The following is a 53,355-nucleotide window of genomic DNA, read 5'->3' as shown; positions in this document are numbered from 1 at the left end:
CGCGTCGGCGGTCACCTGACGGTGACGGCCGCTGTGCCGCGGGGGACGTGGAACGGTCGGAGGTGAGCGGGTGGGAGGCGTGCCCTGGTCAGCCCTTGACCGCGCCGGCGAGTGCGAACGAGCCGCCGCCGAGGCGAGACACGAGCACGTAGAGCGCGAGCACGGGCACGGAGTAGAGCAGGGAGAACGCGGCGAGCTGTCCGTAGGCGACGGAGCCGTACTGTCCGAAGAACGAGAAGATGCTGACGGCGGCCGGCAGCTTCTCGGGGCTGAGGAGCAGCACGAAGGGGATGAAGAAGTTCCCCCACGTCTGGATGAACACGAAGATGAAGACCACGGCGATACCGGGCCGCATGAGCGGCACGACGATGGCGCGGAGGGTGCGCATCGCCGAGGCGCCGTCGGTCCAGGCCGCCTCCTCGAGGGAGATCGGCACGGAGTCCATGAAGTTCTTCATCATCCAGATCGCCATCGGCAGCGACGTCGCGGCGAGGAAGAGGATCGTCCCTCCCATGTTGTCGATGAGGTTGAAGGCCACGAACAGCGCGTAGACCGGAACCATCATCGCCGTGATGGGGAGGCATGTGCCGAACAGCACGCCGTAGAGGAACGGCTTGTTGATCCGCATCGAGTACCGCGAGAGCGGGTACGCCGCGAGGATCGCCGCGAGCACCGTGACGATCGCACAGCCGGCCGAGAGGATGAAGCTGTTCGCGAGCGGGATGAGCGACGTCTCGGGCGTGAGCACCGTGATGAAGTTGTTGAAGGACGGAGCCTCCGGCCACTTCACGGAGAGGCTCGCGCTCGAGTCGATCGAGGCGAGGACGAGCCACACGAGCGGTAGCAGGAAGATCACGCCGATCACGATGAGCACGATGCTCGCGAGCCACTTCATGGCACGCCCGCGCGGAGCGGCCATGCTGTACTCGGCCTTCCGGTCGGCCGTCGTGATGGAGCGGGTGGTCTGGGGCGGTCCCGCGAGGGAGCGGTCCGCGGCTGTCTGGGCCATGGTCAGTCCACCTCCGGCTTGAGGGCGCGGATGTACAGGACGCCGAAGATCGCACCGACGAGCAGCAGGATCGTCGCGATCGCCGTGCCGAAGCCGAGCTCGCCGAAGCGGAAGGCCTCCTGGTAGGCGAGGAGCGGAAGCGTCGTCGAGTCCGTGCCGGGTCCGCCGCCGGTCATCACGAAGATGAGGGCGAAGACGGACAGGGTCTGGAGCGTCGTCAGCATGAGGTTCGTCGAGATGCTGCGGCGGATCATGGGGACGGTCACGAGGATGAACCGCTGCCATCCGCGCGCGCCGTCGACCTCCGCGGCCTCGGTGATCTCCGGCGGCACATCGTTGAGCGCCGCCGTGTAGACGAGCATCGAGAACGCGGTCCCTCGCCAGATGTTCGCGAGGATCACGCACAGCATCGGGAACACGTAGAGCCAGTTGACCCCGGGGATCCCGAGTCCCGTGAGCATGGTGTTGAGCGTGCCGCCGTCGTTGAAGAAGGCGTACGCGGCGAACGATGCGACGATCTCGGGCAGCACCCACGCGGTCACGACGATCGTCGAGACGATCACGCGCACCGGTTTGTGCGACGACTGCATGAGCACGGCGAGCCCGAGCCCGAGGCAGTTCTGGCCGATGAGGGCCGACGCCACGAGGAAGACGAGGGTGAGCAGGACCGACTTCGGGAAGTCGGGGTCGGCGAACAGGCTCGCGTAGTTCTCGAAGCCGACGAACTCGGCGTTCGCGGCCGACGCCCCGCTGAGGGACGAGTCGGTGAGCGAGCCGTAGAGCGACGAGATGACCGGCCCGAGCAGGAAGACGCCGAGGAGCACGACGGCCGGCAGGAGCGGCGCGCTCCGCAGGAGCGTGCGCCCGGGACGCCGCTTGCGCTGCGCCGGCCGCGCGGCCCCGGGCGCACGGGGTGCGCCCAGGGCCGTGGGAGCGGTGGTCGACATCAGTCGGACGCCGCCATCGTGTTCTCTTCACCGACGATGCCGATGACCGCCTGGTCATAGGTGGCCGCGGCCTCCTCCGGCGTCTGCTGGCCCGTCATGACGGACTCCATCGCGACGGTGATCTCGGCGGAGACCTTCGAGTAGTCGGAGTTCGCCGGGCGGAAGTGCGTGTCGGCGACGAGCTCCGAGAAGAAGCCGAACGTGGGGTTGGCGTCGGTGTACTCCGGGTCCTCAGCCACGTCGGTGCGCACGGCCACCTGGCTCGCGGCCACGTCGTAGCTCAGCGAGTTGTCCTTGCTGAGCGCGGTGCTGATGAAGTCCCACGCCGCGTCGGGGTTCTTCGAGCCCGAGCCCATGGCGAGGGTCCAGCCGCCCGACATGCTCGTGCGTCCGGGGTCCGATCCGTCCTGCGTCGGCATCGGAGCGACCTCCATCACGTCGGACCACTCGGGCCACGGCGACGAGCCGGTCTCGATCCAGGTTCCGCTGGCCCACGAGCCGTCGAGGCTCATTGCGAGCTCACCGCCAGGGATCCACTCGCTGTTGATGGTCGTGCCGATGTTCTTGTCCAGGGCCTGCTGCGGTGTCGGGCCGAGACCGCCCTGGTAGATGTCCTCGATGAAGCCGAGGGAGTCCTCGAAGCCCTGCGAGCCGAGCACCCACTTCTGCTCGTCGGAGTCGAAGAGCACGTCGTCCGTGCCGGACAGGAGCATCTGGAAGCCCTGCATCGAGGCGCCTTCCGACTGTCCCTTGCCGGAGTAGATGTTGAAGGGGATCGTGTCGGGGCTCGACGCCTTGATGGTCTCGGCCGCGTCGAGGATGTCGTCCCACGTCTCGGGCACCCAGGGGGTCTCGATGCCGGCGTCCGCCAGGAGGTTCTTGTTGTACCAGATGGCGCGCGTGTCGGTTCCCATCGGGATGCCGTAGATCTTGCCGTCGTCGCCGGCGCCGGCCTGGCGGGCGTTCTCGGGGAACTGGTCCCAGTCCTCCCAGTCGGCGATGTAGTCGTCGAGCGGCGCGAGGTATCCGGCCTCGACGTCCGTCTTCACCATGAACGTGTCCTCGTACATGACGTCGGGTGCCGTGGCGGCCGACCGGTTCATGAGGGCGAGCTTGGCGAAGTAGTCGGCCTCCTGAGCCTCGATCGGGACGAGCTCGACGGTCATCCCCTCGTGGGAAGCCTCGAATTCGTCCTTCACCTTCTTCATGTGGTCGTCCATCTGGGTGAACTGACCGAACTTCTGGTACGCGACCTTGATGGTGTTCGCGTCGCCGCCGTCGCCTCCGGCCGAGCAGCCGGAGAAGAGGAGGACGGAGGCCGCGGCGATGGCGGCTACTCCGAGATGGCGCTGTTTCATGGTGCTCCTTTGCTCCACGACCGGTTCCGGCGCTGTGGCGACATCGCCACGGCCAACGGCCTCGGTATATGTAAATCGATTGGAGTAACTCATGTCAAGACATTTGCAGAACCGTTATCGGACGGGGGACAGGCGCGCGATCGCCCACCGTGTCGACGCGCATGGCGGCCGTCTCGGGTCGGAGCCCGTCGACGGGCTCGGGAGACGCGGATGGTGCCGTCCCGGATGCTGCGTGCCAGGCGGGCGCCGTACGTCAGCCCGCGATGAGGAGGGCGGACGGGCGCGGTGACAGCGTCTGGTCGAGCACGAGACAACCCGCGCCGACGGCAGCGACGTCCTCGCCGATCGTCGAGTTCTCCACGACGATCGGGTGGCTCGGGATGAGGGCGGGGTCCTCTGCCACGAGCCTCTCGACCCGCTCGCGCATGACGGGCGCGATGCGCCGCCAGAACGGCCCGCCGCAGACCACGTGGTCGACGTCGAGGAGGTTGACGATCGAGACGAGCGCCCGCGCGAGGTGGGTCGCGGCCTCCTCGAGGATCGCGACGGCGGCCGCGTCCCCGTCGGCCGCCGCACGGGCGAAGTCGCTGAATCGCCTGTCCGTCGCGTCGAAGTCGATGTGCTCCACCGGTCCGTCCACCGATCCGTCGAGCGGCGCCGATCGGCCGAGCACGCCAGCGGCGGTCGCCCGCTGCACGAGGCGGTGCGGCACGACGAGGTCGCCGACGCAGCCGCGACGTCCGCACGAGCACAACGGCCCGTCGGCCTGCACCATCAGGTGGCCCATGTCGCCGGCGTTGTCGCTCGCACCGCGCAGCACGTCGTGGTTCACGACGAGCCCGATCCCGAGACCGGTGCCGTAGTAGAGGAACGCGAAATTGTCGCGGTGGGTGCCCGAGTCGACCCACAGTTCCGCGACGGCTGCGGCCGTCACGTCCTTCTCGAGCACCACGGGGAAGCCGGTCGCATCCGCGAGGGCGTCGCGGAGCGGAACCTCCATCCACCCCTCGAGGAGCGGGGGATCGAGCAGGATGCCCCGGGTCGAGTCGAGCGGCCCGGGCGCGGCGATGCCCACCCCGAGGACGCGCTCGGGCGGGACGGATTCGCGCTCGAGGAGCGCGCGGATCTCCTCGGCCATGACGGCGATGACCACGTCGGGGTCGGCCGCGGACGGCGTGGGGATGCGGTGGTCAGACACGATCGCCCCGGCGAGGTCGAGGAGCACGAACGTCACGACGGTGGGGTCGAGGTGCACGCCGACCGCGTAGCGGCTGGTCGCCTCGAGCTGCAGGAGCGTCCGCGGCTTGCCCGGGCCGGCGATGAGCTTCCCCGCCTCGCGGACGAGTCCGGCATCGAGGAGGCGGCGTGCGACGTTCGAGACCGTCTGGGCCGACAGGCCCGTCTCGACGGCGATCTCCACGCGGCTGAGTCCGAGGTGCGCGCGCCGGATGAGGTCGAGGATGACGGCCTGGTTGTAGTCCCCGACGGCGAGCAGGTTGTGGCCCTTGCGCATGAGACCTCCTCCCGTCCGGGCGTCGTCGTGCCGGTCGCGTCCCGGACGCACGATCTCCCGACGTTCTCACATTGTGGGCCATTCGCGCGCGCCCCCGCCGCGCATCGTACGCCGAGCCGGGTCGATCCGCTTAGGGTCGGGAGGTGATCACTACGAGGAACAGAGGTGACGTCGGTGGCGGCGAGACGACGTGACCGGGCGGGAGCGTCCCCCATCGGGCGACGCCGTCTGACGCTCGCGAGCGGGGTCGTCGTCGACGTGGCCGACACCGGTCCGGCGACAGGCACGACGACCGGCACCGGCGAGGGGACCGCGCGGTCGACGGGTGTGCTCCTCCTCCACGGCATCGGCATGACGTCGGCGAGCCTCGAGCCCGTCGCCGTCGCGCTCTCCGCCTCGCACCGGGCCGTGAGCCTGACGCTCCCCGGGCACGGCCGCACGCCCCGTCCCTCTGAGCCGTTGTCCGTCGAGGACTACGCGACCGCGGCCGGCGAGGCGGCCGACCGCCTCGGTCTCGAGCGCGTCGTCGTGGTGGGGCAGTCGATGGGGGCGCAGTTCTCGGTCGAGCTCGCCCGCCGCCGTCCCGACCTCGTCGTCGGGCTCGTGCTCATCGGTCCCGTCGTCGACGACACCCGTCGTTCCGCGGTCGCGCAAGGTCGGGCGCTCGCCCTCGATGCGACCCGCGAGAGCATCGGCGCCAACGCCATCGTGTTCCGGGACTACGTACTCTGCGGGCCGCGGTGGTTCGGCTCGACGCTCCGCGCGATGCTCGCCTACCCGACCCTCGAGAAGGCGAGTGCGGTGACCGTTCCGACCGTCGTCGTGCGCGGGGCGGGCGACCCGATCGCGGGGTCGGACTGGGTGGAGCGACTGGCGGCGTCGATGGGCGACGCGCGGGTCGTGACCATCCGAGGTGCCCACCACGCCCAACTCGTGTCGGTCCGTGACGTCGCCGGACTGGTCCGTCGCGTCGCGTCGATGGCCGCGGACGGCCGTCCGTGAGTGTTCCCCTCGCGCGGGTGAGGGCCCGGGCGGCCCGAGTCAAGGGTCTGCGCGCACGGGGGAGAGCAGGAACGATGGGACGGTAACCATCCACGACAGAAGGAGCACCGCATGAAGGGCAAGCTGATTTTCCTGGCCGGCGCAGCGACGGGTTTCGTGATCGGTTCGAAGGCCGGTCGCGGAGCGTACGAATCGCTCAAGGCGAGGGCCACGCAGACTCTCGAGGATCCGAAGGTCAAGAAGGGGCTCGAGTCGGCCGGCGAATTCGTCGCGTCGCAGGCACCCGTCGTCGGCCACAAGCTGCAGGACGCCGCATCCACGGTGGCGAGCAAGGTCAAGAAGAGCAAGGACTCCGACGACGGTGAGACGTCGAGCACCGCATCGAGCGCCGACGCATCGAGCACCGACGCCTCGGACGGGGGCGACGCCCACGGCCCGATGACGCCGGCCACCCCGGCGCCGTGACGGACTCGTCCGCTCCGGCGTCCGGGCCCGGCCCGGGGACCTCGATCCCGCTCCTGAACCTGGAGATGGAACGCACGCGCCTGGAGTTCCGGGACACCGTGCGCGAGATCGAGGACCGCCTGGACGTGCTCGGGCGCTACCGCCGCTGGCGGGGCCGCGCGAGTGGCGCCGACCGGGCCTTCCCCGTGGCGCTCGTCGCGGGGGTCGTGATCGTCGGGATCGCGGCGGTCGGCGTCATCCGTGAGGTCCGCGCCCGCCGATAGATCGACGCCGGCACTCGGAGATAGGGTGCACGCGGGCGCTCCGGCTGCCCGGCATGACGAGCAGTAGCCACGAACGAACCGCCGAGAGGGGCGAGGTATGGCCGAGGACACCGCCAGCACGAAGGAGCGCACGGCGCCGGGCGCGGACGACCCGCGGAAGGCGGACGAGCTCTCCGACATCACGAGGCGCTCGTGGGGCTACGTCCTCAAGAAGACGCTGCGCGAGTTCAGCGCCGACCAGTGCACCGATCTGGCGGCTGCGCTGACCTACTACGCCGTCCTCGCCCTCTTCCCCGGGCTCATCGCGGTCGTCTCGATCCTCGGTCTCTTCGGCGCAGCCGAGCAGACGACCGAGACGGTCCTCACCCTCGTGTCGAACCTCGCGAGCGAGGACGCCGTCTCGTCGCTCCGCGAGCCGATCGCGGCGCTCACGTCCACACCGGCCGCCGGCCTCGCATTCGTGACCGGTCTCCTCGGAGCGCTGTGGTCGGCGTCAGCGTTCGTCGGGGCCTTCGGGCGCGCGATGAACCGGATCTATCAGGTGGACGAGGGCCGACCGGTCTGGAAGCTCCGTCCCACGATGTTCGGCGTCACGGTCTTCACGGTGATCCTGCTCGTGATCGGCGCCCTCCTCCTCGTGCTGAGCGGACCCGTCGCCGAGGCCGTCGGCGACCTCATCGGTCTCGGTCCCGTGGCCCTCACCGTGTGGAACATCGCGAAGTGGCCCGTTCTCATCGTCATCGCGGTCGTCGTCGTCGCGGTGCTCTACTACTGGGCTCCCAACGTGAAGCAGCCGAAGTTCCGCTGGATGAGCCTCGGCTCGCTCCTGGCGCTCGTCGTCTGGGGCGTCGCGACGGCGGCCTTCGGCTTCTACATCACCAACTTCGGCAGCTACGACGCCACGTACGGCGCCCTCGCCGGTGTCATCGTGTTCCTCCTCTGGATCTGGATCACGAACCTCGCTCTGCTCTTCGGCGCGGAGTTCGACGCCGAGCTCGAGCGCGGCCGCGAACTGCAGGCCGGCATCGCCGCGGAGGAGACCATCCAGCTGCCGCCGCGCGACACGAAGCAGAGCGACAAGAAGGCCGAGCAGCACGCCAAGGATGTGCTCGAGGGCCTCAGGATCCGCACGGCCCACGGCAAGACCCCGCCGGAGGACGACTCGTCCGACCGCCAGGAACGGAAGAAGTGACCATGTCGGATCGTGCCGGACGCGTCGTCGTCATCACCGGGGCGTCGAGCGGCATCGGCCGCGCCGCCGCCCATCGGTTCGCGAAGGAGGGTGCGCGCCTCGTGCTCGCCGCCCGCTCGCAGGACACCCTGCAGGAGGTCGCCGAGGAGTGCCGGAAGCGCGGAGGGCACCCGGTCGTCGTCCCCACCGACGTGTCGGACGAGCGCCAGGTGGACGCGCTCGCGCTCGCCGCGGTCGCGCACTTCGGCCGCATCGACGTGTGGGTCGAGAACGCGTCGGTGTTCAGCTACGGGCCGTTCGAGGAGACGCCTCCCGAGGTGTTCCGGCAGGTCATCGAGACGAACCTCTTCGGCGTCGTGCACGCGGCGCGCGCGGTCCTCCCGCACTTCCGCGCGCAGGGCGGCGGCAGCCTCGTCATCACGAACTCCCTCTTCGGGAAGGTGACGTCCCCGTACCTCTCGCCGTACATCGCGAGCAAGCACGCGACGTTCGCGCTCAGCCAGGTGCTGCAGGAGGAGCTCCGCGGCACGAAGATCCGCGTGAGCGCGATCCTGCCCGCCACGATCGACACCCCGATCTACCAGAACGCGGCCGAGTCTCCGGGCATGGAGATGCACCCGCTGCCGCCGCTCGTGTCGCCGAAGCGCGTCGCGAAGGCGATCGTGAAGGCGTCCCGCTCGCGCCGACCCGTCACGAAGGTCGTGGGCGCGACGCAGGGGCTCCTCATCCCGCTCAACGGGCTCGCACCCGAGACGTACAAGCTCCTCGTGCGCCCGGCCATGCGCATCGCGGGTCTGCGTCACACCGACGAACCGCAGTCGTACGGCAACGTGCTCGAGGCGGGTGGCGACCGCAACGCGGAGACGGGCGGGTGGGCGAAGCGTCGCCGTCGCCGCTTCCTCCTCGTCGCGGGCGGGGTCGTCGCGACGATCGTGGCGGCGAACGCGCTCCGCGACTGACGAGCGTCATCGGCGCCCCTCCCGGAGGGTCCTGTCGGTCGGTCGAGCTCCGGCGTAGGGTGACCGCGTGGAACCGCACCGGCTGACGCTCGACGAGGCTCGGCGCATCGCCGTGCACGCGCAGCTGCTCGGCGACGAGCGCCCCGACGACCTGCTCGACGTGGTCCGGCACCTCTCGTTCCTGCAGATCGAGCCGACGGCCGCCGTCGCACCCACGGCCGACCTCGTGCTGAGGAGTCGATTGGGCGACGCCTACGCGCCAGGGGAGCTCCTCGACACGCTCGAGGGCGGAGACGTGCTCTTCGAGCTGTCTCTCATCGTGCGGCCCATGGAGGACCTGGCCCTCTACCGCGCCGAGATGGCGGGGCCGCCGCGCCACGAGTCCACCCTGCGCTGGCTCGAGGAGAACGCGGAGTTCCGCGACGACGTGCTGGAGCGGCTCGAGATCGACGGCCCCGTCGTCGCCACCGAGATCGCCGACACGAGTATCGTGCCGTGGCCGTCGAGCGGCTGGAACAACAACCGCAACGTCATCATGATGCTCGAATGCCTCGCCGCCCGCGGGGAGGTGGCCGTGGCGGGGCGCCGCGGCCGTGACCGGCTGTGGGACCTCGCCGAGCGCCGCTATCACGCCGACATCCCCACCGTGCCGCTCGAGGATGCGTTGCGGATCCGGAACGAGCGGCGCCTGCGCGCGCTCGGCATCGTGCGCAACAGGACGACCGAACTCCCGGGGGAGTCGGTGCGCGTCGGCGACGCGGGCGAACCCGCCGTGATCGACGGGGCGCCGGGGGAGTGGCGCGTGGACCCCGCCTACCTCGACGGCACGCTGCTCGCCCGCTCCGACGTCCACCGAGAGGCGTCGGAGCGCACCACGCTCCTGTCGCCGTTCGACGCCCTCATCCGCGACCGGAAGCGCATGGTCACGCTCTTCGGCTTCGACTACGCCCTCGAGATGTACACGCCGAAGGCGAAGCGGCGCTGGGGCTACTACGCGCTCCCGATCCTCCACGGCGACCGGCTCGTGGGGAAGGTGGACGCCACGGCGGACCGGGCGGCCGGGGTGCTCCGCGTGGACGCCGTGCACGAGGACGAGCCGTTCACCCGCGCGATCCGTGAGGGCGTGGAGCGGGAGCTCGACGCGCTGGCCGGGTGGCTGGGGATGCGTCGGCACGCTGCCGGCTGAGGGCGGGCCGGCGGACGCCGACCCGGCCGGGAACGGGCGCGCGAGTGTAGACGCTCGGGTGGCCGTTGACCATCTCTCGCGGCATCGGATCGAGGGGCGCAGAGTCAGGCGAGGAGGGTCCGATCGCCGCTCCGAAGGAGTCCACATGTTCTTCCACGTCCAGTCCCTCATCCACGAGATCGTCCCGGACGAGCCCGACCCCGCCGCCGCGAACGCCCTGCAGGAGGGGCTCGGCGGGCAGTTCGGCGAGATGCGAACGATGATGCAATACCTCTTCCAGGCGATGAACTTCCGCGGGCCTGCGGCCAAGCCGTACCGCGACCTCATCCAGGGCGTCGGCACCGAGGAGATCAGCCACGTCGAGCTCATCGGCACGACGATCTCGCGTCTGCTCGACGGTTCCCCCGAGTACCAGGGCAAGCCGACGGACCCTGTCGACAAGCCGGGCGCGACCGGGAAGACACCCCTCACGGTGGCTCTCGATCACGGCAACATCCACCATTACCTCGTGGGTGCCCAGGGCGCTCTGCCCGTCGACGCTGCGGGGAACCCGTGGAGCGGCAGCTACGTCTACAACTCGGGGAACCTCGTGCTCGACCTGCTGTACAACCTCATGCTCGAGTCCACGGGCCGGCTGCAGAAGTGCCGCATCTACGAGATGACGGACAACAAGACCGCGCGCTCGACGATCGCGTACCTCATCGTGCGCGACCAGGCCCACGAGAACGCCTACGCGAAGGCGCTCGAGACGCTCGGCATCGACTGGAAGACGTCGCTCCCGATCCCGAAGACCAACGCGGAGCGCTTCCCCGAGGTGAAGAAGCTCGTCGACCTCGGGCTGCAGAGCAAGCAGTACACGTTCGACCTCGCGGGCCAGTCGGAGGCGGGGCGGATCTTCCAGGGGGCGTCGCCGTCGAACGACGGAACCGACCTCGACGCGAGCGAGCAGGCCCCCGTCGGCGTCCCGTCGACGATCGCGGTGGAGCGTCCGGAGGAGTTCGCGCCCGGGCTCGACGCCGGTCTCCTCGCGCTCATCCAGAAGACGGCCGAGATGGAGATGGCGGACGTCGACGCGATGTTCGTGCCGAAGGACGCAGCGGCGTCCTGACAGTGGCGTGGCGGGGGAGCGGGGTCAGAGCAGTCTGATCTCGCTCCAGTCGTGCAGCTCGTGCCAGAGCGCCGGGTCGGGCGAGCGACCCGGCACGGCGGCGGGCACGGGCTGGAGCACATCCGCCTCCACCAGGGGGCCGAGATCCAGTCCGGCCACGGCCGCTACGTCGGCGACGGGCACCTGGAACGTGCGGAAGGGCCCGAGCGGCGGCGGGGCGTCGGCGACCGCCGACCGAGTGGACTCGTCGAGGTCGATGTCGTCGAGCTGCGGCGACTGGTCGAGGAGGAAGGCGGCCGAGCGCAGGGTCGCCTCGGCGCCGTCTTCGGTGCCCCCGGTGGTCCACGCGGCGACCTTCCAGAACAGGCGGGGGATCTGCGTGCCCCGATACGGCGGGTCGTTCGGATCGAGCACCGGTCCCGTGAAGACGGACAGCCGGACGTCGTTCGCCTCGGCGAAGGCGAGCACGTGGTCCTCGAGCCCCACCCAGAGTTCCTTGCCCTGATTGAATTCCGCGGCCTGCGGAGCGGCGTTCGTGTAGCAGAACGTGTCGACGTTCGCGGCGGCCGCCTCCTGCGGGTCGCCCCACACCGGGTCGCGACGGCGCACGAGGTGCCCGCGATCCAGGTCGTTGCGGGCGTAGACGGCCGGCCCGGTCTGCTGATCCTCCGGCACACGGTCGTCGAGGTGCCAGTCGTCTCCGCGCCCCACGTCGACGATGCGCGCGCCGTCGATGTTCACGGCCGTCGCGAGCGCGAGCCGCCTGGACGGATCGAGCACCACGGTGAAGTGCACATACGGCAGCTCGCGCGTGTCGCGCGCGGCTGCGGGTGCTGCGGGAGCGGACCGGGGGAGCGGGAGCGCCGCCGCGAGGAAGCGCTCGTCGTATCCGGTGCGGGGGAGATCGTGCGGCGCTGCGGTGTGCGGGGTGGAGGCCATACCCCAGTCGTAACATGCACGACCGACACCCGATTGAACAGCCCCTGTCGGGACGGGGAACGAGGCGTAGGCTTATGGCCATTCAGGCTCTTCGGCCCCGGACCCCGGTCGCACCGCATCCACGTCCGACGGGAGCGACCGATGTCCGCCCACACCCCCTCTTCCCCCTCCGGCGTCGTCCGCCCAACCCGTCCGCGCACCGCCCGGACGGCCGGTCCCGGCGACTTCACGGAACTCGCGCGTCAGATCCGCGACTCCGGGCTGCTGCGCCGTCGCTACGGCTACTACTGGGCGAAGCTCGTCGCCGTACCCGTCGTCGTCGCGGTCTCGCTCGTGGCGTTCGTCCTCATCGGCGACACGTGGTGGCAGCTCGTCACGGCCGCGGGCTTCGCCGTGCTCTTCACCCAGATCGCGTTCCTCGGTCACGACGCGGCCCACCGCCAGATCTTCGTCTCGGGGCGGTGGAACGACTGGGCGAGCCTCGTCGTCGGGAACCTCTTCGTGGGGATGAGCTACGGCTGGTGGCAGCACAAGCACACGCGTCACCACGCGAATCCGAACAAGATCGACGCGGACCCCGACATCGACCTGCCCGTCGTCGCGTTCACGCCCGAGCAGGTCGCCGAGCCCCGGAACCCGCTCGCGCGGTGGATGGTATCGCACCAGGGCACGTTCTTCTTCCCGATCCTGCTCCTCGAAGGGCTCTCGCTCCACGCCTCCAGCGTCCGCCGACTCCTCGCCCGCGAGCACGTCGAGCGTCGCTGGGCCGAGCTGACGTTCATCCTCGTGCGTCTCGTGGGGTTCACGACCCTCGTCTTCCTCGTCCTCTCTCCCGGCATCGCGTTCGCGTTCCTCGGCGTGCAGCTCGGCCTCTTCGGGTTCTACATGGGCATCTCGTTCGCGCCCAACCACAAGGGGATGCCGCTCGTGCCGAAGGACCTCGTCGTCGACTTCCTGCGGCGCCAGGTGCTCATGAGCCGGAACGTGCGGGGCGGCCGGTTCGTCGACGTCTTCCTGGGCGGACTCAACTACCAGGTGGAGCACCACCTCTTCCCCTCGATGCCCCGCCCGCACCTCCGAGGTGCCGCACCGCTCATCTCGGCGTATTGCCGGGAGAAGGGCGTGGCCTACACCTCGGTGGGCCTCTTCGAGTCGTACGGCATCGTGCTCCGGTACATCAACAGGGTGGGGCTCGGCGAACGGGACGTCTTCACGTGCCCGCTCGTCGCCGAGCGTCAGGGTGCGTGAGGTCCGGTACAAGCCCTGGGGACGAGATAGGCAGCCTGTCTAGCTTTCCCTCTACACTGTGGGGATGACTGAGCCGAGGGACCCGAGCTCCGGATACTGGTACGGAAGTGACGACCAGAGCATCCGGGCCGTGGACGTGCTCAACGGGCTGCGCCGCTACCGGAAGGCCGAGACGGCGATGAGACGCCGGACGCGCGAGTCCATGAAGATGGGCGAGACCGATCTGCTCGCCCTGCAGTTCCTGCTCCAGTCGAAGCGGGGAGGAGGTCCCGTCGGCCCCCGCGACCTCGCGTCCTACCTCGGGATATCCTCAGCCTCGACCACGGTGCTCATCGACCGTCTCGTCCGCAGCGGACACCTCGAACGGCATCCGCACCCCACCGACCGACGCGCCCTCATCCTCTCCACGACGGCCACGACCGACGCGGAGGTGCGGGCGACCCTCGGAAAGATGCACACCCGCATGCTCGCGGCCACCGAGCGGCTCACCGCCGACGAGATGCGGACCGTGCTGCGATTCCTCGAGAGCATGGAGGAAGCGGTCGACGTGATCGACGAGCACGAGGACGGTCCGTCGGACACCGCTCCCCTCCCTTCTCCGAGGCAGCGGGCGGCCACGCGCCGCTAGTCCGGCCACCCGCCTCTCGGGGCCGTGTCAGGCGGTGGGGCCGGGCAGCAGTCCCGTGCGGCGCGCGCTCTCGGCCCACAGCTCTTCGGCGAGAAGGCCGTCGTACGCCTGCATGCTCGTCTTCGCGATGCGGCGCTTCTCGTAGTACTCCCCGGGCTCCCACTCGGCGCCCGGCGTGGTCGTCGCGAGCCAGACGAGCTGTTCGGCACCCGTCTCGGGGCCGCTGAGCAGGAGGTGGCGCAGCGGCGTCTGGTAGACGAACCGCATGAGGCTCGTGCTCTCGGCGGCGAAGCCCGTCGCGATGGTTCCCGGGTGGAAGGCGACGGCCGAGAGGCCCTGCTCGCCGTAGCGGCGCTGCAGCTCCCGCGTGAAGAGGACGTTCTCGAGCTTGGCGTTTCCGTACGCCCGATTCGCCGAGGGGTCGCGGTCGTCGTCGAGATCGTCGAGGTCGAGTCTGCTGAACATGCGGGCGGCGATGCTCGACGTGGCTATGACGGTCGCGCGGCTCGCGATGAGCGTGTCGAGGAGCAGGTTCGTGAGGAGGAACGGCGCGAGGTGGTTCACCTGCAGCGTCTTCTCGAAGCCGTCGGTCGTGCGTGTGCGGTCACCGAAGATGCCGCCGGCGTTGTTCGCGAGCACGTCGATGCGCGGGTACGTCGTCTCGAGGACGGTCGCGAGCTCGCGGACCTGGCGGAGGTCGGCGAAGTCCGACACGTAGCGGTCGGCGCCGATCTCGTCGGCGACGGCGTTGGTCTTCTCCCGGGACCGGCCGACGACCACGACGGTGTGTCCGTCTCTGGCCAGTCGACGGGCGGCGGCTGCTCCGATCCCGTCACTGGCCCCCGTGATGATGATCGTGCGTGGTGTGTCGGTCAAGCGTCTCCTCCGGTGGTGGTTCGACAACCCTAGGGGGCCGGGCCGTGGCCCTCCTGACAGGTGCAGCCGGACGGCCTCGACGGCCCGCCGTCCGCGCCTGTCGTCTGCGGGTTCAGCGCAACTCGGCCAGTTCGCGGACGTCGTCGCGCGGGAGCTCGTCGACCGTGGCGGTCACGGTCACCTCGTCGAGGCTCGCGAAGCCGTGATATGTGCTGAGGAACGCGGTATCGGCGGCGTCGCGCCCCGTCGCGATCCGCACCAGGCTCTGCCGAGGGGCGAGCGTCGTCGCGTCGACGACGTGCCATGCGCCGTCGACGTACGCCTCGGCGACAGCGTGGAAGTCCATGGGGTCGAGACCGGGTGCGTAGACGGCGGCGAGGCGAGCGGGCACGTCGAGCGCGCGCAGGAGGGCGATGACGAGGTGGGCGTAGTCGCGGCACACGCCCTGGCGGGCGAGCAGTGTCTGCGTCGCCCCGTCGGTCGGGCCGCTCGACCCGGGGACGTAGCGCAGCTCGCTCCCCACCCAGGAGCTCACGCCCGCGAGCAGGTCGAGCCCCGAGAGCCCGGCGAACTCGGCCCGCGCGGTGGGAGCGAGAGTGTCGGACTCGCAGTATCGGCTCGGGCGCACGTAGGTGAGGAGGTCGACGTCATCGACCGGCGCCGGCTCCGCCATCCCCGTCACGTCGACCGCGTAGTCGATCTCGAGCCTCGACGGCTCCGCATCGATCACGTGCAGCCGCGTCCCGTGGGACGTCGCGAGCTCACGCGGCTCGAACGGCGACCCGTCGAGGCGCACGTCGAGGCGCTCGCTGACCTGCTGTCCCGAGGCCGCGGCCACGATGAGCGCGAGACGCACCGGGGTCTGGACGGTGATGCGGAGGTGGGCTGTCGCTCGACGCTGCACGGGATTCTCGATTCTCGGGGGGAGGCGGCCGCACCGGGCGATCTCGGCCGCTGACGGCCGTCGTCGATCCGACGATAGGAGGTCGAGGCGCTCGGAGGGAAGGGGTGGCGGGAGGACTCAGTCCTGCGCTGCCCGCGGCTCAGGAGGCGCCGTCGGTGCCGTCCGTCGGGAGCTCGGGCGTCGCGTCGTCGACGGGAACGGCCGCGGGCGTCTCCGGAGGGCCGGCGTGACGGCCGGCGTTGTCTCCGGAGTCGCCTCCGGAATCCTCTCCCTGGCCTTCCGCCGATGCGCGCCGGCCCGCCTCGATGAGGACGGTGGACGCCACGGCGCCCGCCACGACCGACGCGATCGCCCAGCCCAGTCCCCACTTCCGCTTGCCCACGAGGGCGTCGAGGGAGAGCGTGCCGGGGCCGTCCGCGACCACAGCGGTCGCGGCGGCGATGAGCAGGCCGTTGAACTCCCAGCCGCCGCCGGCGTTCCAGAGTCCGTTGTTCCAGTGCACCTTGCGAACCGCCGTGATCATCGTGGCGGTGATGCCCGCGGCAGCCACCGGGGTCGCGGCCCCGAGCGCGAGCGCGGCCCCTCCGGCGGTCTCCGTCACGGCGGCCGCGACCGCGTTGCGACGGGCGGGGTGCATCTCCAGGCTCTCCATCATCTGGGTCGTGCCCTCGAGTCCCGGGCCGTCGAACGAGCCGCGCAGCTTCTGCAGACCGTGCCCGACGAAGAGGCCGCCGACCGCGAGTCGGATGATGAGAGTTCCTGCCGTCATGGTGATGCTCCTGAGGGTGTCTGGTGGTGGACGACGTGATCGTCCGCCCTTCGAGCGTCGGGGGCGACGCCTCGCGGGTCAAGGGGGTCGGCAGTGAGCGACTCGTGTGGCAGGAGTCGCGCGACCCCGCCGCCATCACGCCTGCGCGAGGACCCGTTCCACCATCCTCCGGCCGTGTTCTTCGAAGTCCGCGTCGCCGATCCCGTGGGCCCAGACCACCGTTCCGACGCTCTCCCGCAGCGTCTCGAGGGTGAGGAGCTCGCGATCGTCGGCCGTGAGAGGTCGGGCACGACCCGCGTCGAACGCCTCGGACAGGTCGGGACGGTCGATGAACTGCTGGTTCCGGAGCCGCACGAGGTCACTCACCCACGAGCGCTGCGCCGCGCGCCCGAAGTCGATGACGCTCACACGCCCGTCGTGCACGAGCCAGTTCCGCGGCTGGAAGTCACCGTGGGTGAAGACCAGAGGAACGGGCCGATGCGCTACGGCGTCCGGCGCCGAGAGGATGGACAGCAGACTGAGCAGGGCGTCGAGCCGGTCGTCGGCGACGAGCCCCCGTGCCCGTCCGACCAGCTCGGTTGCGGCCGCCGCGAGGCGGAGCCCGTAGTCCGCTGAGACGGCTCCCGGCACCTGGAGTCGCGAAAGGATCCGCCCGGCCTCCTCGAACACCGACGGATCCGCTTCCGCCGCCGACCCGAGCACGAGACTCCCCGGGAGGAACCGGGTCACGATGAGTCCGAGCTCCCTGTCGTGGTGCTCGAGCTCCGGGACGGGCAGGTCGCCGTGGGCACGCCGCAGGGGCGCCAGGACATCGAGGTGGGCGTCGATCTCGCGGGTGAAGTGGTGCGACACGGGCCGCCCGCTCCGCGCCGCCTTCACGATGTGCTCTCCGTGCCCCGATCGCACGCGGAGTACGCGCGTGTCCTGGAGGGGCCACGACAGGTCCTCCTCGATACCCCACGGACCGAGCCAGCCCTCGAGCATCCGCTCCTGCCCGTTCGTCAGCGCGTCCACCCTGTCACGGTACCGGCGTTGTCCACCCGTCGCCCGCGACGGCGGCCCCCGCTACCGTTGACTCATGTCGACCAATACGCGAGTGATGGCCTGCGCCCCCGAGGACGTGTTCGGTGTTCTGAACGATGGATGGTTGTTCCCGGTGTGGGTGGTGGGTGCCTCCCGCATGCGCGACGTCGACGACGCGTGGCCGCAGGTGGGCAGTAGACTGCAGCACTCCTTCGGCGTGTGGCCGGCGCTCATCAACGACAAGACCACGGTCCTCGAGTACGACCCGCCCCGTCGCCTCGTGATCCAGGCGGCCGGTTGGCCCATCGGGGAGGCGCGGGTCACCCTCGAGGTGCAGCCGCACCGCAAGGGATCCCTCGTCCGCATCATGGAGGGGGCGGTCAAGGGGCCGGGTGCTCTCATCCCGAACGTCCTCCTCGACATCCCCCTGTTCTTCCGCAACAACGAGACCCTGCGTCGTCTCGCCTACATCGCCGAGGGCAAGGCGGACAACGGCGACGCCCCGAAGCGCGCATGAGCGAGGTCGACGCCGTCGTCGTCGGGTCGGGTCCGAACGGTCTCGCTGCAGCAGTCACCCTCGCGCGCGCCGGACTGAGCGTGCGCGTGTTCGAGCGCGAGGCCACGATCGGGGGAGGGGCCCGCACCGCCGAGCTAACCCTGCCGGGCTTTCACCACGACGTCTGCTCCGCCGTGCACCCGATGGCGCTCGCCTCTGGGTTCTTCCGCTCGTTCCGGCTGCAGGACCGCATCGAGCTGCGCCTTCCGGAGATCTCGTACGGGCACCCGCTCGACGGGGGCCGCGCCGGTCTCGCCTACCTCGACATCGAACGCACCGTCGAGTCTCTCGGTCGCGACGGCGAGGCGTGGCGTTCCCTCATGGCGCCGCTCTCGGAGCACGCCGACGAGGTAGCGCGATTCACGGGTTCGCCGATCCTCCGCATCCCCCGTCATCCCGTGACGGTCGCGCGTTTCGGCCTGCGCGCCCTCGAGCAGGGTCTGCCCACCTGGAACCTGCGCTTCCGAGAGCGGGTGGCCCCCGCGATGCTCTCGGGAGTCGCCGCGCACTCCATCCGGCGGATGCCGAGCCTCGCCACGGCCGGTGTCGCCCTCGCCCTCGGTTCGTATGCCCACGATCGCGGCTGGCCGATTCCCGTCGGCGGCAGCCAGGCGATCATGGACACGATGGCCGCCGACATCCGCGCCCACGGCGGCGAGATCGTCACGAACGCCCCTGTCGGCGACCTCGAGGAGGTGCACGGCGCGAAGGCCGTCCTCCTGGATACGAGCCCCCGAGCCCTCCTCCGCATCGCGGGAGACCGCCTGCCCGACGGCTACGTCCGCCGGGTCGAGCAGTTCCGCTACGGCAACGCCGTCGCGAAGGTCGACTTCGCGCTCTCGGGTCCCGTCCCGTGGACGAACACGGAGCTGCGGAAGGCCGGGACGCTCCACGTCGGCGGCAATCGCGAGGAGATCGCGGCGGCGGAGGCCGAGGTGGCCGCGGGTCGTCACAGCGAGCGCCCGTATGTGCTCGTCGCGCAGCCGTCGATCCTCGACGCGGGTCGCGCGCCGGACGGCGGCCACGTGCTGTGGGCCTACACCCACGTGCCGCGCGGCTCGTCGATCGACCAGACCGAGGCCATCACTCGGCAGATCGAGCGGTTCGCGCCCGGGTTCCGCGACCTCGTGCTCGCGTCGTCGAGCAAGACGGCGCTTGAGATGGAGGACGAGAACCCGAACTACGTCCTCGGCGACATCGCGGGCGGCGAGGCGAGCCTGCGGCAGCTCATCGCGCGCCCCGTCCTCGCACTCGACCCGTGGCGCACGCCGGCCCGTGGTGTGTATCTCGCGTCGTCATCCACGCCGCCCGGTCCCGGGGTGCACGGGCTCGCCGGATGGTACGCGGCCCGCAGCGCCCTGAGGCACGAGTTCGGCATCACCACGATGCCCTCGCTCGCACCGTGAGGACGATCCGGCAACTGCTCCTCTCCTCCCACCCGGGGCCGACGGCCGCTGTCACGCTGCTCTGCCTCGTCCTCGGCGTGGCGATCGGGCTCGAGCCGTGGCGACTCGTCGTCCTCACCCTCGCCGTGCTCGCCGGACAGCTCTCCATCGGCTTCTCGAACGACGCGATCGACGCTGAGCGCGACATCGCGGTGGGCCGGACGGACAAGCCGATCGCCGCGGGGGCCATCTCCCGTCGCTCCGTCGCGCGGGCATCCGTCGTCGCGCTCGTCGCTGCGGTCGTCCTCTCGCTGGTCCTCGGCCCGGGGATGCTGCTCGCCCACGCGATCGTGATCGCCGGCGGGTGGACCTACAACGCCTGGCTCAAACGCACGCCGTTCTCGGTCGTCCCGTTCATCGTCAGCTTCGGAACCCTCCCGTCGCTCGCGACCCTGTCCGCCCCCGACCCCGGTGTGGCGGCGGTGTGGGCCTCGGCGACCGGAGCGGTGCTCGGCGTCTCGATCCACTTCACGAATGCGCTCCCGGACCTCGCCGACGACCGCCGCACGGGGGTCTCGGGGCTTCCCCATCGACTCGGGCGCCGGACCGCCGGTGTGATCGCGTTCGCGGCGCTCGCCGTGGGCGCGATCCTCGTGCTCGTGGGACCCATCCTGCCGGGCGCTGACCTCTCGCACGTCGCCCTCCTCGTGGCGCTGGCCGGTTTCGCCGCGACGATCGTGATCGCCGTGGTCGGAGCCGTCCGGGTGGTGTGTCGACCGGCGGACCGTGTGCTCTTCCGCCTCGTCATGGCGGCGGGACTCCTCATCGCCGTGCAGCTGGCCCTCGGGGGCGCGCAGCTCGTCGCGTGAGCGCGTGGCGTGAGCGGGAGCCAGGCCGCGTGTGATCGGTCAGCGCACGCCCGGCGGGTCGCCTCCCATCGCGTAGACGCGAGCGAGTCGTGCGCCGCCGCCGCCGCGCAGAGTGGCCCCGAGTCCGAGCGCTCGGAGGCGCAGATCGGCGGCGGTGCCGGGAGCGCTCACGAGCATGTTGACCTCCGCCTGGCGCGCGGCCGCGATCGCGGCGCGGCGGCGCCGTGCGCTCCACGCGGCGAGTTCCTCCGACGGCGCCTCGACGGTCGCGCCGCTGAGGATCGCACTCACCACGGGGACGAGTTCGGCCACGTCGATCCACCCGAGGTTCATCCCCTGGCCGCCGATCGGGCTGATCTCGTGGGCGGCGTCACCCACGATGGCGACGCGAGTGCCCACGGCGAACCGGCGGGCGATGCGGCGCCGCACGCCGAACGTGCTCAGCATGGTCACCGTCGAGGGGTCGAACCGGTGGCCCGTCCGGGTCTCGACGAGGCGGGCGAGAGTGTCGGGTCGGGCGCCCTCGAGAAGGACGGGCGTGTGGGCGACGAATCGCCTGACCCCGCCCGGGAGGGGGAACGACTCCACGACGCCGTCCGGCGAAAGGGTCACGACCGCCTCGTCGCCGTCCCCGGTCGTGTCGGCCGCGTCGCCCATGAGGTAGGTGTCGCGATAGGCGCGGCCCGCGACGGGGACACCGAGACGGCTGCGCGAGAGCCCGTTCGGTCCCTCGGCGACCACCACGAACCGCGCGTGCGACTGGACGGTGCGGCCGCCCGACGCCTGCGCCCGCACGGTCGCTCCTCGCGGATCCGGTGCGATCCCCACCACCTCGAGGCCTCTCGTGATGGTCACGGAGCCATGCGCCGCGTCACCGGCGCGGCGGGCGGCCTCCTCGATGATCGCCTCCGAGCGGTGCTGCGGCAGGGTTGCGACGAATGGGAAGCGCCGCGAGACGGCGTCGAAGGACACGGTGCCGACGAGCGAGGGCGCGGTCCCCGCACCGACCCGGGTGGTCACGCGCGCTTGCGCGCGACGCACGTGCACCGCCTCAGCCGCGATCGTGTCGGCCGCACCGATCGAGTCGAGCGCGTGCAGGGCCGGCGGGTGGATGCCGATCGCGCGCGACGACGGGGCCCGTGACGCCGGCGTCGACCCGGCCGCGCCGGGTGCCTCGCGCTTCTCCCAGAGCTCCACCTCGAATCCGGCGTGGGCGAACGCCGCGGCGGCGGAGAGCCCCACGGCCCCGGCGCCGATGACGAGAACGTCGCTCATGACCCGCTCCGCTCCGATGTGGGCTCGAAGAGCGCGAGGACGCGGAACGGGCTCTGCCGCTCCACCCGCCAGCCCACGGGCACCGCGTCGGCGAGCTCGACGAGCGTGTAGCTGCGTCGGATCGATCGGAGGCCGTCGGTGCGGAGGAAGGATCCGGGGGAGAGCGGGGTGATCCCCACGTGGTATCCGACGTACGCGAGGCGACCGCGTTCGATGTCGTTGTGGACGACGAGCCGGCGCGCGAGGCGCTCCGAGTCGGCGAGCACGCGCGCGAGCGCCGCAGAGTCGAGGTGATGCAGCACATGGTTGGAGAGCACGACGTCGAACCGTTCGCCGGCGTCCACGAGTTCGCTGCTCGTCGCGCGACGGAACCGGACGGAGCTCGGCGCGTCACGGTCGGACGCGAAGGCGAAGGCGCGTTCGTCCGGGTCGATCGCGGTGATGCGGAGGTCCACCCCGTCGCGCTCCGCCCAGCGCGCGAGGGCGACGGGCACGTCGCCGCCGCCGAAGCCCACGTCGAGCACGGTGAGCGGCGCGCCGCTGTCTCGCGCGGCGGACTCCGCGAGGGGGCTGATGCGTTCGCGGTAGATGCGCCGCCAGCCGGAGACGAGCCCGTTGACCACCCCGAACCGCGCGTAGGTGCGCTCGAGTGCGCGCTGGTCGCACGCCGGATCGTCCATGAGCTCGGTGAGCTCGGTCGCCCGATGGCGCAGAGACGGCGTCACGGCCGGAGCGCGCGGCGCGTCATCATCGCCGACTCCACGGTCAGACCGGGTCCGAACGCCATCGCGCACACGCGGCTGCCGTCGCCGTCCCGGTCATCCCCGACGACGTCGTCGCCGTGCAGGATGCGCCGCAGGATGAAGAGCACCGTGCCGCTCGACATGTTGCCGAACGTCCGCAGCACCTCGCGGGACGGGACGAGCTGCGCCTCCGTGAGACCCATCGTCGACTCCACGCGATCGAGGATGCTGCGGCCACCCGGATGAATCGCCCAGTGATCGACGGTCCCCGACGGGTCGTCGACGGCGCCGGCCACCGTGCTGAGCACGGGAGCGAGGGCTCCCGTGATGGCCTCGCCGATGATGTGGGGCACGTAGCTGCTGAGCACCATCTCGAAGCCGTGGTCCGAGATGGTCCATGCCATATCGGCCTCGCCGTGGCTCGTGATGGCTGTGGAGAAGGCGTCGAGTTCGAGGGACGGTCCCGCTGCTCCGTCCTCCCGTGCCGAGACGACCGCCGCCGCCGCTCCGTCGGCGAATACCGACGCCGCCACGATCGAGTCGGGATCGTCTGACGAGCGGATGTGCAGCGTGCAGAGTTCGAGGCACACCACGAGCACGACGGATCCAGGGTCGGCGGCGCAGAACTGCGCGGCGGAACGGAGGGCGGGGAACGCCCCGTAGCAGCCCATGAAGCCGAGGTTGTATCGCTGCGTGTCGGTGCCGAGCCCGAGCGCCCGCACGAGGACGTAGTCCGGGCCGGGGGCGAAGAAGCCCGTGCACGACACCGTGATCACGTGCGTCACGTCCTCGGCTGCGAATCCGGAGGCCTCGAGGGCCGCTCGTGCGCTCTCGATGAGGAGAGCCGGTGCCTCTCGGGCGTAGACATCGTTCCGCACCCCCGTGCCCGGATTGCGGATGAGGCCGTCCTCGGCGCCGTAGAAGACGGGATCGCCGGAGCCGGCGGCACCACCCAGCTCGGAGATGACGGTGTGCCGTGTGTCGATCGAGGACCCGTCGAAGGCCGCCCCGATGATGCGCTGCGCGAGGCGCGACGTTCCGGGCTGGGCGCGGAACATGTCGCGCACGGCGTCCTGTGGAAGGACGGTGTCCGGCACCCGGGTTTCGATGGAGCGGATTCGAGCGGGCATGGTGTCAGCGTAATCGCGGCACCGCGCGCCGCGGAGGGCTGCCGCTCACCGCTTCGGCACGCTACGGTGTCCGCACGCTCCGGCGGAGGTCGATCGGCGGTCCCGACCGGGTCATCAGCCCCAGCAGAGGCAGAACGGGTGACCGGACGGATCCGCGTACACCTGGAAGCCCTCGGCGGAGTCGAGGTCGTCCGCTCGCTGGAGCAGACGCGCGCCCGCCCCCATGGCCTCGTCGTGAGCAGCACGGACATCCGCCACGTACAGGTCCAGATGGATCTGCTGGGGCGCGCCGTCCGGCCACTGCGGCGGCGTGTGGTCGGGGGCGAGCTGGAAGCCCATCTCCGGTCGACCATCGACGTACAGCGAATGCCAGTCGTCGTCCCTCTCGACCGTGCCGCCCAGGAGTCGCGCCCAGAACGAACTCTCCGCCTCGAGATCGGCCGTGTCGAACACGACGATCTTCTTCGTGATGTCCATGTCTCAAGCCTCCCACCGCGGCGGATCGACGTCCAGGGTCGTCGACCCGCCGACGGTCGCGATCAGCGAGCGCTCGTGATGGCGCTCGTGAACGCGGGGAGGTCGTCGGGCGAGCGGGACGTGATGAGGGTCCAGCCGTCCTCGGAATCGGTGACGAGCTCCTCATCGACCCAGGTGGCACCGGAGTTGCGGACGTCCGTCGCGAGTGTCTGGAAGGACGTGAGCGTCTTCCCTCGGGTGAGGTCGGCTTCCACGAGCAGCCACGGAGCGTGGCAGATCGCGGCGATCGTCTTACCGTCGCGGGCGAAGGCGCGAGCGATGTTGAGGGCGTCGCTCTCGACGCGGAGCTGGTCGGCGTTGATGGTGCCGCCGGGCACGACGAGGAGGTCGAAGGAGGCGGGATCCACGTCGGCAAGGGTCGTGTCGGGGGTGATCTGCTCACCCGGGTCCTTGTCGCCGACGAGGGTGACGATGGGGTCGCTCGACACAGCGGCGATCGTGACCTCGATACCGGCGTCTCGGAGGGCCTTCACGGGCTCCGTGAGCTCGTCCTGCTCGATGCCGTAGTTGGTGGTGATGACGAGTGCGCTCATGGGGCGCTCCAATCTGTTCGTGTGTCCCTCGTGGGGCTCGGATGGGTCGGGCGGATCAGGCGAGCGCGCGGGCGGCCTCCGCGACGTCGAGCGTCTGGGCGACCTCCACCGCTCGGTCGTAGTTCTCTCCGGCGAGCGCGACCTGCACCCGCCCGACGTGCTCCACGAAACCGAGGACGCGGTGGTCGATCGCGACGCGCAGGACGTTCGGCGTGACCCTCTCGAGGACGAGTTCCTCGCCGGCGTCCGTCTCGACGACTCCGGCGCGGATCATCTCGACCGAAGCCGCCGACGGGAGAGCCGTCACCTCGTGCAGGGGGCGCGCCTCACCCGTGGACGGCGCGTGACCGACCGGCCTCGACGATGTACGCGCGTGCTGTGCGGCGTTGCGCTGGGACGTCGACCCCCTGTGGTGGCGTGTATCGATCGACATCGTCTCGTCCCTTCCCCTCCGCTGATCGGTGCTCTCAACGCTAGGCGCGGGCAGGATCGCGGGCACGGCCTTGACACCCGTTGGGGACATCGTTAGCCGCGTCAGAACTGTGGACGACAGGTCGAGCCTCGGGGTCGAGGAGGGGCCGACAGGACCTCAGCGACGGGCGATGCGGTACGCCACCGTCGCACCGAGGGCGAGCACCGCGAGACCGGCGACGGCGATCGCCGCGACCGGGATCGGCTGCTCGATCGCCCGCGAACGGACCCGTTCGATCACGTCGCGCGCGCGGTGTCGGGGGTCGATCTTCTTCTCGATCGCGTCGAGGGTCTCGGCGAACTCGTCGCGGACGGACTCCACGTCGTCAGCGTCCGGCATTGTCGTACTCGCCCTCGCCCTTGATGGCGCGGATGTCCGACTTGACGTTCTCGACGGTGTCGGTGGGAACGGGCGGCACGCCCGTCTTGAGAGCCTTGACGCCGACGAGGGCGAGCACGATCACGATGATGAGCACGACGCCGCCCACGATGAGGGCCGCGGCCCACGCCGGGAGCACGAGCGACAGCGCGATGATCGCCGCGGCGAGCATGATCTGCAGGAAGATGATGGCGAGGATGGCCGCGCCGACGAGCAGTCCGGCGCCGACGCCCGCCGCCTTGAGCTTGGCGGCGATCTCCTGCTTGGCGTGCTGGATCTCGCCGCGGATGAGGCGGGAGACGAGGTCGGGGAGCGATCCGATGAGGGAGCCGAGCGAGCGGTCACGGAGTCGGGGGCGTTCCTCGGTGGGGGTGCTGGACATCAGTGGGTCCTCTCGTCGATGAACCGGTTCGTTGCGGAACGTACCCCCCATGGTCCCGCGCGGGGAGGGCGAACCACAAACGGCCCTCCCATCGCTTCCGCGGCGTGGGAGCAGCGCATATACTTCGAGGCCCCGATCCCTCGACCCGTAGGACGGTCTCGGTGGTTTCGCAAGGGGCGGATCTCCCAGCCGCCTGCGGCGTATCGTCGTGGCCACGTCGGGGACCTCCGGCGGTACGACCACTCGAAGGGACGACCACATGGGTGCAGACGACAAGATCAAGAACACCGCCGAGAAGCTCGTGGGCCAGGCCAAGGAGGCCTTCGGCAAGGCGACGAACGACGACGAGAAGGTCGCCGAGGGTCGTGCCGACCAGTCCAAGGCCAGCGCCAAGCAGGCCGGCGAGAACGTCAAGGACGTCTTCAAGTAGGACTCCTCATCGGTCGACGACGATCGACCGCACAACGAAGGACCCGTGGGCTCGGCCCGCGGGTCCTTCGTCGTGAACGGTGGCTCTGCCTCCGCTTCATGCGGATGTGGCGTGGAATTTTCGGATTCGCCGCACGAGTGTCATAGTCAACGCATGGCCTCCCTCATCTACGGCACTGAGACCTTTGAGTTCGAAGACCGTCAGCTCGCACACGTCAAGTTCGTCGTCAGCCAGAAGCTCCGTCGTCAGGAGAGCTTCCTGTTGTCGTGGTCCTATTCGCTGGCCCTCGGCTCCGGTCGGAGTTCGATCTGGCTCAACGAGCACAGCCACCTCCACTTCCGTTTCAACGGCAGCAAGCCGCCCACCCTCAACCAGGTCTGGCTCGAGCGCCTCATGACCGCGTCGTTCTCCGTGCGCGGTCTCGACCTCGACGAGGTCCCCGAGCCGCCGGAGCAGTAACCGCACCACGACGCAGCCCTGATGGGAGCCGCGACCGCCGTCGACGAGGACGAGGCCGCGACACCCACCGGGGCTGAGTCGTTCCCGCCGGTGTCGTTCGCGGGCTAGGCCGCGGGGTCGAGGACGACCTTGATGCAGCCGTCCTCCTTCTTCTGGAAGACCTCGTACATGTGCGGTGCCTCGGCGAGGGGAACGCGGTGCGTCACGAGGTCTCCGGTGCCGAGAGGGTCCCCGTCCTGCTCCGCGAGCGGGAGCAGGGTCGGGATCCACCGTGCCACGTTGCACTGACCCATGCGCAAGGCGACCTGCTTGTCGAACATCGACTTCATCGGCATCGGATCGGCCTCGCCTCCGTAGACGCCGCTGATCGACACCGTGCCACCGCGGCGCACGAGATCGAGCGCCCCGTGCAGGGCAGCGAGGCGGTCGATGCCGGCCTTGTCCATCGCGGGGCGCGCGATCGCGTCGGGGAGCAGGCCGATCGCGGCGTGAGCGGCTGCGGCGACGGGGGAACCGTGCGCCTCCATCCCCACCGCGTCGACGACGGCGTCGGGACCGCGCCCATCGGTCGCGTCGCGGATCTCGTCGATCACGGTCTTCGAGCTGTCGAACGTGCGGATACCGTACTTCTCCGCGAGCGCGCGCCGCTCCGGCACGGGGTCGATCGCGTACACCTCGTAGCCGAGGTGCGCTCCGATGCGGGCGGAGAACTGGCCGACGGGACCGAGACCGTACACACCGAGGCTGCCGCCGTCCGGCACGTTCGCGTACTGGACCGCTTGCCACGCCGTCGGGAGGATATCGCTCAGGAACAGGTAGCGGTCGTCGGGGAGGTCCGAGCCCACGACGATGCAGTTCACGTCGGCGCGGTGGACGCGGAGGTACTCCGCCTGCCCTCCCGGGATCTGTCCGTACATCTTCGTGTAGCCGTAGAGCGATGCGCCCGTGCCGAAGTCGTGGTTCTGGGTGGTCTCGCACTGCGACTGCAGGCCGCGCTTGCACATGTAGCACTCGCCGCACGAGATCGTGAAGGGGATGACCACGCGATCGCCCACCTTCACGCGAGAGACACCGGTGCCGACCTCCTCGACGACGCCCATCGTCTCGTGTCCCAGGACGTCGCCCTTGCCGATGAACGGGCCGAACAGTTCGTAGAGGTGCAGGTCGGAGCCGCAGATGGCCGCCGAGGTCACGCGGATGACCGCGTCGGTCGGTTCCACGATGTGCGCGTCAGGGACGTCCTCGACCGAGACGTTGCGCTTGGCCTGCCAGGTGAGTGCCTTCATAAGGTCGTTCCCTTCGTCTGGACCCTGTGGGATCCGTTTGTCGACGGGTCGTGGTGCCCGCCGCCGGGCACGCCGATGACGCCCGTGCGCGGCGGGACGAGGAAGTGGGGGTGGAATGACCCGACACACTCCACCCCCACGCCGGCGGGCTGGTCCGAGGCCTACGACTCACCCCGAGTTGCTGGGTGTCGCTGCCTCGTGACCCGTACCGCATCCGGACCGAGACCAACGCTACAGACGACCGCCGATCACCATCAGGGCATTGACAAGCGGGGTGCGAAGCGTGACACCCTCGCTCGAGGACGGATCACCGAGAGCCGGAACCGAGAGGATCGACGATGACGGATGCGCAGCACGACCAGGAAGATCACCACGAGGGGAACCGCCAGGCGACGGTGGGCGAGCGGCTCACGGGCGAGCACGACCCCCGCGATCCGGACGGTCTGCTCACGGTCGACCAGATCGCCGGGGGGACGCACGGCGCCTCGCCCGAGGACGGACTGTCCGTCCCGAGGGGCGACCGGATCGAGGAACCCGCGGCGGACGACGAGGACTGACGCCGCCGCGACGCTCGGCGTCAGGAGCCGAACACGCGCTCCTCGAGGAACCCGTTGCGGAACGTCCCGGACGGGTCGTGCTTCTCCACGAGATCGACCCAGTCGGACAGACGCGGGTAGAGGGGCGCGAGGCGCTCGGCGGTCGCGAGGAAGTGCTTGCCCCAGTGCGGACGCCCGCCGAGCGGCAGCAGGATGTCCTCGATCGCGGGCAGCACCGCGTTCACTCGGTCCGTGTCCGGAGCGAACGTGAAGTGCACGCCCACGACGTCGCGCTCCGACGCCCCGCTCAGCCAGAGGCCGTCGGCGGCGACGGTGCGCAGCTCGGTGATGAGGAGCACCTCGTCGATGCTCCGACCGATCTCGCGGAGGCCGGTGAGCGCCTCACGGATGCGGGTCCGCGGCACGAGGTACTCCGACTGGATCTCCTCGCCGGCGCTCGGCGTCGAGTCGAGGCGGAAGTGCGGGAGGCGCTCCGACCACGGTCCCGCGACCCCGCCGAAGACGGTCATGTTGGTCGGCTGCTCGTCGAAGAGCTCGGCGGAGGGCGCCGCGACGGCGCCCAGGTGCGTCGCGTCGATGTCGGCGGGTCCGCCCTCGGCCACGAGGGTCTTGAGCCAGAGGTGGTCCACGGTGTCGCCCGACCACATCGTGAGCACGCTCACGCTGTAGGCCGAGCCCATGATGGCGTCGAAGTCCTCGATGAGGCGATCCCACGGGAGCCCCACGAACGCGTCCTGCCGCACGTCGAACGTCGGGCGGATGTCGAGGGTCACCCGGGTGACCACGCCGAACGCGCCGAGACCGACGACCATGCCGTCGAAGCCCGGGGTGGAGCGGTCGACCTCGAGGAGGTCGCCGTCGGCCGTGACGATCTGGAGGCCGGAGACGGCGGTCGAGAGGGAACCGTTCGCGTCTCCCGAGCCGTGCGTCCCCGTAGCCGTCGCTCCGCCGACCGAGATGTGGGGGAGCGACCCGAGGTTGTGGAGGGCGAAGCCGTTGCGGTGCAGGTGCTGCGCGAGGTCGCCGTAGCGCGTCGCCGCGCCGACGGTGACCGTGCCGGCGGCGGCGTCGATCACGGGATCGGACGGGATGCGTCCGAGGTGGACGAGCACGTCGGTGTCGGGCAGCGCGTTGAAGGAGTGTCGCGTTCCGAGGGCACGCACCCGACGGCTCGCTGCGACGATCCGCTGGGCCTCGTCGATGCTCGACGGCTCGAGGATCTCGGCCGCGCGGTAGGTGTAGTTCCCCGCCCAGTTGGACCTGTCCGTGTTCGTGTGTGTCTGCGCCATCGCCGCACCCTCCGTGATCGGGCCTGCCGCCCGCCTCCCACGTTAGTGCGCGACGGCGGGTGGAGGGTGCGATCCGTGGCCTGCGAGAAGCGCTGAGCGCGCGGCTCGGGGGTCCGACCCCTCAGGGTTCTGTGATCCGCCGCTCCTAGGCTGGTTCCGATGACCCCCCGACTCCTCTTCCGTGTCGCCGCGATCGCCGAGGCCATCACCTGGGCGTTCCTGCTCACGGCCATGTTCCTCAAGTACGTGGCGCGGACGACCGATGCCCTCGTGTCCCCGGCCGGCGGCATCCACGGCTTCGTCTTCCTCTGCTACGTGGCCGCGACCGTCTTCGTCTGGATCGATCGGCGGTGGAGCGTCGGCACGGGTCTCGTCGGTCTCGCGAGCGCGATCGTGCCGTTCGCGACGATCCCCTTCGACGTGGTCATGGATCGTCGCGGTCGTCTCGACGGCGGCTGGCGGCTCGCGCCGGGCGGTGCGGCCCCGCGCGGGATCATCGAGCACGCGCAGGCGTGGGTACTGCGCCGCCCGGTGATGGCGGCGCTCACCGCTGTCGTGCTCGTCTCCCTCGTCTTCACGGCGCTCCTCATCGCCGGCCCGCCGGTCCCGAAGCCGTCCTGACGCTCGGGTGCCGGGCGTCTCCGGAACCTATGATTCAGGGACGGGACCTCCCGTGCCGGGTGCGCCAGCGGTGAACCGCCGGGAGGCCGCCACGACGACGGGTCCCGCCGACGGGGAGGGCTGACGCATGAGACGCGGTCGGTTGCGCGTGCTCCTCGGGGCGGCACCGGGTGTCGGGAAGACGTACTCGATGCTCGAGGAGGGCCGGAGGCTGCGCTCCCTCGGCACCGACGTCGTCACGGCGATCGTCGAGACGCACGGCCGCCCCGCCACGCGCGCGATGACGACGGGGCTCGAGACGGTGCCGCGGAGGACGGTGCGACACCGCGGCGTGGAGCTCTCGGAACTCGACGTCGACGCGGTGATCGCCCGCCGACCGGAGATCGCCCTGGTCGACGAGCTCGCCCACGACAACGCCCCCGGATCGCGGAACGCCAAGCGGTGGGAGGACGTCGAGGAGCTCCTCGACGCCGGGATCTCCGTCATCACGACCGTCAACATCCAGCACATCGAGTCGCTCGGGGGTGTCGTCCATCAGGTGACCGGCGTGCGGCAGAGGGAGACGGTCCCGGACGCCGTCGTTCGCGCGGCCGATCAGATCGAGCTCGTCGACCTGGCCCCGGCCGCCCTGCGCGACCGCCTCGCTGACGGCGACGTCTATCCGGCTGAACGGATCGACGCAGCGCTCTCCAACTACTTCCGCCTCGGCAACCTGACCGCGCTCCGTGAACTCGCGCTCCTGTGGCTCGCCGACGAGGTGGACAGCGCGCTCAAGTCGTACCGCGCGGAGCACGGGATCGACGGACGCTGGGACGCGCGGGAGCGCGTCGTCGTGACGCTCACGGGTGGACCGGAGGGGGAGACGCTCCTGCGACGAGGTGCGCGCATCGCCGCGCGGACGGCGGGCGGAGAGCTCCTCGCCGTGCACGTCGTGAGTCAGGACGGGCTCGCCCGGCGCCATCCCGACGCCCTCACATCCCAGCGGGCTCTCGTCGAGTCGCTCGGCGGGAGCTTCCACGAGGTCGTCGGCGACGACGTCCCCCGCGCGCTCGTGGAGTTCGCGCGGTCGGTGGACGCCACCCAGCTCGTCATCGGGGCGAGCCGTCGCAGCCGCCTCGCGGCCGCGTTCACCGGGCCGGGTATCGGTGCCACGGTGATCCGCGAGTCCGGCGACATCGACGTCCACATCGTCACGCACGCGGCCGCGGGCGGCCGGTTCGCGATCCCGCGACGCGGCGGCGGACTCACGCGCCGGCGTCGTCTCGCGGGCTTCGCCCTCGCCCTCCTGGGCGGCCCGCTCATGACCGCCCTGCTCGTCACGTTCCGCAGCGACGAGTCGATCACGAGCGATGTGCTGTCGTATCAGCTCCTCGTGGTCGTCGTCGCGCTCGTCGGGGGGATCCGGCCGGCGATCTTCGCCGCCGTGCTCTCGGGCATCACGCTCGACTTCTTCTTCGTCGCTCCGCTCTACACGGTGTCGATCGCCGAGCCGTTGCACGCGTTGGCCCTCGGTCTCTACATCGTGAACGCCGTGCTCGTGAGCTATGTCGTGGACCAGGCGGCCAGGCGGTCGCGGGCAGCGCGTCGCTCGGCGGCCGAATCGCAACTCCTCGCGACCACGGCCGGGAGCGTCCTGCGCGGCGAGGACGCGCTGCAGGCTCTCGTGGGTCGCACGCGTGAGGCGTTCGGACTCGCGGGCGTCCGTCTCGTCGCCGATCCCGGCGTCGGAGCCGACGGAGCGGGGGCGGACGGGGACGAGGGGCTCGTACTCGCGATCGACGGCGAGCCGGGGCCCGGCGGGCCGTCCGATGCGATCCGGGTGGGGGAGCACGCCACGCTCGAGCTCCACGGACGTCTCCTCGACGCCTCGGAACGCCGTCTCCTCGGGGTGATCGCCGCGCAGCTCGACGCCGCGATCGAGCACCGCGACCTCAGCGCGACGGCGAGCGAGCTCGGACCTCTCGCCGAGGCGGACCGCACACGCAGCGCCCTCCTCTCCGCGGTGAGCCACGACCTGCGCCGCCCGCTCGCCTCCGCCATCACAGCGGTCGGCGGGCTCCGCTCGAACGACGTCGAGCTCACGGCGGACGAACGCAACGAGCTCGTGGCCACGGCGGATGAGAGTCTCGCGGCCCTCTCGTCGCTTGTGACCGACCTCCTCGACGTATCCCGGCTGCAGGCGGGTGCGCTCGCGGTCGTGCTCGCCGACGTGGACGTGGACGAGGTCGTCGTGCCCTCCCTCGACGAGCTCGGGCTCGGACCGGCCGAGGTGGAACTGGATCTCGCTCCAGATCTCCCTGCCGTGTCCGCCGACCCCGCTCTCCTGCAGCGCGTCGTCGTCAACATCCTCGCGAACGCCGTCCGGTTCTCGCCCGACCGCCGCCGCGTCCGCGTCGCGACGAGCGCGTTCGCGGACACCGTCCAGATCCGTGTGATCGACCACGGCCCCGGTGTGGCGGAGGAACGACGCGACGAGATCTTCCTCCCGTTCCAGCGGCTCGGCGACACCGACAACCTCACGGGTCTCGGCCTCGGGCTCGCGCTGGCACGTGGTCTCACCGAGGGCATGGGCGGGACTCTCGAGGCCGACGACACTCCAGGAGGCGGACTCACGATGGTGGTCTCCCTCCGGGCCGTGTCCGGGAGGATGGACCCGTGAAGCTCCTCATCGCCGACGACGACCCGCAGATCCTCCGCGCCCTCCGAGTCACCCTCGGCGCTCGGGGCTACGAGGTCGTCACCGCTCCGGACGGCGCGGCCGCCGTCAACGCGACGATCGAGGAGCACCCCGATCTGCTGCTGCTCGATCTCGGCATGCCGGGGCTCTCGGGGATCGAGGTCATCCAGGCGATCCGCGGGTGGTCGGCTGTGCCGATCCTCGTCGTCTCGGGCCGCAGCGGTGCAGCGGACAAGGTCGACGCGCTCGACGCAGGGGCGGACGACTACGTGACCAAGCCGTTCGTGATCGACGAACTGCTCGCCCGCATCCGGGCCCTCACGCGCCGCACCGCGCCACCGGCGACCGAGCCCGTCGTCGTGTTCGGGGACGTCACCGTCGACCTCTCCGTCCACACGGTCTCGCGACAGGAGTCGGGACTCTCGAAGCACGTCCGGTTGACACCGACAGAGTGGCGGATCCTCGAGCTCCTCGTGCGGAACCCCGGACGCCTCGTGACGCGCGATGAGCTGCTGACGAACATCTGGGGGCCGAACCACACCGGCGACAGCGGCTACCTGCGCCTGTACGTCGGGCAGCTGCGGAAGAAGCTCGAGGCCGAGCCCTCCTCGCCTCGGTACTTGCTCACCGAGCCGGGGCTCGGGTACCGTCTGGTGCCCGACGGCTGGCCCGCTGCCTGACGGGCCCGTCCCGCAGCGCCGGCCTTCCTCGGTCGACCGATGGCCTCCGTTTCCACAGGTGCGGGGTCGATGACACGGGCTCCTGCCCTGCTCGGGATACGGTGGCGCGGACAGCGGTTGGAGGTCTCTGGTGTCTGACGTGTTCGGGCGCCACCCGGGCGATGAGCGGCTCGATGCCGAGGTATCGGCCGCTCTCGCTACGCGTGTGCATCGTCGCTCGCGCCTGGCGGTGTGGATGGGGCGGCTCGCGCTCGCGGCGTCACTCCTGATCATGGTGGTGACGATCGTCGTCGTGACCCATGAGGGTGGAGGCGGTCCACTCGGCTCGACGCTTGCGATCGTCGCCCTCGTCGTGACGGCGGCCGCCTGTGCGCTCCTCGCGGCCACCGCCCGTCGGACGCGTCGGCTGCTCGAGGCATCGGCCCCGGAGGGTGGCGTGGTGCTCGGGATGTCGGCGGCCGGGATCAACCTCACCCATCTCCCCCTCCTCGAATGGGAAGCGGTGAAGGCGATCGCCGTCGCGGAGCGGCGGAGGGGACTGGCCCGCGAGGTCACGATCGGGCTCGCGGTATCGGACGTCGACGCCGCCAGGGCGCGGATCATCGATGCGCGCCTCATTCATCTCGTGAGGCCCTTCCCCCGCCGTTCCCCCGTGGTGTCCCGGAGACGGCGCGGACACTCGGATGGGAAGCGCGAGCCGGGCTACCTCTCGGTCGACATCGGCGATCTCCTCGCGCCGAAGATGATCGACGAGGTGGTGCGCCGGTTGGAGGATGAAGCGAATCGGCGCGGCCTTCCCTTTCATCGGGTCGAGGACAGGCGGCGCTTCGCCGACATCCTGCGGCCCGGCGGATCCGGGTCCGGCGGGTTGTGACCGGACCCGTCGGGCTCCTACGATCGGTCAACGATCGTGAACTCGCGAGCCGCCGACCGACGGATCGCACCCGACGAACGGGGGCCGCATGTCCGTGACGCAGCAACTCTTCCGCAGGAAGCCGATCACCGCGCCGAGCGAGAGTCCGGACGGGTTGTCCCGGAAGATCAGCGCCTTCCAGCTGACGATGTTCGGTGTCGGCGCGACCGTCGGCACGGGTGTGTTCTTCGTGATGCACGAGGCGGTGCCCGACGCCGGCCCCGCCGTCATCATCGCGTTCCTCCTCGCCGGTCTCGCAGCCGGGCTGTCCGCGCTCTGCTACGCCGAGATGGCATCGGCCGTACCGGTGTCGGGGTCCACGTACTCGTACGCCTACGCGACGCTCGGGGAGGTCGTGGCGATGGGGGTGGCCGCGTGTCTGCTCCTCGAGTACGGGGTCTCGACGGCCGCCGTCGCCGTCGGCTGGAGCGACTACGTCGACCTCCTCCTCTCGAACCTCCTGGGTTTCGGGATCCCCGACGCGCTCGAGGGCGGGCCCTTCGAGGGAGGCATCATCAACCTCCCGGCCGTCGTGCTCGTCGCGATGTGCGCCGTCCTGCTCATCCGCGGCACGAGCGAGTCGGCGGCGGCCAACGCCGTCATGGTGATCATCAAGCTGGCGGTCCTGCTGGGATTCAGTGCGATCGCCTTCACGGCCTTCAACGCCGACAACTTCGCGGACTTCGCCCCGAACGGCGTCACGGGGATCACGGCGGCCGCCGGCACCATCTTCTTCACGTTCATCGGACTCGATGCCGTCTCGACGGCCGGCGACGAGGTGAAGGACCCTCAGAAGACCCTCCCGCGCGCGCTCATCGCGGCCCTCATCACCGTCATCGTGATCTATCTCCTCGTCGCCGTCTCCGCCCTCGGCACGCAGCCGTGGCAGGACTTCTCGAGCGAGGACCAGGCCGAGGCCGGCCTCGCGAAGATCCTCGAGAACGTCGTGGGTGCGGCTTGGCCCGGGACGATCCTCGCGATCGGAGCGGTCATCTCGATCTTCTCCGTCACGCTCGTCACGATGTACGGGCAGACCCGCATCCTCTTCGCGATCGGTCGGGACGGGCTGCTCCCGTCGATGTTCGCGCGCGTCCACCCCACCCTGCGCACGCCCGTGAACACGACGGTCGTCGTCGCGATCGCCGTGGGTCTGCTCGCGGGCTTCGTCCCGCTCGACAGCCTGTGGGACCTCGTCTCCATCGGGACGCTCGTGGCGTTCATCGTCGTGTCGCTCGGCGTCATCGTCCTGCGCCGCACGCGTCCCGACCTGCCGCGGGGCTTCAAGGTCCCCGGCTACCCGGTCGTGCCGATCCTCTCGATCATCGCGTGCGTGTACATCCTGTCCGGACTGCACTGGACGACGTACGCGTGGTTCCTCGGCTGGCTCTCCGTGGTGCTCGCGTTCTACTTCCTGTGGGGTCGTCGCCACAGCAAGCTCAACGGCACGGGCGGGACCGGCGCCGGGGGATCGGCGGGCCGCGATGCGGCGGTACCGGGAGACGGGGTGGCGCCGTGACGGTGCTCGTCGGCTTCGCGGACGGCCGCGGAGCGCAGGACGCCCTCGAGCTCGGCGGGGCGCTCGCCGACGGGCTCGGAATCGGCCTCGCCGTCGTGAGTGTCGCGAGGCGCTCGTGGGGCACGCCGTCGATCTCACGGGTCGACGCCGAGTTCATCGAGTGGTCCCGCCGGGTCGCCGACGAGGACCTGGCCTCGGCGCGCGCGCGTCTCGCCGAGCGATCTCCTCACCGGCAGACGTCCTTCCGACGCGTCGAGGGCCGGTCCGTGCCCGCGGCGCTCATCGCCGCCGCGAGGGAGGAGCACGCGACCGTCATCGTGCTCGGGTCCGCCGCCGACGGCCGCCTCGGACAGGTGGTGCTGGGATCCACGGCCGACCGTCTCGTGCACTCGTCGCCCGTGCCGATCGCCGTCGCGCCGCGCGGGTATCGGGCACCGGTCGACGGTATCGAACGGCTGACGTTCGCCTGGTCGGGAGACGAGGCCGAGATCACATCGATCCTGAGGCTTCGTGAGCTCGTCGCATCCACGGATGCACGCGTCCGGGTGGTCACGTTCGGCCTGCGCCGCCCGGCGATGTTCCCCCCGGAGGTCGGGCTCGATGCCGAGGACGACGTGTTCTCGGAGTGGCGGGATCAGGCCGAGCGCTCGTTGAACGGCCTCCGCGACCGTGGGGTCGTCGACTCCGCCGCCGAGACGCTCGTGGCCGTCGGAGCCGATTGGCGCGCGGCCGTCGACGACGTCGATTGGGAGCCAGGAGACGTGCTCGTCGTCGGATCGAAGCCGGCCGGCGCGGTCGCCCGCGTCTTCATGGGCTCGTCGGCCACGAAGATCGTCCGGCACTCGCCGGTCCCTGTCGTCCTCCTGCCGGCCTAGTCCTGGCGCTCACTCGGGGGAGAGGACGACGTCTGTGAGGCGCGCACCGTAGAGGTCGCGGGCGAGCGCGCGCAGCTCGCGGCGGAGGGCGCTCTGGGTGCCCTGCGCGAGTCGGCGCACCGGGTGGAGCTCCGCTCGCGCCGCACCGTCCGCCACCGACAGCGTCCATCGGCCGGCCACTGCGCCGTCGACGAGGAACGTCGACGGGATGAGTCCGTTGGGGGAGCCGATGACGCCGAGGTGAGCCGTCGGCAGGATGCGCGACCGATCCCGGTGCGAGAGGAGCGCGGCATCGAACTCCGCGAGCAGTCGCGCCGTCGGGGGTGGGGGAGCGCTCGTGCGATCGGCGTCGCCCGCGTCGACCAGCACCCGACCCTCGACGTCCACGGCGACCGCATCGTCGCCGAGCGTCTCGAACACCTCGCGCGCCCCGCGGAGCGCCGTCCATGCGGCGAAATCCGCCGGCGTCGCCGGTCCGTACGCCCGCAGGTAGCGCAGGGCCAGCTGGCGTAGTTCCACCCGGGTGTCGACGTCGTGCACGGGCACATGCTGATCGAGGCGGGCATAGGCGACCGGGCCCGTTGTCCCCCACTGGCCGCGCGGGGGACGCTGGAGGAGCGGCACGTGGCAGCGCACGAGGTTCACGAGGTCGGGCCCCGCGTACTCGTCGAAACGATCGGCGAGGAGCCGACCCAGCTCGCGCGACGTGAGTGTCGTCCCGTCGAGAATCCCGCGCGCCCGGTCGGTCACGGCGTCTACATCGACTCCGGGGAGTCGTCGAGCGATCGCGGCGTCGTACTCGCGGAGGAGCACAGGGGCGGTCAGTGATCGCAGGGACCAGGCGTCGGCCGCGTGCACGAGGTGGATGGTCGAGCGCATGCACACGACACGGACGAGCTCCCCGGTGCGCACGAGGCCAGACGCCGTCTCGGGATCGAAGGAGGCGAGCCGGGTCCAGAGAGCCGTGTACGGCGGGAGGGGCGCCTGAGCCTGAAGTCCGACGTGATGCCGGACCTCTGCCGCGACGCGATCCGGAGCCTGTCCTGGCGCAGCGGGCTCGGAGTCGCGTCGACGTTCCCCGAGGTGCTGGCGTGCGCGGTAGAGCCCCGCCACCTCGGCCGCCGTCAGACGCTCCATGCCGCGACCCTAGCGCGCGGAACGACCCGATCCCGTCCGCTTTCCCGACTCGCTCTTGACACGGACGATCAAGCCTGGTTGGTTAGTTACATGAGTAATGAACCAACGAGGCGGAGGTGACGATGGACGAATCACGCCCCATCTTCATCCAGATCGCTGAACAGGTGGAGAACGACATCATCGAGGGTCGGCTCCCCGAGGAAAGCCAGATCCCCTCCACCAACGAGTTCGCCGCGTTCCACCGCATCAACCCGGCCACGGCCGGAAAAGGCGTGAACCGCCTCGTCGAGGACGGGGTCATCTACAAGAAGCGAGGGATCGGGATGTTCGTCAGCACCGGAGCACGAGACATGCTCGTCGAGCGTCGCCGCACCCGTTTCGCGGACGAGTACGTCCGCCCACTCCTGACGGAGGCAGCCAAACTCGGCATCTCCGCCACCCAGCTCTCCGACATGATCCGCACGGAAGGAAACCACTCATGACCGATACGGCGCCCCCCGTGGTCCGCGCAAGCGGTCTCACCAAGACCTATGGCTCATTCACCGCGCTCGACGGCATCGATCTCTCCCTCGAGGAGAACCGCATCTACGGGCTGCTCGGCCGGAACGGTGCAGGCAAGACCACCATCATGCAGCTCCTGACGGGTCAGATCTTCCCCGACGGCGGCCGGCTCGAGGTGTTCGGTCGTGCGCCGGCCGAGCACGTCGACGTGCTGAGCCGCGTCTGCTTCATCGGCGAATCGCAGAAGTACCCCGATTCGTTCAAGCCGAAGCACGTTCTCGAGAGCGCGCCCCTCTTCTTCCCGAAGTGGAGCCATGAACTCGCAGACGAGCTCGTCGCCGAGTTCCGGCTCCCCCTGAATCGACCGATCAAGAAGCTCTCCCGCGGTCAGCTCTCCGCCGTCGGCGTGATCGTCGGACTGGCCTCGCGGGCGCCACTGACATTCTTCGACGAGCCCTACCTCGGCCTCGATGCGGTGGCGCGGGCGACCTTCTACGATCGTCTGCTCGCCGACTACGCCGAGCACCCGCGCACGATCGTGCTGTCGACGCACCTCATCGACGAGGTCAGCAACCTGCTCGAACACATCGTTCTCATCGATCGGGGTCGCGTGCTCATCGACGCCGACGCCGAAGAGGTCCGCGGCTCGGCCACGACCGTCGCCGGGAAGCGGGAGGCGGTCGAGTCCTTCGTCGCCGGGCGCGAGATCATCGGGCGGGACGGAATCGGCGGGCTCGCGTCCGTCACGTTCACGGGGGCGCTCGACACCCTCCAGCGCCGTGAGGCGCGCGAGCTCGGTCTCGAGCTCGCACCCGTCTCCCTGCAGCAACTCATCGTGCACCTCACGGGCACCGATCTCTCCGCAGAGAAGGAGGTCGTCGCATGACCACCGCAACCGTCCCGCTCACCCCGACCGCGCCATCCCGCTCCGATCGGATCTGGCGCATCGTACGGCTTCATCTCGCCGCACCGTCGGTGTTCATCGGCATCCCCTGGCTCATCGTGGGGATCGCGTTCGCCGTGAGTGTCGCGATCGCGGCGCTCATCACGTTGAGCGGCGAGGACACGGACGGCATGCGTTACAGCTGGGCCGTGCTCTCGCCGCAGTGGTACCTCGTGGTCGTGGGCGTCCAGGCCGTGGGTATGACGTTCCCGTTCGCCCTCGGTTTCGGCGTGACGCGGCGCGACTTCTGGATCGGGACGTCCGTGCTCTTCGCGGTGCTGTCGCTCGTCAACGCGGCAGCCTTCACCATCCTGGTGCAGCTCGAGAAGCTCACGGACCACTGGTGGACGGGCACCTATATGTTCGACTCGCTCTGGTACGGGATCGGACCCTGGTACCAGGACTTCTTCTCCACCTTCGCGTTGCAGATGTTCGTGTTCTTCGTCGGCGCCGCGGCGACGACGCTCTACATGCGCTGGCGGGTGGTCGGTGTCCTGGCGGCGGCCGTCGCGCTCGCCGCGGTGCTGCTCGGCGTCGGCCTCGTCATCGGCCTCGCGGGCGGCTGGGACGACGTGTGGGCGTGGGTGGCCACGTTCACCGTCACCGGCGTCTTCAGCGGTGTTCTGGTCGCGGCTCTCCTGTGCGCCGTCGGCGGCTACCTCGTCATCCGCCGCGCCACCCCCCGCTCCTGACCCCCCGCCCCCGCAAAAAACCCCGAAGACCCCAAAAAGATCGCGATACACCACGGAACCCCATGGTGTATCGCGATCTTTTTGGTGTGAGGGAGGGAGGGGATGGGTCAGCGGGCGAGGGCGAAGCCGCTCGTCCAGGACGTCTTCTCGCCGGCCGCGAGGGTGAGCTGCAGGAACCCGAGGGCCTCGAGCTCGACCGCGCGCTTGAGGGAGCCGGCGTCGATCGCCCGCACGCCACCGGCCTCGACGGCCGCGACGAGGGCGACTTTCGCATCGGCGTCGTCGCCGGCGACGAGCACTGTCGTGGCGAGGGAGTCGACGGACTTCGTGGCGAGCGTCGCGGCGAAGTTCGTGTTGAACGCCTTCAGGACGGACGAGGACGGGAGCGTGGCGGCGATCTCCGCGGCGGCCGACGACCCGGCGGGCACGACGAGCGAATCGAAGGTGGCGAAGTCGACGGGGTTCGAGATGTCGACGACGGTCTTCCCTGCGAGCTGCTCGCCGTACGTGGAGACGATGTCGTCGATCGCGCCGAAGGGGGTGGCGAGTACGACGACGTCGCCCGTGAGCGCGGTGCCGTGAGCGTCGACGCGGGCTCCGTCGATCGGGGCGACCGACGCGGGGTCGCTGTGGGCGATGACCTGGACGTCCGCCCCGCCGGAGGAGACGACCCCCGCGATCGCGCGTGCCATGTTCCCGGTTCCGATGATGCTGAACGACGTCATGTCGATTCCTTTCCTAGATGGTTGAAGCTACAAGTAAGTTAGCACCGGTATAGTTGAAGCGTCAATCATCGTTCGGGATGCGCTCGAACAGGTGCCGCGAAGGAGTCCACGATGACGCAGCCGAACTGGCTCACGCCCGAGCAGCTCGACAGCTGGCTCTCCTTCGTCGCCGTGGTCGAGCTGCTCCCCGGCGCCCTCGACGCTCAGCTCCAGGCAGACGCGGGGATCTCCCACTACGAGTACTTCCTCCTCGCCCAGCTCTCCGAAGCCCCCGACCGCACCCTCCGGATGACCGAACTCGCGGGAGCGACGAACGCGACCCTTCCCCGCCTGTCCCACGTTGTGAAGCGCCTCGAGCAGCGTGGCTACGTCGAACGGGTACCGTGCCCCTCCGACAAGCGAGCGACCAACGCGCGGCTCACCGCCGAGGGGTGGGAGAAGGTCGTCGCGACAGCCCCCGGGCACGTGGGCGAGGTGCGCCGTCGAGTGATCGATGCGCTCTCACCCGAGCAGCTGCGCGCACTCGGCGAGGCGAGCGCCGCGATCCTCGCGACGCTCGATCCGCCTGCGGGCTTCCCGACGAGGCGTGCCGAGTCGGCAGCGGGCGGCTCGACGGACTGATCCGGGACCCCGCGAAGCGATGGTCAGCGGCGCAAGTACCGCGCCCGAGCTCCGAGGTAGACGCCGAAGGCGATGAGCCCGACGGCGATCACCAGGAGGAGGGCCGGCCCGTACGGCCGGTCCCGCACTGCGCTCAACGCGCCGTCGAGGCCCCCTGCTCTCTGCGGGTCTGCGACGATCGCGGCGGAGAGGAGGAGTCCGCCCACGAGCAGGAACGAGATGCCCTTGGCGACGTGGCCGACGACGCCCACAACGGTCACAGCCGCGCCGAGCGCCCCCGAGGGCGTGGAGAGGTCCTCCCGGAACGTGCGGTTCACGCCCCGGAGTCCGAAGCCGACACCCAAGGCGCCGATGAGGAGTGCGGTGATCACGAGGATCGCACCGCCGACGGGGGAGTCGAGGGCCCATTCGCTGAAGCGCTGAGCCGTGGAATCGCCGTCGGACCGACCGCCCAGGGCGATGAAGGCCGCGAGCAGCCCGATGCCGGCGAAGCCGAGCGACTTGCCGAGCGCCTTGGTGCGACGGTAGGCGATCTTCGCAGGGTCGCGCGTTCCGACCCACGCGGCGTCCGTCAGCTGGAAGATCGCGAGCCCCCACAATCCGATCGCCGCGACCCACAGCACCAGGAATCCGCCGGGCGTCGTCGCGATCGCGTTGAGCACGCCGGACTGGCCGGCGTCCCCGCCCGCTCCGAACGCCACGCCCACGGCGATCCCACCGATGAGAACGTGCACGAGGCCGTTCGCGACGAGCCCCACGCGGGCCGCCGCCCAGACGGCCGGGCTGTCGTTGATCTTCTTGGCGCGCCTCTTGAGACGACGACGACGCGGCCCGCTCGCCTGGAAGGGCGCGAGGGCCGCGTCGATGACGGCGGCTCTGGTGGTGCCGCGGCGACTGCTCAGGGTGCTCTACCGATGGAAGGCGATGCTCAGGGGAGCGGGTCGGCTTCCGTGGAGCGGCGCGTGACGCGCTCGCCGGCAACCGGGTCGACGCCGCTGCGCTCCGTCGTGACCGTGCGACGACGGCGAGCGAGCAGGGCGATGCCGATGATCGTGATGACGACGCCCGCGCCCATCAGGATGTAACCGACGAGGTCGAGGTTCACCCAGTCGACGGTGATGTTGAGCGCGAACGTCAGGATCGCGCCGACGACGAACAGGAAGATTCCGAAACCGATACTCATGATGGTGTCCTCTCGGGGGGTCCCGTTGGATGGTCTGTCCGCGCGGGTCGCGCGTCGACCGACCCCTACCGTAGGGGACGGCGTCCGCCCTGTCGGGGGGTTGCGAGGGGCCGAGGCTCCGTACTCGTGCGGCGCGACGGCTCCGCTCAGCCCCGGATGGACTGGTACGCGTCGAGCGCCCGGCGGCGCGACTCCTTGAGGTCCACGATCGGCTCGGGCGCGTCGGGCGCATCGGCGTCGGGCGCCCACCTGTTCACGTATCCGCCGTTGCCGTCGAACTTCGAGCGCTGCAGCTCCGGGTTGAACACGCGGAAGTACGGAGCGGCGTCGGCTCCGCTGCCCGCCACCCACTGCCAGTTGAAGGGGTTGCTCGCCGCGTCGGCGTCCACCAGCGTGTCCCAGAACCACTTCTCGCCGATGCGCCAGTCGATCAGCAGGTTCTTCGTGAGGAACGAGGCGACCACCATGCGCACGCGATTGTGCATCGTGCCCGTCCGCCACAGCTCGTTCATGCCGGCGTCGACGAGGGCGACTCCCGTGCGGCCGCGCTTCCAGGCCTCGAGGGCGTCCTCGTCGAGCGGCGGCCACGGGAACGCGTCGAAGTCCGCACGCCAGTTGTTCTCGTGGAGATCGGGGCGCACATAGAGGGAGTGCCACGCGAAGTCGCGCCACCCGAGCTCTGAGCGGAAGGAGCGTGCAGCCTCCGTCCGGTGCGTCGCCGGGCTCACCGCGTGCCAGACCTGGCGGGGGGAGAGCTCGCCCCAGCGCAGCCGTGGCGAGAGGCGCGAGGTCTCGTCCACATCGAGGTGGTTCCGGCCGTGGAGGTAGTCCCGCAGCTCGGTGTCGGCGAATTCCGCGAGCCTCTCGTGCGCCGCGTCCTCGCCCGGTGTCCAGCGTTCGGCGATCTCGCCGGCCCAATCGGGTGAGGTCGGGAGGAGGTCCCAGTCCGAGAGGTCGTCGCCGTCCACGGCCTCGGCGCGCGCCGCAGCGCGTTCCGGCACGGAGAGCGGCTCGGGGATCGGGTGGTGGGAGATCCGGTCGAGAGTCGCTCGCCAGAAGGGTGTGTACACGGAGTACGGAGTGCCCGCCCCCGTCTGGATGTCCCACGGTTCGTTGAGCAGGAAGCCGGGAAAGCTCGTCGCCTCGATGTCGGCCTCGCGCAGCGCGGACTTGATGCGTTCGTCGATGTGGCGTTCCGCGCCGTAGCGGCGGTTCCAGAAGACAGCGTCGACGCTGAGTTCTTCGACGAGGCCCGTGACGACGGCCTCCGCCGGTCCGCGCCGGAGTACGAGCGGCACCTGGAGGTCCGCGAGGTCCGCAGTGAGCGATTCGAGACTCTTGTGCAGCCACCACTTCGCCGCCCCGCCGAGGGCGCGCCCTTCGTCGGACTCCTCGTCGAGCACGTAGAGGGCGACGACGGGGCCGCCGTGCGCAATGGCGGCTGTGAGTGCGGGATTGTCTGCGACGCGGAGGTCGTCGCGGTACCAGACGAGGGAAGGCGTGGCCATCCCGTCAGCCTATGACGGGGTGTCGAGACCCCGGTTGATCCGGTCCGTGAGGGCCGTGAGGGTTGACAGATCCTCGTCGTCGAGTCCGGTGGACATGACGCGCGAGATCACTTTGACGTGCAGGAGGGCCACCTGGCGGTACAGCGCATACCCCTCGTCGGTGAGTCGGACGATCGTTCCGCGACCGTCGCGCGCATCAGGACATTTCTCGACGAGCCCGCGCTTCATGAGCTTGTCGACGAGGCGGGAGACGCTCGGCTGACTGATGAGCACGAGGTCGTTGATGTCGCGCAGCCGCGCACTGCGATCGTCCTGGCGGGACAGGTTGAACAGCACGTCGTACTCGTTGAGGGAGAGGAGGTCGGTGGGGAACTCGGCCTCGAGCGTGCGCATGACGCCCACCTGGGCGCGGAAGAGCGATTCCCACGCGGTGACCGCCGTCGACGTCGAAGCCATTCGTCCTCATCCTTCCCTCGACATAAGCCTAGGGTTTGCGAGGATCGCTCGTGTGCGCGGCTCGCGTGAGGCCGGGATCGCGCGAGTCCCGGGTCGGCGGCTGGTCAGCGGCTGGTCAGGCGCCGGTAGAGCGCGACGAGTCCCCACGCGCCCACGACGATCCCGACGAGTGCGGTGAGGGGTCCGAGCACAACGGGAGTGACGCCCTGGCCGACGATCGTCGACGCGCCGGACAGCCCGAGCACGGCGAGCAGGAGACCCCCGGCGATGAGAAGCAGGCCGATTCCGAAGGCGATCGCCCCACCGGCGTCCCGCAGGATCGTGATGCCGCTCTCGTCGTCTCGTGGTTCCGCCATGCCTTCAGGCTACGCGGAGAGGCGAGGACCACGCAGAAGGGGCCGGTCGGAGAGGCTTCCGACCGGCCCGTTACCCCTTGCACCAAGAGTGTCCTGCAATCACATTCGCGGGAGCCGCCACAGCAAAACAACTTCCGCTCCATGAATATATAACGGAACGGTAACGGCGGCTAGTGCTCCATGGAAAAACTTCAGACCGTTCTCAGAAAGCACCGGTGCATGCGTGCCGCGCCACGACCGCAAGGTCCCCTCGTGGCAGTCCGAGTAGGGGATCATGGGGACGATCGGAAGGACGCCACCATGAGAAACCCGTTCGGGCATTCGCACGACAAGGCCCGCATCGACGTCACCACGGTGAAGGCCGACGGCTACGGCCCCATGCCGATCGTGCGCATCAACGCGTTCAGGATGGGGCTCCTCGGCGGACTGGGTGTGCTGCTCGCCCTCGTGATCGGCAGCATCGTCACCCAGCTGTCGACGGTGCTCGTCTACGTCGGGCTCGCGCTGTTCCTCGCGCTCGGCCTCGACCCGCTCGTGTCGCTCATCGAGAAGAAGCTGCCGCGACCGGCCGCCATCGCGATCGTCGTCCTCGGGGCGCTCCTCGCCGTGGCGGGGATCCTCTTCGCGATCATCCCGATCCTCGTCCAGCAGACCGCGAACCTCATCAACGAGATCCCCGGATACGTCGACGACATCCTCGCGAGCGACTGGTACGGGAACCTCGAGAACATGTTCGGCGATGGCTTCCAGGATGCCGTCAACAGTGCCCTGTCGTTCATCCAGGACCCGAGCAACCTCCTCTCGATCGGCGGCGGGATCGTCGCCGTCGGCGCGGGGGTCGCCTCGGGGATCACGGCGGTCACGATCGTCACGATCCTCACGCTGTACTTCCTCGGCTCGCTGCGCAGCATGAAGCGCGCGCTGTACCGCTTCGTCCCCGCCTACCGTCGCGAGGCGTTCGCGGACGTCACCGACCAGGTGACGGGGGCCGTCGGCCGCTACGTCATGGGCCAGGTGAGCCTTGCCCTCGTCAACGGAATCCTGAGCTTCATCTTCCTCTCGATCATCCAGGGTCCGCTCCCGGCCCTCCTCGCGCTGCTCGCCTTCATCGGATCGCTCATCCCGCTCGTCGGAACGCTGTCGGCGTCCATCGTCATCACGGCCCTGTGCTTCTTCAACTCGCCGACGACGGCGCTCGTCGCTGGCATCTACTACCTGATCTACATGCAGATCGAGGCGTACGTGCTGAGCCCGCGGATCATGAACAGGGCCGTTTCGGTACCGGGCGCCGTCGTGGTGATCGCGGCCGTGGCCGGTGGAGCCCTCGGCGGCGTGCTCGGCGCGCTCGTGGCCATCCCGATCGCGGCCTCGGCCATCATCATCATCCAGAAGGTCGTCTTCCCCAGTCAGGACGCGAAGACATCACCTCCACCGGTCGCCGCTTCGTAGAATCGCCGGAGTGCCCGTTTCCACGTGAGGACTGTGAATGATCGAGGATGACCTCATCCCGTCGGTGACCCCGTACCAGGCCATCGGTATTCCGATCGCCCTCCTCGCGGCGGTGCTGCTCGCCCTCGGCACGCACTATCAGTCGAAGGGTGTGGGGAAGGCCTCGACCGTCGGGGAGGGGTTCGGCATCCGGCAGCTCCCGTTGCTGCTCAGGCGTCCGTCGTGGCTCATCGGCACTCTCCTGCTCGGATCCGCCGTCGTGCTGCAGCTCACGGCCCTCGGCTTCGCGCCGCTCATCGTCGTGCAGCCTCTCGGCGCGATCGCCCTCGTCATCACGGCGCTCCTCGGCGCCATGGAGGCGAAGCGCGGTCTCGACCGCGTCGAGATCCGATCGATCGCGCTGTGCGTAGGCGGCATCGCGATCTTCGTCACGGCCGCCGCGATCTTCGCCCACGAGGAACCGATCCGCGAGCCGCAGCTGCTCATCATCCTGGGGCTCCTCGTCGTGGTCTACGCCGTGGCCGTCTTCCTCTACGCCAAGCGTCACTCCACGCTGCGCGCCCCGTTCTACATCGTCGCGGCCGGTGTGCTCTACGGCTTCGTCGTGACCCTTGCGAAGGTCGTCATCAACCGCGTGATCACCGGCAACTTCGAGTGGCTCTCGATCGTCTGCATCATCGCGCTCGGAGCGACTCTCGGGCTCGGCGTGTTCTTCGTGCAGAAGGCGTACCTCTCCGGCAAGGCGTCACTCGTCGTCGCAGGACTCACGGTGATCGACCCGATCGTCGCCGTGGGCCTCGGCATCGTCGTGCTGGGTGAGGCGGCCGCCGCCCCCTTCTACGCGATCATCATCTTCCTGCTTGCGGGGGCGATGGCGGGCTACGGCGTGTGGACCCTCGCCCGCCACGGCGATGCGGAGCATCGCGACGTCGTGTGAGCTGCTCGGTGTTCGTCGGAGCTCCTCGTCCGGAACCGGACGATCCCCATCCGATGGGCCCCGAATGTGCCCCATGTAGGGGACGTGGACGCGACGTTCCTCGGAAGTTCACGGAAATCGTGGCTGATTCGTGAGATGTTCGCGTGACGTCGTGCCCTCCCGCCGCTTACCATAAATGGATGGTCTCCGCCGCTTCGTCGGCGTGTGTTAGGGGAATCAACGTGGTGGAAAAGCTCGAATGGGCGCCGGCTGAGCCGGCACGCAAGAAGAGGCATCTCGGGCTGTGGCTCGGGATCCCGGGTGGCGTGCTCGCCGTCGCAGCGACGGTCGCGTCGCTCGTGCTCGTCGCGCCGGGGGTGAGCGCCGCGGGGGCAGACATGGGCTTCCGCACGAGCGCGCTTGCAGCGCACTCCGTCTCCGAGTCCCTCGCGTCCCTCGAGGTCACCCTCGTGGACGACGGCGGTGACGTCACGCTCACGGGCGCCGATCTCGGCCTGACCGTCGACGCAGAGGCCGTCGCGCAAATGGCGCACGATCAGCACCCGCTGTGGAACGTGACCAGTTGGAACGCCGGTTCGCTCCCACTGGATGTGCAGATCGACGAGGCCACCGCCACTGCTGCGCTCGAGAGCGCCGTCCCCGACCTCTACGTGGAGCCGACCGACGCCGGCGTCTCCTTCGACGACGGGTCGAAGACCTACACGGTCGTCGATGCGGTCACCGGGACGGGCGTGGACGTGGAGGCGCTCGCCACGAGCATCTCCGCCGCGCTGACGGATGGCGGCGACGCCGTCACGGTCACACCGGTCACGAGTTCCATCGACGCGGCGATCACCACGGCGACGGCCCAGGCCGAGGTCGACTCCCTCAACACGATGATCGCCGAAGCGGGCTTCTACATCGACGGTGAGAAGACCGTGGGCCTCGACCCGGCCACTGTGGCGTCGTGGCTCACGGTCGCCCCGGAGGGTGACGCGTTCACCGTGACGGTCGACCGCGCGGCCCTCGACGAGGTGGTCCGTCCCCTGCGTGAGACGGTCAACCGTGACGCGGTCGACGAGCGCATCGTCACCGACTCCGCCGGCAAGCACCTGCGTACGATCCAGGAGGGCCAGGACGGCTGGCAGCTCGCGACGCTCGACGGTGTCGCCGACGGCTTCGCCGAGAGCCTCGCGTCCGGCAACGGCGCCTACGAGCTGGACGTGGAGGTGCAGACCTCGAAGACGATCGAGCTCTACCGCCGAATCGACGTCGACAAGAGCGACGGTGTGACGCGTCTCTACGAGAACGAGAAGCTCGTGGCGACCTACGCGATGGCGATCGGCAAGCCGGCGACGCCGACGGACAACGGCAACTTCCGGGTGTACGCGCAGCTCACCAAGCAGGACATGGGATGCGTCACCGGCTACAGCTACTGCACGAAGAACGTCCCGTGGGTCACCTACTTCAACGGCGACCAGGGCCTCCACGGCACGTACTGGCACAGCAACTTCGGTGCAGGGGCGATGATGAGCCACGGTTGCGTCAACCTCCCCATCAGCGCCGCTGAGGCCGTCTACCGCTTCGCCCAGGTCGGCACCGAGGTCTCCGTCCACAACTGACGCGGGGCGCGAGCGTCCACGACTGACGCGGGGCGCGAGCGTTCAGGACTGACGCGGGTCGCGAGGGTTCAGGAGTGACGCGGGGTCGCGAGGGCCCACGATGGGGGCTGACGCGATACTCGAGGCCGAACAACGCAGAACGCGGCAGGACCCGAGGGGTCCTGCCGCGTTGCGTTGTTCCGGCTCTAGAAGAGGTCGGGTGACGGGGTCGACGCGTGACGGATCGACACGTCTGCGTGACGGTCGAAGCGGTAGCCGACGCCGCGCACCGTGCGAACGATGTCCTCGTAGCGGCCGAGCTTCGATCGCAGGCGACGCACGTGCACGTCGATCGTGCGCTCGTTGGGGATGCCGTCCTCGTCGGTCGCGCTCCACAGGGAGTCGATGAGCTCGCTGCGACCCACGGTACGTCCCTCGCGCAGCACGAGGAACTGCAGGAGCTCGAACTCCTTGTAGGTGAGCTGAGCCACCTCGTTGTCGAGAACGACGCGCTTGCGCGAGATGTCGATGACGACGCCGGCGTGCGCACGGTCGAGCTCCGTCGTCTCCTCGTCGTCCACGTTGCGGTGGCGGGCGAGGGCGGCGGGCTCCTGAAGGGCGAGACGCACCACGTCCACGTCACGACCCCCGACGCCTTCCGGTGCGAGGGCGACGGCCGCGTAGGTCTCCGACGCGGGGACGAGGTCGGCTGCGAGGGCCTTGAGAGCCTGCACGAGCGCACCGAGATCGGTGCCCGCGGCGGCGGCCTTGGCCTCGTCGACGCCGACGTAGAGGACGAAACCGCGCGCCTCGGCTCCGGCGGGGACGGCGCTCAGGCGGCGGGACGGCTGGCGTTCGAGCTGCTGCTCGAAGGAGGGGTGCGCGTCGATGTGGGCGAGAGTCATGAGAGAAGTCCTTGATGATGAGGTGTTCGACCTGTCGAACCGAGCGTCGTCACCTGCTGGTGAGGCTCGGGAGCCGCAGAGCGGCTCGAGGGTGTCGGACCTGCCCCGAGAGGGCGAGTGGCTCGACGGCGGACCCGGAAGCGGATCCACGGAGGCCCGGCGTGTGGCCGGACGGCGAGTGGCGCGGGATCAGCGGCACATTCGACAACAGGTGGCGACGCGGCCGGCCATCATCATGCCGGCAGTCCGATGAGGCTCGAAGGAGCTCAGGACATACGCGTTGTCAGTCATGTGGATGATTAAACACAGCGGCGTGGATGTGTGTCAATTCATTGCACAAGGTGACGAAAGATTGCGTCAGAGCGCAGGTTCTGCGATCAGGATGGCGCGATGCGAGGATTCTGCGATAGGCCGGAAGCGGCCGCGCTCAGCGTGAAGGTCCTTCGCTTGCGGATCCGGAGTCGAGGAGAACTCTCGGAGGGTCAGACGAGGCCGTACAGGCGGTCGCCTGCGTCGCCCAGTCCGGGCACGATGTAGCCGTTCTCGTTGAGACGCTCGTCGAGCGAACCGAGCACGATGGTGACGTCGCGCCCTTCCGTCGCCTTCTCGAGCGCCGCGACGCCCTCAGGGGCGGCGAGGAGACAGATGGCGGTGACGTCGACCGCTCCACGATCGAAGAGGAACTCGATAGCGGCTCCGAGGGAACCACCCGTGGCGAGCATGGGATCGAGGACGAAGCACTGACGGTCAGAGAGGTCGTCGGGGAGGCGCTCGGCGTACGTCGTCGGCTCGAGGGTCTCCTCGTTGCGCACCATGCCGAGGAAACCCACCTCGGCCGTGGGCAGGAGCTTCACCATGCCGTCGAGCATGCCGAGGCCGGCGCGGAGGATGGGCACGACGAGCGGGCGGGGCCGGCTGATCTCGAGGCCCTCCGTCTCGGTCACGGGCGTCTCGATCGTGACCGTCTCGGTCCGGACGTTCCGCGTGGCCTCGTAGGCGAGCAGCGTGACGAGCTCTTCGGTGAGCGCCCGGAAGACGGGAGCTGGCGTCCTCTTGTCCCGCAGCACGGTGAGCTTGTGGGTGATGAGGGGGTGGTCGGCAACATGCACTCGCATAGGCTCTAACCTACCGGTTCACCTCGTCGCGGAAGGATGCACATCGTGACGGTCGACGAGCAGGTGCGCGCGGCGATGAGTGTGGCCCTCTCGGAGGCCTCCTCCGCGCTCGTGACAGGCGATGTGCCCGTCGGAGCCGTCGTGATCGACGCCGACGGACGCACGATCGGGCTCGGCCGGAATCGCAAGGAGGCGGAACACGATCCCACCGCCCACGCGGAGCTGCTCGCGATCCGGGAGGCCGCGGCCGCCACGGGCGACTGGCGGTTGGAGGGCGCCACCCTCGTCGTCACGCTCGAGCCGTGCGTCATGTGCGCCGGCGCCATCGTCGCGGCTCGCGTCGAGAGGCTCGTGTTCGGGGCGTGGGACGACAAGGCCGGAGCTGCCGGGTCGGCCTTCGATCTCGTGAGGGACCGCCGACTCAACCACCGCGTCGAGGTGTTCGGGGGAGTCGAGGAGGAGAAGTGCTCGCGGCTGCTCACCCGGTTCTTCCGCGGTGAGCGGCCGCTCGAGCCCTGAGCCCCTCGAGCCCTGAGCCCCTCGAGCCCTGAGCCACCGAGCCCGGAGCCAGCGAGCCCGGGGCCCTCGAGCCCCGGGCCCTCGCGTCAGGACGAGGAACCGTCCGTCGACCCGTCGTCTCCCGGGAGCTCGCCGCTTCCGTCCTGGCTCGGGGGCTGCGGCAACTGCCCACCACCCGGCATCATCTGCTCCGAGAACTGGCCGGGCCCCGGTCGGAGCGACGTCCCGACGGCGACCCCTCCTCCGAAGGCGCCGCCGAGGAGCACGAGGGCTCCCACGACGATGCCCGTGATCGCGAGTGCCTTCCTACGCTTCCGGGGCGAGGGTGGGGCCGGTGTCGGCCAGGGCGGGGTGCTCTGCTCGGAGTATCCCTGGCCCGGGTACGCCTGGCCGGGGTACGGCTGGCCGGGGTACGCCTGGCCTGTCTGCGCCTGAGCCGTGTGCGCCTGTGGGTCGTTCGCCTGGGCGCTCTGGCCCTGGGCGCTCTGGCTCTGGGCGTCGGGGGCCGCTACCGGCTCACCGTGAGTCGGCGAGCCATGGACCTCGGTGTCCTGCGCCGGGCGATCCGACTGTGCGCGGGTGTCGTCATCGCCGCCGATGCGGCTGGTGTTCGTCGTCATGTTGTCCTCCGTGTGATGGGGTCGGAGAACATCGTGAGCGCTGCGGCTATGAGCGGCCTATCGGGTCGCCGACAGGTCGCCAGGCATCCCCTCTGCGTTCGCCCTCACGGGAGGCAGGCCGTCGAGGAACTCCCCGAACATCCGGCGAGAGGCTGCGGTGGCCGCTTCGAGGTGGGCTGCGCCCTCGGCCCGAAGCCACTCGGGGTCGACGCCTTCCGTCGCGAGGCTCCCGAGGCCCTCGGCGATCCATCTGTCGAACATCGACGGGGTGAGCTCCGGATGGAACTGCACCGCGAAGGCGGTGGCGCCGACCGAGAAGGCCTGGTTGCTGTAGCGTCCGGTGCTCGCGAGCGACGAGATCGACGGCGGAAGCGTGAACGTGTCCCCGTGCCACTCGCAGACGGGCACGCCGACGACGTGGCGGAGCGGCGAGGACAGCCCGGCATCAGAAGGCTCGACGACGGCGAAGCCGATCTCCGACCCGGCGGCCCCACGGTGCACCGATCCTCCGGCTGCTGCGGCCATGATCTGGGCCCCGAAACAGATCCCGAGCGTCGGAGCCTCCCGCTCGAGCCGGTCGCGAACGAGGTCGAGCTCGGGGGCGATGTAGTCGTGGTCCTCGTACACGGCGTGCTCCGAGCCGAGCACCACCACGAGGTCCCACGATTCGTGCGCCGCGGCGGTGACGGACGCGGCCGTCGCGTCGATGACGGTCACGTCGTAGCCGCGCTCGACGAGGACGGGCTCGAGGTTTCCCAGCCCGCCCGCATCGAAGTGTCGGATCGCGAGAGCCCGCATCATGCGGAGGCGACGAGGATGGAAGCGGCGAGCGGCGAGCGAGGAGCGACGTCCAGGAGGGCAGCCACCCCATCGATGGGTTCGCCGAGAGGCGAGGCGAGCTGCGCGCCCGGCGCCTCGGTGGCGAGCGCGGCGGCGAGCGCCCCCTTCATGAGGGCGGAGCGGGTGACGGGTGCGCCGACGGCGCCGACCCGCGTCGGTGTACCGGGCACCCAGCCCGTGCGCCGGAGGGCCGTCGTGGCGGAGTGCGCCAGTTCGGCTGCCGCAGCGCGCACGACGCGCAAGGCCACGACGTCGCCGGCCGCGGCCGACTCGATCACCGTCCGTGCGAAGGAGGCGACGATCGAGACCCGTCGCT

60 protein-coding genes (1 of these 60 only partly in view) are annotated in these 53,355 nt (G+C 70.0%); 29 read left to right on the top strand and 31 right to left on the bottom strand.

The window, feature by feature from the left end; genetic code table 11:
* Nucleotides 1-88: 88 nt before the first annotated feature.
* The 4 genes from CLV49_RS03695 to CLV49_RS03680 all read right to left on the bottom strand — a co-directional run bounded on the left by CLV49_RS03695 (nt 89) and on the right by CLV49_RS03680 (nt 4,827).
* Nucleotides 89-919 (bottom strand): carbohydrate ABC transporter permease, encoded by an 831-nt coding sequence (locus CLV49_RS03695; RefSeq protein WP_106564862.1) that lies wholly within the window; start codon nt 917-919, stop codon nt 89-91.
* Nucleotides 920-1,011: 92 nt separating this feature from the next.
* The gene (locus CLV49_RS03690; protein ID WP_106562325.1) at nt 1,012-1,956 is read right to left on the bottom strand and encodes a carbohydrate ABC transporter permease; all 945 of its coding nucleotides are present in this window, start codon (nt 1,954-1,956) and stop codon (nt 1,012-1,014) included.
* Nucleotides 1,956-3,314 (bottom strand): extracellular solute-binding protein, encoded by a 1,359-nt coding sequence (locus CLV49_RS03685; protein WP_106562324.1) that lies wholly within the window; start codon nt 3,312-3,314, stop codon nt 1,956-1,958. The genes CLV49_RS03690 and CLV49_RS03685 overlap by 1 nt, the downstream gene beginning before the upstream one ends.
* Before the next feature lie 253 nt (nt 3,315-3,567).
* Nucleotides 3,568-4,827 carry an ROK family transcriptional regulator gene (locus CLV49_RS03680; RefSeq protein ID WP_106562323.1) on the bottom strand — a complete coding sequence of 420 codons (1,260 nt, stop codon included), beginning with the start codon at nt 4,825-4,827 and terminating at the stop codon, nt 3,568-3,570.
* A 174-nt stretch (nt 4,828-5,001) separates the two neighbouring features.
* Between CLV49_RS03680 and CLV49_RS03675 the strand changes: the two genes are divergently transcribed.
* The 7 genes from CLV49_RS03675 to CLV49_RS03645 all read left to right on the top strand — a co-directional run bounded on the left by CLV49_RS03675 (nt 5,002) and on the right by CLV49_RS03645 (nt 11,002).
* Nucleotides 5,002-5,829, top strand: coding sequence for an alpha/beta fold hydrolase (locus CLV49_RS03675; RefSeq protein ID WP_127054527.1), 828 nt, complete (start codon nt 5,002-5,004; stop codon nt 5,827-5,829).
* A gap of 111 nt (nt 5,830-5,940) precedes the next feature.
* The gene (locus tag CLV49_RS03670; protein ID WP_106562321.1) at nt 5,941-6,294 is read left to right on the top strand and encodes a hypothetical protein; all 354 of its coding nucleotides are present in this window, start codon (nt 5,941-5,943) and stop codon (nt 6,292-6,294) included.
* A complete protein-coding gene (locus CLV49_RS03665) occupies nt 6,291-6,557 on the top strand; it encodes a hypothetical protein (RefSeq protein WP_106562320.1) in 267 nt (88 codons plus the stop codon). The genes CLV49_RS03670 and CLV49_RS03665 overlap by 4 nt, the downstream gene beginning before the upstream one ends.
* 97 nt (nt 6,558-6,654) lie before the next feature.
* Nucleotides 6,655-7,749: a YihY/virulence factor BrkB family protein gene (locus CLV49_RS03660; protein WP_106562319.1), complete on the top strand. Its 1,095-nt coding sequence runs from the start codon at nt 6,655-6,657 to the stop codon at nt 7,747-7,749.
* 2 nt (nt 7,750-7,751) lie between these two features.
* A complete protein-coding gene (locus tag CLV49_RS03655) occupies nt 7,752-8,708 on the top strand; it encodes an SDR family NAD(P)-dependent oxidoreductase (protein WP_106562318.1) in 957 nt (318 codons plus the stop codon).
* A gap of 67 nt (nt 8,709-8,775) precedes the next feature.
* Entirely contained in the window at nt 8,776-9,894 is a 1,119-nt protein-coding gene (locus CLV49_RS03650) for a DNA glycosylase AlkZ-like family protein (protein ID WP_106562317.1), read from the top strand.
* 145 nt (nt 9,895-10,039) lie between these two features.
* Nucleotides 10,040-11,002 (top strand): manganese catalase family protein, encoded by a 963-nt coding sequence (locus CLV49_RS03645; protein WP_106562316.1) that lies wholly within the window; start codon nt 10,040-10,042, stop codon nt 11,000-11,002.
* A gap of 24 nt (nt 11,003-11,026) precedes the next feature.
* Here the strand turns inward: CLV49_RS03645 and CLV49_RS03640 are convergent, their stop codons facing one another.
* The gene (locus tag CLV49_RS03640) at nt 11,027-11,941 is read right to left on the bottom strand and encodes a DNA/RNA non-specific endonuclease (protein ID WP_106562315.1); all 915 of its coding nucleotides are present in this window, start codon (nt 11,939-11,941) and stop codon (nt 11,027-11,029) included.
* Nucleotides 11,942-12,082: 141 nt separating this feature from the next.
* Here CLV49_RS03640 and CLV49_RS03635 point away from each other — a divergent pair, with 141 nt between their 5' ends.
* Nucleotides 12,083-13,189: a fatty acid desaturase family protein gene (locus CLV49_RS03635; protein WP_106562314.1), complete on the top strand. Its 1,107-nt coding sequence runs from the start codon at nt 12,083-12,085 to the stop codon at nt 13,187-13,189.
* 64 nt (nt 13,190-13,253) lie between these two features.
* Nucleotides 13,254-13,817: a MarR family winged helix-turn-helix transcriptional regulator gene (locus tag CLV49_RS03630; protein ID WP_106564861.1), complete on the top strand. Its 564-nt coding sequence runs from the start codon at nt 13,254-13,256 to the stop codon at nt 13,815-13,817.
* Nucleotides 13,818-13,844: 27 nt separating this feature from the next.
* Here CLV49_RS03630 and CLV49_RS03625 read toward each other — a convergent pair whose 3' ends face one another.
* From CLV49_RS03625 to CLV49_RS03610, 4 genes are all read right to left on the bottom strand, one after another.
* The gene (locus CLV49_RS03625; RefSeq protein WP_106562313.1) at nt 13,845-14,693 is read right to left on the bottom strand and encodes an SDR family NAD(P)-dependent oxidoreductase; all 849 of its coding nucleotides are present in this window, start codon (nt 14,691-14,693) and stop codon (nt 13,845-13,847) included.
* Between the two features lie 112 nt (nt 14,694-14,805).
* Nucleotides 14,806-15,597: a transglutaminase-like domain-containing protein gene (locus CLV49_RS03620; RefSeq protein ID WP_106562312.1), complete on the bottom strand. Its 792-nt coding sequence runs from the start codon at nt 15,595-15,597 to the stop codon at nt 14,806-14,808.
* Nucleotides 15,598-15,736: 139 nt separating this feature from the next.
* A complete protein-coding gene (locus CLV49_RS03615; RefSeq protein ID WP_106562311.1) occupies nt 15,737-16,366 on the bottom strand; it encodes a DoxX family protein in 630 nt (209 codons plus the stop codon).
* A gap of 135 nt (nt 16,367-16,501) precedes the next feature.
* A complete protein-coding gene (locus tag CLV49_RS03610) occupies nt 16,502-17,380 on the bottom strand; it encodes a phosphotransferase (protein WP_208019905.1) in 879 nt (292 codons plus the stop codon).
* 64 nt (nt 17,381-17,444) lie between these two features.
* Here CLV49_RS03610 and CLV49_RS03605 point away from each other — a divergent pair, with 64 nt between their 5' ends.
* Genes CLV49_RS03605 through CLV49_RS03595 form a run of 3 tightly spaced genes read left to right on the top strand, consistent with a single transcriptional unit; the run spans nt 17,445 to nt 20,199 of the window.
* Nucleotides 17,445-17,906, top strand: coding sequence for an SRPBCC family protein (locus tag CLV49_RS03605; protein ID WP_106562310.1), 462 nt, complete (start codon nt 17,445-17,447; stop codon nt 17,904-17,906).
* Nucleotides 17,903-19,351: a phytoene desaturase family protein gene (locus tag CLV49_RS03600; RefSeq protein WP_106562309.1), complete on the top strand. Its 1,449-nt coding sequence runs from the start codon at nt 17,903-17,905 to the stop codon at nt 19,349-19,351. Before CLV49_RS03605 ends, CLV49_RS03600 begins: the two co-directional genes overlap by 4 nt.
* Nucleotides 19,348-20,199, top strand: a complete 852-nt coding sequence (locus CLV49_RS03595) for a UbiA family prenyltransferase (protein WP_243696777.1) — start codon at nt 19,348-19,350, stop codon at nt 20,197-20,199. Before CLV49_RS03600 ends, CLV49_RS03595 begins: the two co-directional genes overlap by 4 nt.
* A gap of 39 nt (nt 20,200-20,238) precedes the next feature.
* On the opposite strand, the gene CLV49_RS03590 is transcribed toward CLV49_RS03595, so the two are convergent.
* The 8 genes from CLV49_RS03590 to CLV49_RS03555 form a co-directional block, all read right to left on the bottom strand.
* Complete coding sequence (locus CLV49_RS03590) at nt 20,239-21,474, bottom strand: FAD-dependent oxidoreductase (RefSeq protein ID WP_106562307.1); 1,236 nt, start codon at nt 21,472-21,474, stop codon at nt 20,239-20,241.
* On the bottom strand, nt 21,471-22,199 hold the full coding sequence (locus tag CLV49_RS03585) for a class I SAM-dependent methyltransferase (protein ID WP_106562306.1): 729 nt from the start codon (nt 22,197-22,199) through the stop codon (nt 21,471-21,473). The genes CLV49_RS03590 and CLV49_RS03585 overlap by 4 nt, the downstream gene beginning before the upstream one ends.
* Nucleotides 22,196-23,347: a type III polyketide synthase gene (locus CLV49_RS03580; RefSeq protein WP_106562305.1), complete on the bottom strand. Its 1,152-nt coding sequence runs from the start codon at nt 23,345-23,347 to the stop codon at nt 22,196-22,198. The genes CLV49_RS03585 and CLV49_RS03580 overlap by 4 nt, the downstream gene beginning before the upstream one ends.
* A 114-nt stretch (nt 23,348-23,461) precedes the next feature.
* On the bottom strand, nt 23,462-23,824 hold the full coding sequence (locus tag CLV49_RS03575; RefSeq protein ID WP_106562304.1) for a VOC family protein: 363 nt from the start codon (nt 23,822-23,824) through the stop codon (nt 23,462-23,464).
* Between the two features lie 62 nt (nt 23,825-23,886).
* Entirely contained in the window at nt 23,887-24,417 is a 531-nt protein-coding gene (locus CLV49_RS03570) for a type 1 glutamine amidotransferase domain-containing protein (RefSeq protein WP_106562303.1), read from the bottom strand.
* 55 nt (nt 24,418-24,472) lie between these two features.
* Nucleotides 24,473-24,850 (bottom strand): hypothetical protein, encoded by a 378-nt coding sequence (locus CLV49_RS03565; RefSeq protein WP_106562302.1) that lies wholly within the window; start codon nt 24,848-24,850, stop codon nt 24,473-24,475.
* Nucleotides 24,851-25,006: 156 nt separating this feature from the next.
* Complete coding sequence (locus tag CLV49_RS03560; RefSeq protein ID WP_106562301.1) at nt 25,007-25,228, bottom strand: DUF3618 domain-containing protein; 222 nt, start codon at nt 25,226-25,228, stop codon at nt 25,007-25,009.
* Nucleotides 25,215-25,649 (bottom strand): phage holin family protein, encoded by a 435-nt coding sequence (locus tag CLV49_RS03555; RefSeq protein WP_106562300.1) that lies wholly within the window; start codon nt 25,647-25,649, stop codon nt 25,215-25,217. The genes CLV49_RS03560 and CLV49_RS03555 overlap by 14 nt, the downstream gene beginning before the upstream one ends.
* A 259-nt stretch (nt 25,650-25,908) precedes the next feature.
* On the opposite strand from CLV49_RS03555, the gene CLV49_RS03550 reads away from it, so the two are divergent.
* Both CLV49_RS03550 and CLV49_RS03545 read left to right on the top strand, forming a co-directional pair.
* The gene (locus tag CLV49_RS03550; protein WP_106562299.1) at nt 25,909-26,079 is read left to right on the top strand and encodes a CsbD family protein; all 171 of its coding nucleotides are present in this window, start codon (nt 25,909-25,911) and stop codon (nt 26,077-26,079) included.
* A 153-nt stretch (nt 26,080-26,232) separates the two neighbouring features.
* Nucleotides 26,233-26,538, top strand: coding sequence for a DUF7882 family protein (locus tag CLV49_RS03545; RefSeq protein WP_106562298.1), 306 nt, complete (start codon nt 26,233-26,235; stop codon nt 26,536-26,538).
* Nucleotides 26,539-26,642: 104 nt separating this feature from the next.
* Here CLV49_RS03545 and CLV49_RS03540 read toward each other — a convergent pair whose 3' ends face one another.
* Complete coding sequence (locus CLV49_RS03540; RefSeq protein WP_106562297.1) at nt 26,643-27,824, bottom strand: alcohol dehydrogenase catalytic domain-containing protein; 1,182 nt, start codon at nt 27,822-27,824, stop codon at nt 26,643-26,645.
* A gap of 338 nt (nt 27,825-28,162) precedes the next feature.
* Here CLV49_RS03540 and CLV49_RS03535 point away from each other — a divergent pair, with 338 nt between their 5' ends.
* The gene (locus tag CLV49_RS03535; RefSeq protein WP_106562296.1) at nt 28,163-28,381 is read left to right on the top strand and encodes a hypothetical protein; all 219 of its coding nucleotides are present in this window, start codon (nt 28,163-28,165) and stop codon (nt 28,379-28,381) included.
* Nucleotides 28,382-28,401: 20 nt separating this feature from the next.
* On the opposite strand, the gene CLV49_RS03530 is transcribed toward CLV49_RS03535, so the two are convergent.
* Nucleotides 28,402-29,670: a D-arabinono-1,4-lactone oxidase gene (locus CLV49_RS03530; RefSeq protein WP_106562295.1), complete on the bottom strand. Its 1,269-nt coding sequence runs from the start codon at nt 29,668-29,670 to the stop codon at nt 28,402-28,404.
* A gap of 159 nt (nt 29,671-29,829) precedes the next feature.
* Between CLV49_RS03530 and CLV49_RS03525 the strand changes: the two genes are divergently transcribed.
* From CLV49_RS03525 to CLV49_RS03500, 6 genes are all read left to right on the top strand, one after another.
* Nucleotides 29,830-30,291, top strand: coding sequence for a DUF3817 domain-containing protein (locus CLV49_RS03525; RefSeq protein WP_106562294.1), 462 nt, complete (start codon nt 29,830-29,832; stop codon nt 30,289-30,291).
* A 127-nt stretch (nt 30,292-30,418) separates the two neighbouring features.
* Nucleotides 30,419-32,950, top strand: coding sequence for a sensor histidine kinase (locus CLV49_RS03520; RefSeq protein WP_106562293.1), 2,532 nt, complete (start codon nt 30,419-30,421; stop codon nt 32,948-32,950).
* Nucleotides 32,947-33,648, top strand: a complete 702-nt coding sequence (locus CLV49_RS03515) for a response regulator (protein ID WP_106562292.1) — start codon at nt 32,947-32,949, stop codon at nt 33,646-33,648. Before CLV49_RS03520 ends, CLV49_RS03515 begins: the two co-directional genes overlap by 4 nt.
* A 130-nt stretch (nt 33,649-33,778) precedes the next feature.
* On the top strand, nt 33,779-34,522 hold the full coding sequence (locus CLV49_RS03510) for a hypothetical protein (RefSeq protein WP_127054529.1): 744 nt from the start codon (nt 33,779-33,781) through the stop codon (nt 34,520-34,522).
* 88 nt (nt 34,523-34,610) lie between these two features.
* On the top strand, nt 34,611-36,077 hold the full coding sequence (locus tag CLV49_RS03505) for an amino acid permease (protein ID WP_106562290.1): 1,467 nt from the start codon (nt 34,611-34,613) through the stop codon (nt 36,075-36,077).
* Entirely contained in the window at nt 36,074-36,952 is an 879-nt protein-coding gene (locus CLV49_RS03500) for a universal stress protein (RefSeq protein WP_158261895.1), read from the top strand. Before CLV49_RS03505 ends, CLV49_RS03500 begins: the two co-directional genes overlap by 4 nt.
* A 9-nt stretch (nt 36,953-36,961) precedes the next feature.
* On the opposite strand, the gene CLV49_RS03495 is transcribed toward CLV49_RS03500, so the two are convergent.
* Nucleotides 36,962-38,089 carry a winged helix DNA-binding domain-containing protein gene (locus CLV49_RS03495; RefSeq protein WP_106562288.1) on the bottom strand — a complete coding sequence of 376 codons (1,128 nt, stop codon included), beginning with the start codon at nt 38,087-38,089 and terminating at the stop codon, nt 36,962-36,964.
* A 122-nt stretch (nt 38,090-38,211) separates the two neighbouring features.
* Here CLV49_RS03495 and CLV49_RS03490 point away from each other — a divergent pair, with 122 nt between their 5' ends.
* Genes CLV49_RS03490 through CLV49_RS03480 form a run of 3 tightly spaced genes read left to right on the top strand, consistent with a single transcriptional unit; the run spans nt 38,212 to nt 40,225 of the window.
* Nucleotides 38,212-38,571 (top strand): GntR family transcriptional regulator, encoded by a 360-nt coding sequence (locus CLV49_RS03490; RefSeq protein ID WP_106562287.1) that lies wholly within the window; start codon nt 38,212-38,214, stop codon nt 38,569-38,571.
* Nucleotides 38,568-39,476: an ABC transporter ATP-binding protein gene (locus CLV49_RS03485; RefSeq protein ID WP_106562286.1), complete on the top strand. Its 909-nt coding sequence runs from the start codon at nt 38,568-38,570 to the stop codon at nt 39,474-39,476. The genes CLV49_RS03490 and CLV49_RS03485 overlap by 4 nt, the downstream gene beginning before the upstream one ends.
* On the top strand, nt 39,473-40,225 hold the full coding sequence (locus CLV49_RS03480; protein WP_106562285.1) for a hypothetical protein: 753 nt from the start codon (nt 39,473-39,475) through the stop codon (nt 40,223-40,225). Before CLV49_RS03485 ends, CLV49_RS03480 begins: the two co-directional genes overlap by 4 nt.
* 107 nt (nt 40,226-40,332) lie before the next feature.
* On the opposite strand, the gene CLV49_RS03475 is transcribed toward CLV49_RS03480, so the two are convergent.
* Complete coding sequence (locus tag CLV49_RS03475) at nt 40,333-40,950, bottom strand: NADPH-dependent F420 reductase (protein WP_106562284.1); 618 nt, start codon at nt 40,948-40,950, stop codon at nt 40,333-40,335.
* A 111-nt stretch (nt 40,951-41,061) separates the two neighbouring features.
* On the opposite strand from CLV49_RS03475, the gene CLV49_RS03470 reads away from it, so the two are divergent.
* Nucleotides 41,062-41,571 (top strand): MarR family winged helix-turn-helix transcriptional regulator, encoded by a 510-nt coding sequence (locus CLV49_RS03470; RefSeq protein WP_106562283.1) that lies wholly within the window; start codon nt 41,062-41,064, stop codon nt 41,569-41,571.
* A gap of 23 nt (nt 41,572-41,594) precedes the next feature.
* Here CLV49_RS03470 and CLV49_RS03465 read toward each other — a convergent pair whose 3' ends face one another.
* The 5 genes from CLV49_RS03465 to CLV49_RS03445 form a co-directional block, all read right to left on the bottom strand.
* Complete coding sequence (locus CLV49_RS03465; protein WP_106562282.1) at nt 41,595-42,329, bottom strand: DUF1206 domain-containing protein; 735 nt, start codon at nt 42,327-42,329, stop codon at nt 41,595-41,597.
* 170 nt (nt 42,330-42,499) lie between these two features.
* Nucleotides 42,500-42,754: a DUF6458 family protein gene (locus CLV49_RS03460; RefSeq protein ID WP_106562281.1), complete on the bottom strand. Its 255-nt coding sequence runs from the start codon at nt 42,752-42,754 to the stop codon at nt 42,500-42,502.
* Nucleotides 42,755-42,900: 146 nt separating this feature from the next.
* The gene (locus CLV49_RS03455; RefSeq protein WP_106562280.1) at nt 42,901-44,262 is read right to left on the bottom strand and encodes a cryptochrome/photolyase family protein; all 1,362 of its coding nucleotides are present in this window, start codon (nt 44,260-44,262) and stop codon (nt 42,901-42,903) included.
* Nucleotides 44,263-44,271: 9 nt separating this feature from the next.
* On the bottom strand, nt 44,272-44,718 hold the full coding sequence (locus CLV49_RS03450) for a MarR family winged helix-turn-helix transcriptional regulator (RefSeq protein WP_106562279.1): 447 nt from the start codon (nt 44,716-44,718) through the stop codon (nt 44,272-44,274).
* 104 nt (nt 44,719-44,822) lie between these two features.
* Nucleotides 44,823-45,074, bottom strand: coding sequence for a hypothetical protein (locus tag CLV49_RS03445; RefSeq protein WP_106562278.1), 252 nt, complete (start codon nt 45,072-45,074; stop codon nt 44,823-44,825).
* 300 nt (nt 45,075-45,374) lie between these two features.
* Between CLV49_RS03445 and CLV49_RS03440 the strand changes: the two genes are divergently transcribed.
* The 3 genes from CLV49_RS03440 (at nt 45,375) to CLV49_RS03430 (ending at nt 49,061) form a co-directional block, all read left to right on the top strand.
* On the top strand, nt 45,375-46,523 hold the full coding sequence (locus CLV49_RS03440; RefSeq protein ID WP_341810879.1) for an AI-2E family transporter: 1,149 nt from the start codon (nt 45,375-45,377) through the stop codon (nt 46,521-46,523).
* 37 nt (nt 46,524-46,560) lie between these two features.
* Nucleotides 46,561-47,460 (top strand): DMT family transporter, encoded by a 900-nt coding sequence (locus CLV49_RS03435; protein ID WP_106562277.1) that lies wholly within the window; start codon nt 46,561-46,563, stop codon nt 47,458-47,460.
* A gap of 221 nt (nt 47,461-47,681) precedes the next feature.
* Nucleotides 47,682-49,061: a L,D-transpeptidase family protein gene (locus CLV49_RS03430; protein WP_158261894.1), complete on the top strand. Its 1,380-nt coding sequence runs from the start codon at nt 47,682-47,684 to the stop codon at nt 49,059-49,061.
* Nucleotides 49,062-49,246: 185 nt separating this feature from the next.
* Here CLV49_RS03430 and CLV49_RS03425 read toward each other — a convergent pair whose 3' ends face one another.
* On the bottom strand, nt 49,247-49,945 hold the full coding sequence (locus CLV49_RS03425; protein WP_106562275.1) for a winged helix-turn-helix domain-containing protein: 699 nt from the start codon (nt 49,943-49,945) through the stop codon (nt 49,247-49,249).
* Nucleotides 49,946-50,427: 482 nt separating this feature from the next.
* Complete coding sequence (gene upp, locus CLV49_RS03420) at nt 50,428-51,060, bottom strand: uracil phosphoribosyltransferase (RefSeq protein ID WP_106562274.1); 633 nt, start codon at nt 51,058-51,060, stop codon at nt 50,428-50,430.
* A 45-nt stretch (nt 51,061-51,105) separates the two neighbouring features.
* Between upp and tadA the strand changes: the two genes are divergently transcribed.
* Complete coding sequence (tadA, locus tag CLV49_RS03415; RefSeq protein WP_341810880.1) at nt 51,106-51,579, top strand: tRNA adenosine(34) deaminase TadA; 474 nt, start codon at nt 51,106-51,108, stop codon at nt 51,577-51,579.
* 86 nt (nt 51,580-51,665) lie between these two features.
* On the opposite strand, the gene CLV49_RS03410 is transcribed toward tadA, so the two are convergent.
* The 3 genes in view from CLV49_RS03410 to CLV49_RS03400 are tightly spaced (at most 57 nt apart) and all read right to left on the bottom strand, a layout consistent with a single transcriptional unit that may run on beyond the window.
* On the bottom strand, nt 51,666-52,199 hold the full coding sequence (locus tag CLV49_RS03410; protein ID WP_106562273.1) for a hypothetical protein: 534 nt from the start codon (nt 52,197-52,199) through the stop codon (nt 51,666-51,668).
* A 57-nt stretch (nt 52,200-52,256) separates the two neighbouring features.
* Nucleotides 52,257-53,000 (bottom strand): glutamine amidotransferase-related protein, encoded by a 744-nt coding sequence (locus CLV49_RS03405; RefSeq protein WP_106562272.1) that lies wholly within the window; start codon nt 52,998-53,000, stop codon nt 52,257-52,259.
* Nucleotides 52,997-53,355, bottom strand: the end of a protein-coding gene (locus CLV49_RS03400; RefSeq protein ID WP_106562271.1) for an N-acetylglucosamine kinase. 574 nt of this gene lie beyond the right edge of the window; only the last 359 of its 933 coding nucleotides appear in the window; its start codon lies beyond the right edge, outside the window; it ends in the stop codon at nt 52,997-52,999. The genes CLV49_RS03405 and CLV49_RS03400 overlap by 4 nt, the downstream gene beginning before the upstream one ends.

This window comes from Labedella gwakjiensis, from assembly GCF_003014675.1.
GTDB lineage: Bacteria > Actinomycetota > Actinomycetes > Actinomycetales > Microbacteriaceae > Labedella > Labedella gwakjiensis.
Note: the sequence above shows the minus strand (reverse complement) of the source record. Positions and strands in the feature narration are given on the sequence as shown.

What these genes read in the sequence shown, in the direction of transcription:
- CLV49_RS03695 (WP_106564862.1), bottom strand. Translation starts at nt 919, where the DNA reads ATGGCCGCTCCGCGCGGGCGTGCCATGAAGTGGCTCGCGAGCATCGTG.
- CLV49_RS03690 (WP_106562325.1), bottom strand. Translation starts at nt 1,956, where the DNA reads ATGTCGACCACCGCTCCCACGGCCCTGGGCGCACCCCGTGCGCCCGGG.
- CLV49_RS03685 (WP_106562324.1), bottom strand. Translation starts at nt 3,314, where the DNA reads ATGAAACAGCGCCATCTCGGAGTAGCCGCCATCGCCGCGGCCTCCGTC.
- CLV49_RS03680 (WP_106562323.1), bottom strand. Translation starts at nt 4,827, where the DNA reads ATGCGCAAGGGCCACAACCTGCTCGCCGTCGGGGACTACAACCAGGCC.
- CLV49_RS03670 (WP_106562321.1), top strand. Translation starts at nt 5,941, where the DNA reads ATGAAGGGCAAGCTGATTTTCCTGGCCGGCGCAGCGACGGGTTTCGTG.
- CLV49_RS03660 (WP_106562319.1), top strand. Translation starts at nt 6,655, where the DNA reads ATGGCCGAGGACACCGCCAGCACGAAGGAGCGCACGGCGCCGGGCGCG.
- CLV49_RS03655 (WP_106562318.1), top strand. Translation starts at nt 7,752, where the DNA reads ATGTCGGATCGTGCCGGACGCGTCGTCGTCATCACCGGGGCGTCGAGC.
- CLV49_RS03645 (WP_106562316.1), top strand. Translation starts at nt 10,040, where the DNA reads ATGTTCTTCCACGTCCAGTCCCTCATCCACGAGATCGTCCCGGACGAG.
- CLV49_RS03640 (WP_106562315.1), bottom strand. Translation starts at nt 11,941, where the DNA reads ATGGCCTCCACCCCGCACACCGCAGCGCCGCACGATCTCCCCCGCACC.
- CLV49_RS03635 (WP_106562314.1), top strand. Translation starts at nt 12,083, where the DNA reads ATGTCCGCCCACACCCCCTCTTCCCCCTCCGGCGTCGTCCGCCCAACC.
- CLV49_RS03630 (WP_106564861.1), top strand. Translation starts at nt 13,254, where the DNA reads ATGACTGAGCCGAGGGACCCGAGCTCCGGATACTGGTACGGAAGTGAC.
- CLV49_RS03615 (WP_106562311.1), bottom strand. Translation starts at nt 16,366, where the DNA reads ATGACGGCAGGAACTCTCATCATCCGACTCGCGGTCGGCGGCCTCTTC.
- CLV49_RS03605 (WP_106562310.1), top strand. Translation starts at nt 17,445, where the DNA reads ATGTCGACCAATACGCGAGTGATGGCCTGCGCCCCCGAGGACGTGTTC.
- CLV49_RS03600 (WP_106562309.1), top strand. Translation starts at nt 17,903, where the DNA reads ATGAGCGAGGTCGACGCCGTCGTCGTCGGGTCGGGTCCGAACGGTCTC.
- CLV49_RS03590 (WP_106562307.1), bottom strand. Translation starts at nt 21,474, where the DNA reads ATGAGCGACGTTCTCGTCATCGGCGCCGGGGCCGTGGGGCTCTCCGCC.
- CLV49_RS03580 (WP_106562305.1), bottom strand. Translation starts at nt 23,347, where the DNA reads ATGCCCGCTCGAATCCGCTCCATCGAAACCCGGGTGCCGGACACCGTC.
- CLV49_RS03575 (WP_106562304.1), bottom strand. Translation starts at nt 23,824, where the DNA reads ATGGACATCACGAAGAAGATCGTCGTGTTCGACACGGCCGATCTCGAG.
- CLV49_RS03570 (WP_106562303.1), bottom strand. Translation starts at nt 24,417, where the DNA reads ATGAGCGCACTCGTCATCACCACCAACTACGGCATCGAGCAGGACGAG.
- CLV49_RS03565 (WP_106562302.1), bottom strand. Translation starts at nt 24,850, where the DNA reads ATGTCGATCGATACACGCCACCACAGGGGGTCGACGTCCCAGCGCAAC.
- CLV49_RS03560 (WP_106562301.1), bottom strand. Translation starts at nt 25,228, where the DNA reads ATGCCGGACGCTGACGACGTGGAGTCCGTCCGCGACGAGTTCGCCGAG.
- CLV49_RS03555 (WP_106562300.1), bottom strand. Translation starts at nt 25,649, where the DNA reads ATGTCCAGCACCCCCACCGAGGAACGCCCCCGACTCCGTGACCGCTCG.
- CLV49_RS03550 (WP_106562299.1), top strand. Translation starts at nt 25,909, where the DNA reads ATGGGTGCAGACGACAAGATCAAGAACACCGCCGAGAAGCTCGTGGGC.
- CLV49_RS03545 (WP_106562298.1), top strand. Translation starts at nt 26,233, where the DNA reads ATGGCCTCCCTCATCTACGGCACTGAGACCTTTGAGTTCGAAGACCGT.
- CLV49_RS03540 (WP_106562297.1), bottom strand. Translation starts at nt 27,824, where the DNA reads ATGAAGGCACTCACCTGGCAGGCCAAGCGCAACGTCTCGGTCGAGGAC.
- CLV49_RS03535 (WP_106562296.1), top strand. Translation starts at nt 28,163, where the DNA reads ATGACGGATGCGCAGCACGACCAGGAAGATCACCACGAGGGGAACCGC.
- CLV49_RS03530 (WP_106562295.1), bottom strand. Translation starts at nt 29,670, where the DNA reads ATGGCGCAGACACACACGAACACGGACAGGTCCAACTGGGCGGGGAAC.
- CLV49_RS03525 (WP_106562294.1), top strand. Translation starts at nt 29,830, where the DNA reads ATGACCCCCCGACTCCTCTTCCGTGTCGCCGCGATCGCCGAGGCCATC.
- CLV49_RS03520 (WP_106562293.1), top strand. Translation starts at nt 30,419, where the DNA reads ATGAGACGCGGTCGGTTGCGCGTGCTCCTCGGGGCGGCACCGGGTGTC.
- CLV49_RS03505 (WP_106562290.1), top strand. Translation starts at nt 34,611, where the DNA reads ATGTCCGTGACGCAGCAACTCTTCCGCAGGAAGCCGATCACCGCGCCG.
- CLV49_RS03495 (WP_106562288.1), bottom strand. Translation starts at nt 38,089, where the DNA reads ATGGAGCGTCTGACGGCGGCCGAGGTGGCGGGGCTCTACCGCGCACGC.
- CLV49_RS03490 (WP_106562287.1), top strand. Translation starts at nt 38,212, where the DNA reads ATGGACGAATCACGCCCCATCTTCATCCAGATCGCTGAACAGGTGGAG.
- CLV49_RS03485 (WP_106562286.1), top strand. Translation starts at nt 38,568, where the DNA reads ATGACCGATACGGCGCCCCCCGTGGTCCGCGCAAGCGGTCTCACCAAG.
- CLV49_RS03480 (WP_106562285.1), top strand. Translation starts at nt 39,473, where the DNA reads ATGACCACCGCAACCGTCCCGCTCACCCCGACCGCGCCATCCCGCTCC.
- CLV49_RS03475 (WP_106562284.1), bottom strand. Translation starts at nt 40,950, where the DNA reads ATGACGTCGTTCAGCATCATCGGAACCGGGAACATGGCACGCGCGATC.
- CLV49_RS03470 (WP_106562283.1), top strand. Translation starts at nt 41,062, where the DNA reads ATGACGCAGCCGAACTGGCTCACGCCCGAGCAGCTCGACAGCTGGCTC.
- CLV49_RS03460 (WP_106562281.1), bottom strand. Translation starts at nt 42,754, where the DNA reads ATGAGTATCGGTTTCGGAATCTTCCTGTTCGTCGTCGGCGCGATCCTG.
- CLV49_RS03455 (WP_106562280.1), bottom strand. Translation starts at nt 44,262, where the DNA reads ATGGCCACGCCTTCCCTCGTCTGGTACCGCGACGACCTCCGCGTCGCA.
- CLV49_RS03450 (WP_106562279.1), bottom strand. Translation starts at nt 44,718, where the DNA reads ATGGCTTCGACGTCGACGGCGGTCACCGCGTGGGAATCGCTCTTCCGC.
- CLV49_RS03445 (WP_106562278.1), bottom strand. Translation starts at nt 45,074, where the DNA reads ATGGCGGAACCACGAGACGACGAGAGCGGCATCACGATCCTGCGGGAC.
- CLV49_RS03440 (WP_341810879.1), top strand. Translation starts at nt 45,375, where the DNA reads ATGAGAAACCCGTTCGGGCATTCGCACGACAAGGCCCGCATCGACGTC.
- CLV49_RS03435 (WP_106562277.1), top strand. Translation starts at nt 46,561, where the DNA reads ATGATCGAGGATGACCTCATCCCGTCGGTGACCCCGTACCAGGCCATC.
- CLV49_RS03425 (WP_106562275.1), bottom strand. Translation starts at nt 49,945, where the DNA reads ATGACTCTCGCCCACATCGACGCGCACCCCTCCTTCGAGCAGCAGCTC.
- upp (WP_106562274.1), bottom strand. Translation starts at nt 51,060, where the DNA reads ATGCGAGTGCATGTTGCCGACCACCCCCTCATCACCCACAAGCTCACC.
- CLV49_RS03410 (WP_106562273.1), bottom strand. Translation starts at nt 52,199, where the DNA reads ATGACGACGAACACCAGCCGCATCGGCGGCGATGACGACACCCGCGCA.
- CLV49_RS03405 (WP_106562272.1), bottom strand. Translation starts at nt 53,000, where the DNA reads ATGATGCGGGCTCTCGCGATCCGACACTTCGATGCGGGCGGGCTGGGA.